This window comes from Streptomyces brasiliensis (assembly GCF_014647875.1).
Lineage (GTDB): Bacteria > Actinomycetota > Actinomycetes > Streptomycetales > Streptomycetaceae > Streptomyces > Streptomyces brasiliensis.
Genome location: NZ_BMQA01000054.1, coordinates 1 through 41,967 on the forward strand (window position 1 = coordinate 1; position 41,967 = coordinate 41,967).

Genomic DNA, 41,967 nt, shown 5'->3' on the forward strand with positions numbered 1-41,967 from the left:
CCAGGAACTGGATGGACGAGTACCACGGCGGTCTGAAGAAGTACAACGAGTACAAGCAGCAGGACTCCGAGCACCTGCTGGAGACCACCGGCAAGCAGCTCCGCAAGCTGATGAGCTGGGTGAACGAAGAGGCGTAAGCCGCATGCCAGGGGGTCGGGGCGGACCGCTCCGGCCCCTTTGGCCACCCCGTCCAGCCACGGACGGGTGATCCTTCCGCAGAGGCGCAAGCCGGCCTCCGCCGCGCTACTAGACTGCTGCACAACATACGCGTCAGGCCCACAGCGTCGTGCGTCTTCCGCGGCTAGCCCCCTCCTCCGCCTGCGGCCGTCGGGACGGCCGTCCGCATGCAATGGACTTGTGAGGACCTCACGTGAGCTCGAAACCCGTCGTACTCATCGCCGAAGAGCTGTCGCCCGCGACCGTGGACGCGCTCGGCCCAGACTTCGAGATCCGGCACTGCAACGGCGCCGACCGGGCCGAACTGCTCCCCGCCATCGCCGACGTGGACGCGATCCTGATCCGCTCCGCCACCAAGGTCGACGCCGAGGCGATCGCCGCTGCGAACAAGCTCAAGGTCGTCGCGCGAGCCGGCGTCGGCCTCGACAACGTCGACGTCTCCGCCGCCACCAAGGCCGGCGTCATGGTCGTCAACGCCCCGACCTCCAACATCGTGACCGCCGCCGAGCTGGCCTGCGGTCTCATCCTCGCCACCGCCCGCAACATCCCGCAGGCCAACGCCGCGCTGAAGAACAGCGAGTGGAAGCGCAGCAAGTACACGGGTGTGGAGCTCGCCGAGAAGACCCTCGGCGTCGTCGGCCTCGGCCGCATCGGCGCGCTCGTCGCGCAGCGCATGTCCGCCTTCGGTATGAAGGTCGTCGCGTACGACCCCTACGTCCAGCCTGCCCGGGCCGCGCAGATGGGCGTGAAGGTGGTGTCCCTCGACGAACTGCTCGAGGTCTCCGACTTCATCACCGTCCACCTGCCCAAGACCCCTGAGACGCTCGGCCTCATCGGCGATGAGGCGCTGCGCAGGGTCAAGCCGTCCGTGCGCATCGTCAACGCCGCGCGCGGCGGCATCGTCGACGAGGAGGCGCTCTACTCGGCGCTCAAGGAGGGCCGGGTCGCCGGCGCGGGCCTCGACGTGTACGCGAAGGAGCCCTGCACCGACTCCCCGCTGTTCGAGTTCGACCAGGTCGTGGCCACCCCGCACCTCGGCGCCTCGACGGACGAGGCGCAGGAGAAGGCGGGTATCGCGGTCGCCAAGTCGGTGCGGCTCGCGCTCGCCGGCGAGCTGGTCCCGGACGCGGTGAACGTGCAGGGCGGTGTCATCGCCGAGGACGTCAAGCCGGGTCTGCCGCTGGCCGAGCGCCTCGGCCGGATCTTCACCGCGCTCGCGGGCGAGGTGGCCGTCCGGCTCGACGTCGAGGTGTACGGCGAGATCACCCAGCACGACGTGAAGGTGCTGGAGCTGTCCGCGCTCAAGGGCGTCTTCGAGGACGTCGTCGCCGAGACGGTGTCCTACGTCAACGCGCCGCTGTTCGCCCAGGAGCGGGGCGTCGAGGTGCGCCTGACCACCAGCTCCGAGTCGCCCGAGCACCGCAACGTGGTGACCGTGCGCGGCACGCTGGGCAACGGCGAGGAGGTGTCGGTCTCCGGCACGCTGGCCGGCCCGAAGCACGTGCAGAAGATCGTCGCCGTCGGGGACTACGACGTCGACCTCGCGCTCGCCGACCACATGGTCGTCCTGCGCTACGAGGACCGTCCCGGTGTCGTCGGCACCGTCGGCCGCATCCTCGGCGAGGCGGGTATCAACATCGCCGGCATGCAGGTCGCCCGCGCGGCGGTCGGCGGGGAGGCGCTGGCGGTGCTGACGGTCGACGACACGGTGGCCGCCGGCGTCCTGGCCGAGGTCGCCGCGGAGATCGGGGCGACGGCGGCTCGTTCGGTGAACCTGGTCTGAGGCCGGCGTGTGCTGGGGGCTGGCGCCCCCAGACCCCCGCTTCGACCTGAACGGCCTCGTCCTAGGACTCCCCCGGAGGGGGTACCCCAGAGGGGCTGAAATGCGAACAGTGCTGTGAAGGCGCCGGTGGCTGGAATCCCAGCCACCGGCGCCTTTTCCATGCCGTTCCTCAGACCGTGGCCTCCACGGGCTGCGTCTCCGCCGGCTTCCGTACCTGGATCCTCCGCAGGGTCAGGGCCGCTGCCACCGCCGCCGCGGCCAGCAGGATCGCTCCGGCGATCGCCGCTCCGTGGATGCCCGTGGTGAACGCCTCGCGGGCCGCCGTGGCCAGAGCGTCGCCCGTGTGGCCCGGCAGGTGGGCGGCCGTTGCCAGTGCGCCGCTCAGTGTCTCGCGGGCCTCGGCCGGGGCCGACGCCGGCATCTCATGGCGGTAGAGCGCCGTACCGATGGAGCCGAGGACCGCCATCCCGAGGGCGCCGCCGAACTCCGTGCCGGTCTCCATGAGCGAGGAGGCCGCACCCGCCCGCTCGACCGGCGCCGTGCCCATCGCCAGGTCGGTCAGCTGGGACATCACCACGACGACACCGGAGGCCAGCACACCCGCGGCGGCGAGGACCGTCCACAGGGAGTCGGTGCCGACGAGGGCGAGCATCGCGTAGCCGCCCGCAGTGATGGCGAAGCCGGCGGCGACGACCTTCCCGCGGTCGGCGCCCTTCTGGACGATCGCCGTCGTCACCGGCGCCGCGACCCCGATCAGCACCGACGGGAGCAGGCTCCACAGGGCCGCCTCGAGCGGGCTCTTGCCGAGCACCGACTGCAGATACTGCGTGGTGAAGATGGCCGAGCCCATCATCCCGAACGCCGAGACCAGGGTCAGGACGACCGCCGGGGTGAAGCCGGGGCCGCGGAACAGGGCCGGGGAGATCAGCGGCGAGGCCACCGTGCGCTGGCGGCGGACGAACAGCGCGGCGAAGAGCAGTCCGACGGTCACCGAGACGACGTACCGGACGTTCCAGCCCTCGGACGGGATCTCCTTGAGGCCGTAGACGACGGGGAGCACGGCGGCCAGGGACAGCGGGACGCTCAGCCAGTCGAAGCGGCCGGGATTCGGGTCCTTCGACTCGGGGAGCAGGACCGGGCCGAGGACCAGCAGCAGGGCCATCGCGGGCAGGTTCACCAGGAACACCGAGCCCCACCAGAAGTGCTCGACGAGGACACCGCTCATCACCGAGCCGAGCGCGATCCCGCCGGTCATCACCCCGGACCACAGGCCGATGGCCTTGGCGCGCTCACCGGGGTCGGTGAACATCGTGCGCAGCAGCGCCATCGTCGAGGGCATCAGGGTCGCGCCGCCGACGCCGAGGATCGCGCGAGCCGCGATCAGGGTCTCGGGGCTGTTCGCGTAGGCCGCCAGGACCGAGGCCGCGCTGAACGCCGTGGCGCCCATGAGCAGGAGCTTGCGCCGGCCGATGCGGTCGCCCAGGGATCCCATCGTCATCAGCAGGCCGGCCAGGACGAAGCCGTAGATGTCGAAGATCCACAGCTGCTGGGTGCCGGTCGGCCGCAGGTCCGCGCTGATCGCCGGGATGGCGAAGTAGAGGACAGACACGTCCATCGATACCAGCAGCAGCGGCAGCATCAGCACGCCGAGCGCCGTCCATTCGCGGCGTCCGGCACGTGCGGGCGGGTTCGTGGTGGTGCTCGTCGGGTTCGTCATGGCAGCGAATGTACGCGCGTCTTAAACGCTTGTCTAGAACGGTTGTGTAAGTCGCCTGTATAAATCGTTTGTCTAGGACGGCTGTATGGATCGGGGCTAGGCTGGCCCGCATGGGACACCGTGAGGATCTGCTCGAAGGCGCCAAGCGCTGCCTGCTGGAGAAGGGGTTCGCGCGTACGACGGCGCGGGACATCGTCAAGGAGTCGGGGACGAACCTCGCCTCGATCGGCTACCACTACGGCTCGAAGGACGCGCTCCTGGCGCAGGCGTACGTCGCGCTGGTGGAGAACATGTCCGGCGCCTTCGGCGCGGAGGGTGCCGTCGAGCCGCAGGGTGCCCCCGGGTCGCTGGAACGCTTCCGATGGGTGTGGTCGAACATCGTCGACACCATGCGCCAGCCCGGCTCCGTCTGGCGGCTCAGCATGGAGGTCATGACCATCGAACTCCCGGAAGTGCGCGAACACTTGGCCCGTGCGCAGCGAGAGGGCGGACGGGGTCTGGTATCGCTGCTGATGGGCGTGCCGGAGGAGGAGGTCTCCGACGAGAGCGCGGACACGCTGGGCCGCTTCTATCTGGTGCTGATGACCGGGCTCATCGCACAGTGGACGTTCGACGCGAAGACCGCGCCCGACGGGGAGGTACTCACCGAGGGCCTGCGCCGGATCATCGAGGCCGCCACAGGCGCGTGACACGGGGGGTGTGGGCGTGGGGCCGGCCGGTGCCGCTCAGCGGTGACGTGGGGTTGGTCCCGGAGCCCGGCGGCGCCCAGGTGTGTCGGGGTCGGCCCTAGAGACGAGCCCCCTTCAGCGCCATGTGCAGCAGGAGGCGGTCCTCGCCGTCGTCCAGGTCCAGGCCCGTGAGTTGCTCGACCCGGGACAGGCGGTAGTAGAGGGTCTGGCGGTGGATGCCCAGTTCCGCGGCAGTACGTCCCGCCTGGCCCGCACAGTCGAGGTACGCCTCGGCGGTACGGGCCAGTTCGAGATGGGCCGGGGTGCGGAGCGGGGCGACCACGGGGTCGTGGGCGGCCTCCGGGGGCAGCGCGGTGAGCATCCGGTACGGCCCGATCAGCGTCCACTCGGCCACCGGCCCCAACCTCGGCTCGGCCAGCGCCGCGCGCGCCGCACCGGCCGCCTCCCGCCAGGCCGGCCCCAACTCGGCCAGCCCGTTGCGCTGAGCGGCGAGCCCGGCGGCGACCCGCCCGGCCCCGGCGCTGCGCCCGCCCCTGTCGGCGCCCCCACCCAACCCCTCCGCCCGCTCCAGCAGCCTCGCCGCCGCCGACACCGCCGGTGTCGTCGTGTTCGTCGAGCGGAGGCGGACCAGCAGGGCGAGGGACTGGTCGGTCGCGCCCCACGGGACCGTGCACAGGGCCGTCGCGCCGGGCAGGGTGCGGACCGAGGGCGCGTCGTCGGGGCCGGCCGAGGGCCAGGGGGCCACACAGACCAGCGTGTGGGGGGCGTCCGCGCGAGCACCGAGGGCGGTACGGAGTTCGGCCACCGCCATGTCCCGCTGCCAGCCGCGCTCGGCGACCAGGACCGCGCGCAGCTCACGGGTGAGATCCGCCCCGGCCTGGGCCTCGTCCGCGAGGAGCGCGCCGATGCGGGTGGTGACCGCCATGGCGGCGGACAGCTGCCGCTCGCTCGGACCCGGATCGTCGTCCAGGAGCCAGACGTAACCGAGGACGACACCCCGATGGCGTACCGGCAGACAGATGCGTCCCCGGTACACGCCGGCCTCCGGAGCCGGCGGGATGCGCACCGGTCCCGTCGCGCGGGTGATGCCGAAGCCCTCGAACCACGCGCGGACGGCCGAAGTCGAGCGCCGGGTCAGGATCGAGCGGGTCCGGACGGGGTCCAGTGCCGACGCGTCCAGCTCGCCCTCGCTGTCGTACGCACCGAAGGCGATCAGCTCGAAGTCGCGGTTCTCCAGGGTCGCCGGGGCGCCCAGCAGCTCCGAGATCTCGTCCACCAGCTCCTGGTAGTCACCCGCGCGGTTAGAAGATCCAGTATCCGTCGCCACCCGGGCATTCTCCCGCACTTCCCCGCCGCCTTCATACATCTGTCTGAGATCCGGGGAACGGATGCGTGACAGCTGTCGATGGCCGACGATCGGAGGGATCCTTAGGTTTCACGGTGGTTCTCCGTGCCGTACCCGAACATTCCCGAGTCGGTGTCACGGCCCTCTCTTGGCCTTTGTTGTGGAGGTGCCCCGTGCTGGGTCCCGTGATTCTCGCCGCGTCACGCAGCGACCGGATGCGACGCCTGATCTCGGCGGCCCCGGTGACCAGGCAGGTCGTCGACCGTTTCATCCCCGGTGAGACCGTCGACGACATCGTGCCGGTCATCAAGGACCTGACCGCCGAGGGACTCGAGCTGACCATGGACGTGGTCGGCGAGGACATCACCACCCCCGAGCAGGCCACCGCCGCCCGCGACGCCTATCTGCGGCTCGTCGAGCGGCTGAAGGAGCTGGAGCTCGGCCCCAGGGTCGAGATGTCCGTGAAGCTCTCCATGTTCGGCCAGTCCCTCCCTGGCGGCCACGAGCTGGCCCTCGCGAACGTCCGCCCCGTCGTCGAGGCCGCCGCCGCCATCGGCACGACCGTCACCCTCGACGCCGAGGACCACACCACCCTCGACTCGATGTTCGCCATCCACGAGGAGCTGCGGAAGGACTTCCCGCAGACCGGCTGCGTCATCCAGGCCTACCTCTTCCGCACCGAGGCCGACGCCCGCCGCCTCGCCGCGAGCGGCAGCCGCGTCCGCCTGGTGAAGGGCGCGTACAAGGAGCCCGCCGAGGTCGCCTACCAGCAGAAGCACGAGATCGACAAGGCGTACGTGCGCATCCTGAAGACGCTGATGGAGGGCGAGGGGTACCCGATGGTGGGTTCCCACGACCCGCGGCTCATCTCCATCGCCCAGGACCTCGCGCACAAGGCGGGGCGCAAGCTCGACGAGTACGAGTTCCAGATGCTCTACGGCATCCGCGGCGACGAGCACCTCCGGCTCGCCGCCGAAGGCCACCGGATGCGTGTCTACACCGCCTACGGCACCGACTGGTACGGCTACTTCATGCGGAGGCTCGCTGAAAAGCCGGCGAACCTGCGCTTTTTCGTCCGCTCGATGATCAGCAAGGGGTGATGCGCTGGATGAGCCGCGACTGTCGGTCCCCGAGGAGTTTCGGAGGCCAACAGCCGCCGCCCTGGGGCCGGCTGAGCCGGACCCAGATCCGTGGAAGGAGTTACGGATCCCGTGACTCCGCCCCCGAGGGGGTTTCTCACGGGCTCGCCGCAGCGAGTCCGTGACGGTCAAGCCCTGACCGCTGCTCACCGTACGCAACTGCTTCGGCGCCCCCGTGCTGAAGCCCGAGAATCACTCGGAAGAGGTAACCCATGGACGCTGTGACCCAGGTCCCCACCCCGGTCAACGAGCTGGTGCACGGCTACGCCCCCGGCTCGCCCGAGCGCGCCCGTCTCGAGGCCAAGCTCAAGGAGCTGGCCGAGAACCCGATCGACCTGCCGATGACGATCGGCGGCGAGAAGCGCATGGGCGGCGGCGAAGCCTTCCAGGTCGTCCAGCCGCACAACCACAAGGCCGTCATCGGCACGCTCCGCAACGCCACCCAGCAGGACGCCGAGGACGCCATCGACGCGGCCCTGGCCGCCGCGCCCGCCTGGCGCGCCATGTCCTTCGACGACCGCGCCGCGATCATCCTGCGCGCGGCCGAGCTGCTGTCCGGGCCGTGGCGCGAGACCATCGCCGCGTCCACCATGCTCGGCCAGTCGAAGACCGCCCAGCAGGCCGAGATTGACACCCCGTGCGAGCTGGTCGACTTCTGGCGCTTCAACGTCCACTACGCCCGCCAGATCCTGGCCGAGCAGCCCCCGGCCAACTCCCCGGGCGTCTGGAACCGCCTCGACCACCGCCCGCTGGAGGGCTTCGTCTACGCGATCACGCCGTTCAACTTCAGCGCCATCGCGGGCAACCTGCCCACCGCCCCCGCGCTGATGGGCAACGTCGTCGTCTGGAAGCCGTCCCCGACGCAGACCCACGCCGCCGTGCTGCTCCTGCAGCTCCTGGAGGAGGCCGGTCTGCCCAAGGGCGTCATCAACCTCGTCACCGGCGACGGCATCGAGGTCTCCAAGGTGGCCCTGGTCCACCGCGACCTCGCCGGCATCCACTTCACCGGCTCGACCAAGACCTTCCAGTACCTGTGGAAGACGGTCGGCAACAACATCGAGAAGTACCGCTCGTACCCGCGTCTCGTCGGCGAGACCGGCGGCAAGGACTTCCTCGTCGCCCACCCGAGCGCCGACCGTGCCGTCCTCAAGACCGCCCTGACCCGCGGTGCCTTCGAGTACCAGGGCCAGAAGTGTTCGGCGACCTCCCGCGCCTACATCCCGGCCTCCCTCTGGAACTCCGGCTTCAAGGAGGAGTTCGCTGCCGAGGTCGACGGTCTGGCCATGGGTGACGTCACCGACCTGGCGAACTTCATCGGTGCCGTCATCGACGAGCGTGCCTTCGCCAAGAACAAGGCCGCGATCGACCGTGCCGAGTCCGACCCGACCTGCACGATCGTCGCGGGCGGCTCCTACGACGACTCGGTCGGCTACTTCGTCCGTCCGACGGTCGTCGAGTGCACCGACCCGGAGAACGAGGTCTTCCGCACCGAGTACTTCGGCCCGTTCCTCGCCGTCCACGTCTACGAGGACGACAAGTACGACGAGATGCTGGAGCAGATGGAGTCGGTCTCCGACTACGCCCTGACCGGGTCGGTCATCGCCAACGACCGTGCCGCCGCGGCCCACACGATGGAGAAGCTCCGCTACGCCGCGGGCAACTTCTACATCAACGACAAGTCGACCGGCGCCGTCGTCGGCCAGCAGCCCTTCGGCGGCGGCCGTGCCTCCGGCACCAACGACAAGGCCGGCGCCCCGCAGAACCTGCTGCGCTGGACCCTGACCCGCGCCATCAAGGAGACGCTGGTCGCGCCGACCGACTACACGTACCCGCACATGGGCTGACCAGCCCCCGAACCCGGGCCGGGAAGCCTGACCCCCGAGCAGGCTTCCCGGCCCGCTTCCATGTCCGCCTTCCTTTCATCCGGGGCACACTGGCCCCATGACGGGGAGCGAGACGGTGGAGACGGACGACGGCGCACGGCTGTGGGTGGAGCGCTCGGGCCCGGGGGAGCCGCTGGTGCTGTGCCACGGCGGGCCCGGCCTGTGGGACATGTTCGGGGACGTCACCGACCTGCTGGCGGACGTGACCCCGGTGGTCCGCTGGGACCAGCGTGGCTGCGGGCGGTCCGAGCGGTGTGCGGGGCCGTGGACGAGCGAGCGGTTCGTGGCGGATCTGGACGCCGTACGACGGCACTTCGGCCTCGACCGCATGGCGCTGCTCGGCCATTCCTGGGGCGCGCAGCTGGTGTTGAGCTACGCGTTGGCCCACCCGGAGCGGGTGAGCACGCTGGTGTACGTCGCCGGGACGGGCATCGGACCCGACGCCGACTGGCACTCCGCCCACCGGGCGAACTTCCGCGCCCGTCTTGCCGATCACCCCGAACGCCTCGCCCGATTCCAGGAGTTGACGGATCGTCCGTGGCTGACGGAGGACGAGGAGCGTGAGCGCGCGGTGCTCCAGTGGTCGGCCGAGTTCGAGGACCGGGCGGGGGCGCTGGAGCCTGCCCGGCGCATGGCCGACCCGTGGTTCGCGATCAACGACGAGTGCAACCGGGCCCTCAACGACGAGCGCGAGCGGGTCTGGGGCACCCCCGAGCTGTACGACGCCTGCAAGTCCCTCGACGTCCCGGTGCTGATCGTCGACGGCGCCCGGGACATCCGCCCCCGCACCGCCGTCGACTCCCTGGAGCGCGCCCTGCCCCGGGTGTGCCGGGTGATCCTGCCGGACGCCGGGCACCTGCCGTGGGTGGAGGACCCGAAGGGCTTCCGGGAGGCGGTGAGGACGGCCCTGTGACCACTCGCCTCCGCACGGCGCACACCGCCGACCTCACCCCGGCCGAACTCCACGCCGCCCGCGCCCTCCTGGACGCCGCCTTCGCCGGACACTTCGACGACCACGACTGGGAGCACGGCCTCGGCGGCATCCACGCCCTCGTCCACGACGACGCCGGCCTCGCCGCCCACGGCTCGGTCGTCATGCGCCGGATGCGGCACCGGGGCCGCTGGTTGCGGGTCGGATACGTCGAGGCGGTGGGCGTACGGCCCGACGCGCGCCGCAGCGGTCATGGCGGCCGCGTGATGGGCGCGCTGGAGAGGGTCGTCGACCGGGCGTACGACCTCGGTGCCCTGTCGGCGAGCGAGGACGGCGCCCGGCTGTACGGGACCCGGGGCTGGCAGGTGTGGCCCGGCCGGATCAGCGCCCTCTCCCCGGACGGACCCGTCCACCTGCGCGACGAGGAGGGCGACCTCCATGTGTGGCCCGCCCTCGCCGGACCACTCGACCCCGCGCACGAGCTGCTCTTCGACTGGCGTGACGGGGACGTGCTCTGACTCTGGGCCGGGCCGAGAAAACGCAGGTCACAGCGGTGAGGCCCGAAGTGCCGTCTCAGATAGTAGGAAGTCCGACTAATTGTAGAGACAGAAGCGCGCTCCTCGCTTAACTTTGTAGGAGCCGAACGTCTCGCTCGATCAAGCGAATGGCGGTCGTGAGCCGGGCCCCGTGCAGGCAACCCCTGCGGCACCGCTCCCCGCCCGACTGGGGGCACCTCCCACGCGTCAAGCAGTGGGGAGTCTCGTAACCCTTTTTCTCCGCACCTTTTCCCGCACCCAGGTGTGTCGAAGGAGTCGATTTCCATGGCCGAGACGACCGTCCGCCGCCGAGTCCGCCACGTCTCCCGCACGAGCGAGTCCGACCGCAAGAACGCCGCCGCAGCCCTCCAGCGCGCCCTCGACCGCCGTGACAACGGGGGCGAGACCGGCCACTGAGCCGGCGCGCGCCGCTGATCCGGGAGCCGCACCCGCACGGGGTGCGGCGCGGTCTCACCGGCCGCGCCGCACCTCGAAGTGATCGATCCGCCTGCCGCTCTGCGCCAGCGCGGACACCCTCAGTCTCGGGGACGTACCCGCCTCCGCCTCCACCGAGAGGAAGGAGAAGCCGGTGTACCGCACCCGTGACCACTCGACGGACTCGGGCTCGGACGTCCGGTTCTTCGTCCAGTGGAAGCTCTTGACCGCGTCGTGCCGGGTGGCATGACCCTCGTAGCTGTCCTCGACACCCGAGGGGAACCCGTACAGGTCCCGGCCGCCGCCGCCCGCCGTGACGTACACGATCCCGTCCCGCGTCGGATCCGTCTCCGCGCCGACCGGCACCGCCCGGCCCACCTCGCCGTCGCGCACGGCGTCCGTCCGCTCGTACACATGGTTGTGCCCGTTGATCACCAGGTCCACCTGGTGCTTCGCGAACAGCGGCAGCCACTCCGCGCGGATCCCGCCGTCCGAGGCGTGCTGCGACGTCGAGTAGGCGCAGTGGTGGAAGAAGACGACCACGAAGTCGACGTCGGCCGCCGCGCGCAGCTCGCCGAGCCTGCGGTCCAGCCACTGTGTCTGCCGGCCGCCCGTGTAGCCGAGGTTGGCGGGGATCTCGTACGACACGTCGTTCGCGTCCAGCGCCACGAAGCCGACGTTGCCGTACGTGAACGCGTAGACGCCCGGCGCCGCGTGCGGGTCGAAGCCGCTGTCGGGCAGGGAGAAGCGGGCGAGCTGGCCGCCGTAGCCGTCCGGTGAGTACCAGGCCTCCATGTCGTGGTTGCCGGTGGTCACCATCCACGGCACCGACTTCGCCACCGGCTCGGTCTGCTTCAGGAACAGGTCCCAGAACTGGGGGTCGTAGCCGTCCGAGGTCTTGCCTGAGCCGTTGACGTTCGCGTAGCAGATGTCGCCCGCGTGCAGATGGAAGGCCGGCTTCTGGCGCAGCAGCACATGGTCGTTGGCATTCGCGGCCGCGGAGACGCCCTGGTCGCCGAAGGCCGTGAAGACGAAGCGCTCCGGGGTCGCGGGCGCCGTACGGAAGGACGCGATGCCCGCGCGGTGCGCCGGGGTCGCCGGGTCCCAGCCGTCGTGGCCGACGCCGTAGTAGTACGTCGTGCCGGGACGCAGGCCGTCCAGGGCCGCGTGCACGTAGTACTGCTCGATCGCCGGCCGCACGCCCTGCACCCCCGGGGTGTACAGGTTGCGCACCTCGGCCGGGATCCGCCGGCCGAGGTCGTCGGGCCGCAACCCGACCCGTACGTACGGCTGTTTGACCGCGAACGGCACCTGCCACGAGATCCGCATCCGGGTCTTCGGGTCGGCGCCGAAGGCGAGATGGCGGCCGAAGGGGGCGACGGCGGAGCCCGCGACGTGCGAGGTCGCCGGGGCCGGGCTCGCCGTGGCGCCGGAGGAGCGCGCACCGGACGACCCCGAGCAGCCGGTGAGCAGCCCGCCGGCCACCGCGCCCGCGGTCACCAGCGTCCGGCGCCGGGTGAACCGGGTGCGCAGATACTCGTACTGCTCGGCCATGCTCATCCGCCGGGCGAGGTGCGGTGGGATGCCGACGTCAGGGACGGGGGGTTCGGGGGGTGTCCCTCTGGAAAACACAGCCATGGGGGTGAAGTTCCCAGCGGAGCCCAACAGCCTTCCTACATCTGGGTGAACACAGGTCGAACCAAGGTCACCGTCACCCGTAGGAGTGCCCTCCCCTTGTCCGTATGGCGGACACCCCATGTCATCCCATGGGACGAGGAGTAGGGTGCCGACATGTCTCGCAGCATCAATCTCGCAGTGATTCCCGGTGACGGCATCGGCCAGGAGGTCGTGGCCGAGGGTCTCAAGGTCCTCTCCGCCGTCCTTCCGCAGGATGTGAAGCTGGAGACCAAGGAGTACGACTTCGGCGCCAAGCGCTACCACGCCACCGGTGAGACCCTCACCGATGCCGACCTCGCCGGCCTGAAGCAGCACGACGCCATCCTGCTCGGCGCCATCGGCGACCCGTCGGTCCCGTCCGGCGTCCTCGAGCGCGGCTTCCTGCTCAAGCTCCGCTTCGCCTTCGACCACCACGTCAACCTGCGGCCGTCGAAGCTGCTGCCGGGTGTGGCGACCCCGCTCGCCGGCCAGCCCGAGATCGACTTCGTCGTGGTCCGCGAGGGCACCGAGGGTCCGTACACCGGCAACGGCGGCACCATCCGCAAGGGCACCGAGCACGAGGTCGCCACCGAGGTCTCCGTCAATACGGCCTTCGGTGTCGAGCGCGTGGTCCGCGACGCCTTCGCCCGCGCCCAGGCCCGCCCGCGCAAGAAGCTCACGCTGGTCCACAAGAACAACGTGCTGACCTTCGCCGGTCACCTGTGGACGAATGTCTTCAACAAGGTGGCCGCGGAGTACCCCGAGGTCGAGACCGACTACATCCACGTCGACGCGGCGACGATCTACCTCGTCACCCAGCCCGAGCGGTTCGACGTGATCGTCACCGACAACCTCTTCGGCGACATCATCACCGACCTCGCCGCGGCCGTCTCCGGCGGCATCGGCGTCGCCGCGAGCGGGAACATCAACCCGTCCGGCGAGTTCCCCTCGATGTTCGAGCCCGTGCACGGCTCGGCGCCGGACATCGCCGGCCAGGGCAAGGCCGACCCCACGGCCACGGTCCTGTCCGTCTCCCTCCTGCTGCGCCACCTCGGCTACGACACGGAGGCGGCACGTATCGAGGACGCCGTCTCCGCGGACCTCGCGGAGCGCGGCGACAAGCCCGCCCGCAGCACCTCGGAGATCGGCGACGCGCTCTCCGTACGAGTAGCCGGCTGACCCGCCGCGCCGCGAAACCTTTCGAAGCCGTCGGGTAGCTCAGGCGCCCGGCGGCTTCCCCATGTCCCCCGCCGGGTGCCACCATCGACCCCTGGGCCGCATTCACCCCGATTCCTTCTGTCCCTGCCGCCGCGCGATAATCGAACGCGGAGCCGCGGAATGAGGGAAAGCTCGGACGTCCTAGCACAGGCCACCGGCCGTGCGGGGCTGAGCGCGGCCCGTCACACACAACCGGTGAAGGACAACCACTCATGACGACGCCCACGATCGAGCTCAAGCCCTCCGCCCGTCCGACCTCCGCCGGCGAGCGCGAGGCGATCCTGGCCAACCCCGGCTTCGGCCGCCACTTCACCGATCACATGGTGACGATCAAGTGGACGGAGGGCCGGGGCTGGCACGACGGCCAGCTCGTTCCGTACGCGCCGATCCCCCTCGACCCGGCGACCAACGTCCTGCACTACGCCCAGGAGATCTTCGAGGGCCTCAAGGCCTACCGCCGCCCCGACGGCTCCGTGGCCACCTTCCGCCCGGACCAGAACGCCAAGCGCTTCCAGCGGTCCGCCAAGCGCCTGGCCATGCCCGAGCTGCCGGTCGAGACGTTCATCGAGGCCTGCGACGCCCTCGTCGGCCAGGACAAGGACTGGGTGCCCGCGCACGGCGGCGAGGAGTCCCTCTACCTACGCCCCTTCATGATTGCGACGGAGGTCGGCCTGGGCGTCAAGCCGGCCAACGAGTACCTCTTCCTGGTCATCGCCTCCCCGGCCGGCGCCTACTTCGCCGGCGGTGTGAAGCCGGTCTCCATCTGGGTCTCCGAGGACCGCGTCCGCGCCGTCCCCGGCGGCATGGGCGACGCCAAGACGGGCGGCAACTACGCGGCCTCCCTCCTCGCCCAGGCCGAGGCCGCCACCCACGACTGCGACCAGGTCTGCTACCTCGACGCGGTCGAGCACCAGTGGGTCGAGGAACTCGGCGGCATGAACCTGTACTTCGTGTACGGCGACCGGATCGTCACCCCCACCCTCACCGGCTCCATCCTCGAGGGCGTCACACGCGACTCCCTCCTCACGGTCGCCCGCGACCTCGGCTACACGGCGGAAGAGGGCCGGATCTCCCTCGACCAGTGGCAGCGCGACTCCGAGGACGGCACCCTCACCGAGGTCTTCGCCTGCGGCACCGCGGCCGTCATCACCCCGGTCGGCACGGTCAAGCGCAGCACCGGCGCCGAGTGGAAGCAGTCCGGCGGCGAGACCGGCGAGGCCACGGCCCGCCTCCGCCAGGCCCTCCTCGACATCCAGCGCGGCATCACCGAGGACAAGCATGGCTGGATGCACCCGCTGGGCTGACGCACCCAGAACGGGCGGCCCCACACCGGCCGCCCGTTCGACGCGTATCGGCTGCCCGGCGCGGGTATCCACTGAATCCGCGGGGGATCGTGCCTTCCCGCACGTGCGGACACGACGGGGGAGGAGCGCGGGTGAACGGGTCGCCGATACCGCGGCTGCGCTGGCTGATGCGGGCGTTACGGACCCCGCGGCGCCCGCAGAGCCTGACCGTGCTGGTACTGCTCGCGGCCGTCGCCGGAGTACTGCTGTGGCGGGCCGCCTCCATGGAGAGCTACGGCCAGAACCTGGCCCTCAACCTGGGCACCGACCTCGTCGGCGTCGTCATCACCGTCTTCGTGATCGGCCCGCTGATCTCCCGGGCCCAGGAGGGCCGGGTCAGGGAGCACACCCGGCTCGACTACGAGTGGTTCAGCGCCCAGGTCTACGGCTCCACGTCCAACGTGAAGGTGCTGGACACCTTCTCCAACCTGTTCGGCCCGCAGTACTCCGAACGTCTCTTCCGCGGTGTCCGCTCCGCCACCGCGCACGGCGCCCGGGTGCAGATCCTGCTGCTCGACCCCGACTCCCTCGCCGTCATACTGCGCGGACGCGAACTGGGCGAGCAGAGCGCCGACATCCGCCGCGACATCCTGCGCAACCTGCGCACGCTCAGCCAGTTCGCGCGCCGGCTCGACGACGCCTCCCAGCAGTTCCTGGAGGTCCGGCTCTGTTCGACCTCGCCCGGTGTGACGCTCTACCGCTGGGACGAGCGCTCCCTGGTCTCCTTCCTCACCGTAGGCCGCCTGTCCGGCGAGGGCGTGCAGCTCGAGGTCGCCGTGCGTTCCCCGCTCGGCGCGTTCGTGGAACAGAGGTTCGACGAGCTGTGGCAGCAGAGCAAGCCGATGGAGCGGTTCACCCATCTGCCGCTGACCCTGGTCGACGCCACCGACGGCCGCCGCGAGTTCAGCTGCCGCTTCGTCCACGTCGACGAATGCCTGTACGTCGCCGGGCACGACCTGGTGTCGTACATGGCACGCCACCGCCTCGATCAACTCTCCGCGTACAGTGAGGCCTTGGCTGTTCCGGACACCGCCCATGAACTGCTCGTCGTCGACGACGAGACAGAGCTGCACGGGCTGCTCACCCAGCACTTCGCGGAGAAGTACGATGCGTCGGCGACCGCATTCGTCGAATTGCGGCCGGCGGTCCTGGTCACGGAATGAGGCGCCCGCACAGATGAGTTCAGCGCTCCACCTTGCTCCCCGCACGAGCCCCCGATACCGCGCCTTCACACCCCGTGACCTGGACGGACTGCTCCAGCAGCGCGTGGACCTGTCGTCCGGGGAGCGGCTCGAGCTGCGGGCCGTCTCGTCGGTCCTGCCGTTCCGTACGAACGCGTACGTCGTCGACGAGCTGATCGACTGGTCCGCGGTGCCCGACGACCCGATCTTCCGGCTGACGTTCCCCCAGGCCGGGATGCTGCCCGCGCCCGATCTGCGCCGGATGATGGAGCTGCTGTCCTCCGGGGCGCCCAAGGCCGAGATCCAGCGCACGGCTCATGAGATCCGGATGCGGCTGAACCCGCACCCCTCGGGCCAGTTGGACGCCAACGTGCCCGTCCACGAGGGCAGTCGCCTGACGGGGCTTCAGCACAAGTACCCCGAGACGGTGCTGGTCTTCCCTCGCCAGGGCCAGACCTGCCACGCCTACTGCACCTACTGCTTCCGCTGGCCTCAGTTCGTCGGTGAGGCGGACCTGCGGATCGCCACGGACGACATCGCGGCGACCTCGGGGTATCTGCGGGCGCACCCCGAGGTCGCCGGCGCGCTGATCACGGGCGGTGACCCGCTGGTGATGAGCACCGACGTGCTGAGCCGCTACGTCGAGCCCCTGCTGGAGATCGACACGATCCGCTCGATCCGCATCGGCACCAAGTCGCTGGCCTTCTGGCCGTGCCGCTTCACGACGGACCGCGACGCGGACGATCTGCTGCGCCTGTTCGAAAAGGTCGTCGCAAGCGGCCGCCACCTCGCGCTGATGGCCCACTTCACGCATCCGCAGGAGCTGCGCCCGCCGGTGGTGCGGGAGGCGATGCGCCGGGTGCGGGACACGGGCGCCGTGATCCGCTGCCAGGGCCCGCTCGTGGCCGGGATCAACGACAGTGCCGAGGCGTGGGCGGAACTGTGGGAGGAGACGACCACCCTCGGGGCGGTGCCGTACTACCAGTTCGTGGAGCGCGACACCGGCCCCCAGGGTTACTTCGGAGTCCCCCTGGCCCGCGGCCACGCCATCTTCCGCGACGCCTACGCCCGCGTCTCCGGCCTCGCCCGCACGGTCCGCGGCCCGGTGATGTCGGCGATGCCGGGCAAGGTCTGCGTGGACGGAGTCGCCGAGGTGGCCGGCGAAAGGGTCTTCGTCCTCCATCTGATCCAGGCCCGCGACCCGTCGTTGGTGGACCGCCCGTTCTTCGCGGCCTACGACGAGGGAGCCACCTGGTTCACCGACCTAAAGCCGGCTTTCGGCGCGAGCCGGTTCCTGCCGGGGCTCGAGGCCGGGTGACGTCCGGCGGGGGGTGAGTGCCAGGTACACCAGGCCGCCCACCAGCCCCGACAGCAGGAAGCTGCAGTCCACTCCGCCCGTCAGGGAGAGCAACGGGCCCTCGTGCGACGGCAGTGAGACCGCCAGTAGGCCGATGCCCGCGCCCGTCGCCCAGGACACCGTCGCCGGGATGTTCCAGCCCGCCCGGTACCAGTAGATCCCGCCCCGGGCGCGGCGGTTGAAGACCTGGAGGGCGTCCGGGTCGTAGTCGCCGCGGGTGCGGGTGAAGCCGATCAGGGCGATGACCGCCCAGGGGGTGCCGATCGCCGTCAGCAGGAGGACGAACGACGTCATCGCGGACTGGGCGTTCCAGGCGTAGTGGCCGATGAAGACGCAGAGGGTGGCCACGACCGCCACCGCACACGTGGCTCGGGCGCGGGACGCGCGGGGCAGGATCGCATCCAGGTCCAGGCCCATCGAGTAGAGCATCAGGCCCGCGTTGCCCACCGAGCCCGCGGAGGCGGCCAGCAGCAACGGGATCAGGTACCACGTGGGGGCCGCGGTGACCAGCGGTCCCGCGTAGTCCAGGGCCGAGTGGGCCGCGTACGCCGTGAACGTGCCGAAGAGCTGCGGGACCAGCAGGCCCAGGATCAGGCCCAGCCACGTCGCGTGCAGGACGCGGCGTGAGGAGTGGCGGGCGGGGGAGATGTAGCGCGTGTAGTCGCCGAGCAGCGTGATGAACGCGATCGGGCCGGACAGGCCCGCCGCCACCGTCGCCAGCAGCCACGTCGGCCAGAAGCCGTCCAGCAGGTAGCCGCCCGCGTCCGGCAGCGCCGCCGTCGTGAAGTGCGGGGCGTACGCGATCACGCCCAGCACCAGCAGAGCCGTCATGCCGATCGCCAGCACCCGGGACATCGCCAGCAGCACCCGGTACCCGTACACCGCGCCCGCCACCGTCGCGGCGGCCAGCACCGCGTAGACGACGGCGTACGCCCCGCCGTCCGCCGGCAGCCCGAACAGCCGGCCCAGCACGCTCACCATCACGTCGCCGCCGATCCATACCGTCAGCGCCGTGTAGCCGAGGGCGAGGAGCAGTCCGACGACGGAGCCGACCAGCCGGCCCCTCACCCCGAACTGTGCCCCGGACGACGTGGACAGGTTGGTCGCGGTGCGCAGGGAGACCAGCGCCAGCGGGGCCGTCAACACCGTGCCGACCAGCGTGCCCACGACGATCGAGCTGACCGACGCCCACCAGCCGAGTCCGAAGGACGGCGGCAGCCAGCCGAAGATGATCACGCCCAGACAGAGGTTCGAGCCCAGCAGGATCGACACGAGGTCACGCGGACCGCTCGTGCGTTCCTCGTCCGGGATCGTGTCGACTCCGCGCTGTTCTATCGGCATGGCTGGTCTCCTTCGACGGCCGCCTGAAGTTTAGAGCGACGTTCAATGTGATGCAGTTGATTCTTGCTGTCAATGTTTCCGATCCATGAAGTGCGCGTTTAGAGTGATGTTCTAAATCGAGGAAGGCAAGGAGGTGCCGGGTCGTGAGACTGACACCCACGGAGCGTGACCGGCTGCTGCTGTTCTCCGCCGCAGAGCTGGCCCGCGCCCGCAAGGCCCGCGGTCTGAGGCTCAACGTGCCGGAGGCCACCGCGCTCATCGCCGACACCGTCTGCGAGGCCGCCCGCGACGGCGCCCGTCTCGCCGAGGCGATCGAGCGCGCCCGCGCCGTGCTCGGCCCGGCGGACGTCCTGCCCGGCGTCGCCGACGTCGTCACCGAGGTCCACGTCGAGGCCGTCTTCGACGACGGCTCACGGCTCGCCATCGTCTCCGACCCGATCGGCGGCGGTGGGCTGGGCGACGAGGCCCCGGGCGCCCTGCTGCCGGGCCCCGAACACGCCGAGCCGGAGGCGGCCGTACGGCTCACGGTCACCAACACCGCGACTGTCCCCGTCTCCGTCACCTCCCACTTCCACTTCTTCGAGGCCAACCCGCGCCTCGACTTCCCGCGCGCCGAGGCCTACGGCATGCGCCTCGCCGTACCCGCCGGGTCGTCGGTGCGGTTCGGGCCGGGGGAGAGCGTCGAGGTCGGGCTCGTACCGATCGGCGGCGACCGGATCGCGATCGGCTTCGCCGGGCTCGTCGACGGGCCCCTGGACGCGCCGGGTGCGAGGGAAGAGGCCCTGCACCGGGCGGCCGCCTGCGGATATCTGGGTGCCGGGTCTCACGCGGCCGGGCCTCAAGGAGCCGAGTCCCGGGGAGCCGACCGGTGAACCCGTACGAGTACGCAGCCACCCACGGCCCCCGCGCCGGCGACCGCGTCCGCCTCGGCGACTCCGGGCTGGTGATCCGCGTCGAGTCGGATGCCCAGCGCCACGGTGACGAGTTCCTCGCCGGGTTCGGCAAGACCGCCCGTGACGGTCTGCACCTCAAGGCCGCCGCCGTGCGCGAGACCTGCGATGTCGTGATCAGCAACGTCGTCGTGATCGATGCCGTGCAGGGCATCCGGAAGGTCTCCATCGGTATCCGCGAGGGCCGGATCTGCGGCATCGGGCGGGCCGGGAACCCAGACACCCTCGACGGCGTGGACGTCGTCGTCGGCACCGGGACGTCCATCGTGTCCGCCGAGGGGCTCATCGCCACCGCCGGTGCCGTCGACACACACGTCCACCTGCTGTCCCCGCGCATCATGGAGGCCTCGCTGGCGTCCGGCGTGACCACGATCATCGGACAGGAGTTCGGGCCGGTGTGGGGCGTCGGCGTCAACTCGCCCTGGGCGCTGCGGCACGCGTTCAACGCCTTCGATGCCTGGCCGGTCAACATCGGCTTCCTGGGCCGGGGTTCGTCCTCCCATGCCGCCCCCCTCGTCGAGGCGCTGGCGGAGGGCGGCGCCTCCGGTTTCAAGGTGCACGAGGACATGGGCGCGCACACCCGCGCTCTGGACACGGCGTTGCGGGTCGCCGAGGAGCACGATGTCCAAGTGGCCCTGCACAGCGACGGGTTGAACGAGTGCCTGTCCGTGGAGGACACCCTGCGCGTGCTGGAGGGCCGTACCATCCACGCCTTCCACATCGAGGGCTGCGGCGGCGGACACGTGCCCAACGTCCTGAAGATGGCAGGCCGCCCGAACGTCATCGGCTCCTCCACCAACCCCACCCTGCCCTTCGGCCGGGACGCGGTCGCCGAGCACTACGGCATGATCGTCTCCGTCCACGACCTGAAGACCGACCTGCCCGGCGACGCCGCCATGGCCCGCGACCGCATCCGCGCCGGGACGATGGGCGCCGAGGACGTGCTGCACGACCTGGGCGCGATCGGCATCACCTCGTCGGACGCGCAGGGCATGGGCCGCGCCGGCGAGACCGTGCGCCGTACGTTCGCGATGGCCGGGAAGATGAAGGCCGAACTCGGCGCCCCGGACGACCACGACAACGAGCGCGTCCTGCGCTACATCGCCAAACTGACCGTCAATCCCGCTATCGCGCACGGCCTTTCGCACGAGGTCGGCTCCATCGAGGTCGGCAAGCTCGCCGACATCGTGCTGTGGCGCCCGGAGTACTTCGGCGCCAAGCCGCAGCTCGTCCTGAAGGCCGGCTTCCCGGCGTACGGCGTCGTCGGCGACCCGAACGCGGCCACCGACACCTGCGAACCCCTCGTCCTGGGACCGCAGTTCGGCGCGCACGGCGCCACGCCCGCCGACCTCTCCGTCGCCTTCGTCGCCCAGGCCGCCCTCGACCAGGGCAACGACTCGATGCCGACCCGCAGAAGGAGGGTCGCCGTCCGCGGCACCCGTGGCATCGGGCCCGCCGACCTGCGCCTCAACTCCCGTACCGGAGCAGTCGACGTCGAGCAGCGCACCGGTCTCGTCACCCTCGACGGTGAGCCCCTCCGCTCGCAGCCCGCCGACTCGGTGTCCCTCAACCGCCTCTACTTCCTCTAGGACTCGGTATGACCTTCCGTATGCCCCCCGAGTGGGCCCCGCACGAACGCACCTGGATGGCCTGGCCCGGCCCCAATCCGACCTTCACCACCGACGCGGAACTGGCCGAGGCCCGCACCGCCTGGGCGGCCGTGGCCCGTGCCGTGCGCCGCTTCGAGCCGGTGACGATGGTGCACGGCCCAGGCCAGGGCGAGTCGGCGCGCGCGTTGCTCGGCCCCGACGCCGAGCTGGTGGAGCGCGAGCTCGACGACGCGTGGATGCGCGACATCGGTCCGACGTTCGTGACCGACGAGGAGGGCCGCCTGACCGCCGTGGACTGGGTGTTCAACGGCTGGGGCGGCCAGGACTGGGCCCGCTGGGAGCACGACTCCAAGATCGCCGGCCATGTCGCGGACCTGGCCGGGGCGCCGGTGCAGAGCAGCGCACTTGTCAACGAGGGCGGTGCGATCCACGTCGACGGTGAGGGCACGGTCCTGCTGACCGACACCGTCCAGCTCGGCGCCGGCCGCAACCCCGGCTGGACGCGCGAGCAGGTCGAGGCGGAGATCCACGCCAAGCTGGGCACCACCAAGGCGATCTGGCTCCCGCACGGCCTGAGCGGCGACTACGGCAGGTACGGCACCCAGGGCCACGTCGACATCGTCGCGGCCTTCGTGAGTCCGGGCACGGTGGTCGTGCACAGCCAGCAGGACCCGGCCCACCCTGACCACGTCCGCTCGCAGGCGTACCTGGAGATCCTGCGCGGCGAGACCGACGCGAAGGGCCGCCCTCTGGAGGTCGTCGAGGTCCCGGCCCCCACCGTCCTGAAGGACGAGGAGGGCGACTGGGCCGACTACTCGTACATCAACCACTACCTCTGCAACGGCGGCGTCGTGCTGTGCGGCTTCGACGACCCGCACGACGGGATCGCGGCCGGGATCTTCCGGCGGCTGTTCCCGCAGCGGAGCGTGACGCTGGTGGACGCCCGTACGATCTTCTCGGCGGGTGGCGGTATCCACTGCATCACCCAGCAGCAGCCGAGGATCTAGGAGCAGCGCATGGCCGGTGGGCGCAGGCAGGCCCCGCCCCGCGAGGAGGTCCTCGCCGCCGCCATGGGCATGATCGCCGAGCGCGGTCTGGAGAAGCTCACCATGGCGGCACTCGGCCACGAGGTCGGCATGAGCAGCGGCCACCTCATGTATTACTTCGGGTCCAAGGACGAACTCCTCCTGCGCACCCTGGAATGGAGTGAGGGCAGGCTGGGAGCCGAGCGCGGCCGGCTGCTCACCCGCGCCGCCTCGGCCCGCGAGCGCCTGGACGCCTACGTCGACCTGTACGTCCCCGACGGCCCCCGCGACCCGCACTGGACGCTGTGGCTGGAGGTCTGGAACCGCTCGCAGCACGCGGACGACGACGCGCGCGACCGCCAGGCCGCGATCGAGGGCGCCTGGCACCGCGATCTCGTCGCCCTGCTCGCCGAGGGCGTCTCGCGCGGCGAGTTCCGGCCGGTCGACGCGGATCGCTTCGCAACGAGGACGCGTGCGCTGCTCGACGGGTTCTCGATTCACGTCGCCATCGGGTTGCGCGGTACTGATCGGGAGCAAGTGCTGGCTCATGTACGGGAGTTCATCGGCGTCGCGCTTCTTGGTGATGGTGGCTAGCCGACGTCGGGCTTTCGGCGCTCGGTGACTGCGGGTGCTTCGTGGTTGCTCGCGCAGTTCCCCGCGCCCCTTCGGGGCGCTCCCCATCCCGGACGTAAAAGGAATCCCATGCTCCGTCACCGGGCAGGTAACGGCGCATGGGACGACAACACTGGAAGAGGATCTGGGTCGGCTCGGCGGGCAACATGGTCGAGTGGTTCGACTGGTTCGTGTACGCGAGCTTCGCCACCTACTTCGCCGGAGCGTTCTTCCCCACCGGCAACCCCACCGCCCAGCTGATGAACACCGCGGGCATCTTCGCCGTCGGGTTCTTCATGCGCCCCGTCGGCGGCTGGCTGCTGGGCCGGGTAGGTGACCGCAGAGGCCGTAAAGCCGCACTCACCCTGACCGTCACGCTGATGTCCGCGTCCGCCATCCTCATCGCCGTCGCGCCGACGTACGCCGTCGCCGGATACGGCGGCGCGTTCGTCCTGCTCGTCGCCCGCCTGCTGCAAGGTCTGTCGGTCGGCGGCGAGTACGCGGCCAGCGCCACCTACCTGACCGAGGCCTCGGACCCGCGCGGACGCGGCTTCGCGTCCAGCTTCCAGTACGTCTCGATGACCGCCGGCCAGATCGTCGGCCTCGGCCTGCTGATCGTCCTGCAGCGCACCATGTCGGACGAGGCGCTGCACAGCTACGGCTGGCGCATCCCCTTCGTGGTGGGTGCGCTCGGCGCCGCGGTGGTCTTCTATCTGCGGCGGACCATGCTGGAGACCGAGGTGTACGAGGAGGACACCTCCGGGGCCGAGGAGCGCGGTACGCTGCGCGCGCTGTGGCGGCACCGGCGGGAGGCGTTCCTGGTCGTCGCGCTGACCATGGGCGGCACGGTCGCCTACTACACGTACACCACGTACCTGACCAAGTACCTGTCGAACTCCGCAGGGCTGTCCAAGGAGACCGCGACCCTCGTCTCGTTCACCGCGCTGATCGTCTTCGCCTGTCTCCAGCCGCTCGCCGGGCGCCTGTCCGACCGCATCGGCCGCCGCCCGTTGCTGATCACCTTCGCGGTCGGCTCCACCGTCCTCACCGTGCCGATCATGACCCTGCTCAAGCGCGCGGACGGTTTCTGGCCGGCCCTCGGTCTGTCCCTGCTCGCCCTCGTCGTGGTCACCGGATACACCTCGATCAACGCCTGTGTGAAGGCCGAGCTGTTCCCGACGGGTGTGCGCGCCCTCGGTGTGGCCCTGCCGTACGCCGTCGCCAACGCCCTCTTCGGCGGCACGGCGGAATACGTCGCCCTGTGGTTCAAGAACGCCGGAATCGAGTCCGGCTTCTCCTGGTACGTGGCGGGCTGTACTGCTGTATCCCTTGTGGTGTACATCACCATGCGGGAGACCAAGGACCTGGATCTGGCGCGGGTGAAGGCCCGCGAGGCGTCCACCCCGACGCCCGCATCCTGAGACGGACCGTGAGCGGGGGGCGGACTGTGCCAGACTGCCCTCGTGCTCTCGTTCGCCACGATTATTGGCAGCAGGCGCGCCGGTCCGCAGTGACCGCCACGTACGACCAGGTACGGGTGGCCACCGTCGTCCTCGACCCGCGCGCAGACCTCTCGCACCCGCGAGGGGTTTTTTCGTTTCCCGGCCCACATTCAGCCGGGAACGGAGCGCGAGGGACCATGGGGGGACGGTGGAGCCGGTCATTCCGGTACGACCGATTTTTCAACACAGGAGCGTTCAGACCATGACCGAGACGGCAACCAGCGAGCTCGACGACTCGTTCCACGTCTTCGACACCACGCTGCGCGACGGCGCCCAGCGCGAGGGCATCAACCTCACCGTCGCGGACAAGCTCGCCATCGCACGGCACCTGGACGACTTCGGCGTCGGCTTCATCGAGGGCGGCTGGCCCGGCGCGAACCCGCGCGACACCGAGTTCTTCGCCCGCGCCCGGCAGGAGATCGACTTCAAGCACGCCCAGCTGGTCGCCTTCGGCGCCACCCGCCGCGCCGGTGCCAAGGCTTCCGAGGACCCGCAGGTCAAGGCGCTCCTGGACTCCGGCGCCCCGGTGATCACCCTGGTCGCCAAGTCGCACGACCGGCATGTGGAGCTGGCGCTGCGCACCACGCTCGACGAGAACCTGGAGATGGTCCGGGACACCGTGTCCCATCTGCGTGCGCAGGGCCGCCGGGTCTTCGTCGACTGCGAGCACTTCTTCGACGGCTACCGCGCCAACCCCGAGTACGCCAAGGCCGTCGTCCGCGCGGCCTCCGAGGCGGGCGCGGACGTCGTCGTCCTGTGCGACACCAACGGCGGCATGCTGCCCGCCCAGGTCCAGGCCGTCGTCTCCACCGTCCTCGCGGACACCGGCGCCCGGCTCGGCATCCACGCCCAGGACGACACCGGCTGCGCGGTGGCCAACACCCTCGCCGCCGTCGACGCGGGCGCGACCCACGTCCAGTGCACGGCGAACGGCTACGGCGAGCGTGTCGGCAACGCCAACCTCTTCCCGGTGGTCGCCGCTCTCGAGCTGAAGTACGGCAAGCAGGTGGTGCCCGAGGGCAGGCTGCGCGAGATGACGCGGATCAGCCACGCCATCGCCGAGGTCGTCAACCTCACGCCGTCGACGCATCAGCCGTACGTGGGAGTCTCGGCCTTCGCCCACAAGGCGGGCCTGCACGCCTCCGCGATCAAGGTCGACCCCGACCTGTACCAGCACATCGACCCCGTGCAGGTCGGCAACACCATGCGGATGCTGGTCTCCGACATGGCGGGCCGCGCGTCCATCGAGCTGAAGGGCAAGGAGCTCGGCATCGACCTCGGCGGCGACCGCGAGCTGGTCGGCCGGGTGGTGGAGCGCGTCAAGGAACGGGAACTGCGCGGCTACACCTACGAGGCGGCCGACGCGAGCTTCGAACTCCTGCTGCGCGCCGAGGCCGAGGGCAAGCCGCTGAAGTACTTCGACGTGGAGTCCTGGCGGGCCATCGTCGAGGACCGCCCCGACGGCACCCACGCCAACGAGGCCACCGTCAAGCTCTGGGCCAAGAGCGAGCGCATCGTCGCCACGGCGGAGGGCAACGGCCCGGTCAACGCCCTGGACCGCGCCCTCCGCGTGGCGCTCGAACGGATCTACCCCCAGCTGGCCAATCTCGACCTCGTCGACTACAAGGTCCGCATCCTCGAGGGCAAGCACGGCACCCAGTCCACGACCCGCGTCCTCATCTCCACCTCCGACGGCTCCGGCGAGTGGTCGACGGTCGGCGTGGCGGAGAACGTGATCGCGGCGTCCTGGCAGGCCCTGGAGGACGCGTACACCTACGGCCTGCTGCGCGCGGGCGTGGAACCGGCCGAGTAGACGGGCGCCACGCCTCGCGTCACTGCAGCGTCCACTTCTGGTTCGCGGCGCCCGTGCAGGTCCAGATCTGGGCCCGGGCGCCGTTCGCGGTGGAGTTGTCGGTCACGTCGAGGCACTTGTCGGCGGCGGTGTTCACCACGTCGTGCGTGGACGCGTTGTACGACCACCGTTGCGCTCCGGTCCCGTTGCAGTCGTAGAGCTGGACCTTCGCGCCGTTCGCCGTCGACGCCGACGTCACGTCCAGGCACTTGCCGAGTGCCTGGACCGAGCCGTCGGCCTGGACGGTCCACTGCTGGGCCGCCGAGCCGTTGCAGTCGTAGAGCTGCACCGCCGTACCGTTCGTGCTCGAACCGCCGGCCACGTCCAGGCACTTGCCCGCGAGCCCGACGAAGGATCCGCTCCGGCTGCCGCCGCCCGACTGCGTGCCGGACCAGGTGAACGTCGCCGACGTCTTGCCCGGCAGTGAGTAAGTGGCGTGCTGCGAGCCCCAGCCGATCGTGACCGCCCTGGCGCTCGTCGCGTCGTTGTACGCGATCAGCGCCTTCGAGCCGTCGGGGTTGCGCCAGGCCACGTTGGGCACGGCCGAGGATGCCGTCGAGGCGATGCGCTGGGCACCTGGGCGCACGAACTTCGTCAGATGGCCCATCGTGTAGTACTCGACGGTGTAGTCGACCGTCCCGCTCGCGCCGTCCCCGTCGTGCACGGTGATCAGACCGGTGCAGGTGCCGCAACCGCCGTTGTGCGGGCCCATGTTCTGGTCCACGGCCAGCGACCACTTGGTCACCGACTTCGCCCAGTTGCGCGTGTAGTCGACGATGTCGAGCATGTCCTCGCGCTGCTGGTCGGCGATCCAGGTGCCGCCCGAGTGCTCGGTGCCGAACGCGTCCAGTGAGGGGTACTGGTTGTGCACGGTGGTCTGCTCGGCGACGTCACCGCCGTACCCGTGCCAGGCGATGCCGCCGAAGTTGGGGTGGTTGCGGATCGACGGGTCGTCGACGCTCAGGGCCGCGTACGAGTCGTACACGTCCCAGTTCCAGTCGTGCGCCAGTACCTTCGTCGACAGACCCGCCGCCTGGAGCTTCGGCAGCAGCTCGCTCTTGAGGAAGTACTGGATCCCGCTCGCGTTCCAGCTCATCGACGGGTAGCCCGAGCAGCACGTCGGCTCGTTCTGCGGGGTCACGTACGAGACGTCGACGCCCTGGTCGCGGTAGGCCTGGAGGTACTTCACGAAGTACGAGGCGTACGCCCCGTAGTCCTCCGCCTTCAGCCAGCCGCCGTTGAGCTGCCCGCTGTCCTTCATCCAGGCCGGCGCCGTCCACGGCGAGGCCATCACCGTCAGGGACGGGTTCAGCTGGAGCGCCTGTTTGGTCAGCGGCACGACGTCCGCGAGGTCGTGGGAGATGCTGAACTTCGTGAGGTTCGGGTCGGTCTGGCCCGCCGGGACGTCGTCGTACGTGTACCCGAAGCGGGCCAGGTCCGAGGCGCCCATCGGGTTGCGCAGGAACGACAGCCCGATCCCGTCCGTCGGCGAGAACAGCTTCCGCATCGTCGCGTCCCGCGTCGCCTGCGACAGCGCCCCGCTGCTGTTCATCAGCCAGGCCGCCGTGTCCGTGAAGGACGCGCCGCCGCCGGTGAAGGTCTGGTAGCGGGTGTTCTCGTCGACGGTGATGTTCTCACCGCTGCCGCCGGTGCCCGACTGGAAGGCGAACGGCGTCTGGGCCTGGAGCCCACGGACCACATGGCGTCCGGCGGAGTCGTCGGTGGTGGTCAGATACGCGGTCACCTGCTCGCCCGCCGCGTGCGCGGACGCGGTCACCGCCGTGAGTCCGGCCGTGGTGAGCAGCCCGGCGAGGAGCAGCCCGGCCGCTCGTCTGGATCTCTTCATGGAGCGCCGCCTTCTGGAGGTGGGGGGATGAGAGGCATGCGAGGCGTGAGTAAATGACGGCGGCCAGGGCCCGTCAAGGGGTTGCGCGTTCAGGGTCCGAAGGAACAAATCCCCTGATGCGGACGGGAATTGAGTCTGTACCGGTTCTGACGTGAAGTATTGACGGCTTTCCGGGCCGCGAGTTAACTCACGTCGTGATCTAAGTCATGAGTGAATTCTGCGAGTCCCCGAGAGCCGAGGGAAGGTCCATGCGAAGAACCGCCCTGCTCGCGTCCGTCGCTCTACTGGCCGCTCTGATCCCGCTGACCGCCGCCGGCACCGCGTCCGGCGCCGACGACCCACCGCCGACCCCCGTCGACCGCTTCGAGGGCGAGGTCCCCTTCGCCGCCCAGCCCGCCGAGGGCATCTTCACCTGGGGCAGCGACGGCGACGACCCGCCGGCCCTGCAGTTCGCGGACCGCGCCGACGCCCCCGAGGGCGCCAAGGTCCTCGCGGGCACGTACGACATCAGCGGCTACGGCGGCTTCACCCACGACTTCGCCGCGACCGAGCCCGCGCACGACTGGTCCGCGCACAAGGGCATCCGTTTCTGGTGGGACGGCCAGGACAACGGAAAGAAGATCGCCTTCGAGATCAAGGACGGCGGCGCGAACGGCGAGGCCTCGGAGCTCTGGACGACATCCTTCACCGACGACTTCACCGGCTGGAAGCAGATCGAGATCCCGTTCACCGACTTCACCTACCGAACGGACTACCAGCCCGTCGGCGGCATCGACCACGTCCTCGGACTCACCGGGATGTGGGGGTACGCGCTCACGCTCCCGGTCGGCGTCCAGGGACAGTTCGCCATGGACGACGTGGAGTTGTACGGCAGGGCCGACCAGTCGCTGCGCGCCTCCGTCACCGCCGACTCCGCCGTCCACACCGTCACCGAGGGCGGCACGGCGACCGTGAAGCTCTCCGTGGCCACCACCGGCGCCACCCCGCTCGACGAGCCGGTGACCGTCACCTACGAGACGGCCGGCGGCACCGCCGAGCCCGGCAAGGACTACACCCCCGTCTCCGGCACCCTCACCTTCCCGGCCGGCACGGCCTCGGGCGCCGCGCAGACCGTCAAGGTGCCGACGCTCAAGGACAAGTCGGCCGAGGCCGCCGAGACGATCCCCCTGAAGCTCACGGTGACCGGCGCCAAGGCACCCGCCGAGACCCCGCAGGTCGTCATCGACGCACACGGACTGCCGTACCTGAACAGCAAGTTGCCCGTCAAGAAGCGGGTCGCGGACCTCGTGGGACGCCTGTCCCTGGAGGAGAAGGCCGGCCAGATGACGCAGGCCGAGCGCGGCGCGGTCGGCAACGGAGGCGACATCGCGACGTACGCCCTCGGCTCGCTGCTCTCCGGCGGCGGCTCCACGCCGACGCCCAACACCCCCGAGGCCTGGGCGAAGATGATCGACGCCTTCCAGCTGCGGGCGCAGGCCACCCGGTTCCAGATCCCGCTGATCTACGGCGTGGACGCGGTCCACGGCCACAACAACCTGGCCGGTGCCACGATCATGCCGCACAACATCGGCATCGGCGCCACCAGGGATCCCGGGCTCGCCGAGCGGACGGGATCAGTGACGGCGGCCGAGGTCCGCGCGACCGGCGTCCCCTGGGACTTCGCGCCCTGCCTCTGTGTCACCCGCGACGAACGCTGGGGCCGCTCCTACGAGTCCTTCGGCGAGGATCCGGCGCTCGTCGAGTCCATGGAGACCGTCATCCAGGGTCTTCAGGGGCGGGCCGACGGACGGGACCTGAGCCGTGCCGACAAGGTGCTGGCCACCGCCAAGCACTTCGTCGGCGACGGCGGCACCGAGTACGGCTCGTCCACGACGGGGACGTACACGATCGACCAGGGCGTCACCAAGGTCACCCGGCAGGAGTTGGAGGCCGTCCACCTGGCGCCCTACCAGACCGCGGTGGACCGGGGGATCGGAACGGTCATGCCGTCGTACTCCTCCCTGGACATCCTGGGCGACGGCCAGGGCCCGGTGAAGATGCACGCCCGCGCGGACATGATCAACGGCGTGCTCAAGGGCCGCATGGGCTTCGACGGCTTCGTCATCAGCGACTGGAACGCCATCGACCAACTGCCCGGTGACTACGGCTCCCACGTCCGCACGGCCGTCAACGCGGGCGTCGACATGATGATGGTGCCCTACTCCTACAAGGACTTCAGCGCGGCACTCGTCGCCGAGGTGAAGGCCGGCCGGGTGAGTCAGAAGCGGATCGACGACGCCGTCTCCCGCATCCTCACCGAGAAGTTCCGGCTGGGCCTGTTCGAGCACCCGTACGCCGACACCAGCGGCGCCGCGGACATCGGCTCGGCGGCGCACCGGGCCGTCGCCCGCCAGGCGGCAGCGGAGTCGCAGGTGCTGCTGAAGAACTCCGGTGGCCTGCTCCCGCTGAAGAAGAGCCAGAAGGTGTACGTCGCCGGGTCCGACGCCGACGACATCGGCAACCAGACCGGCGGCTGGACCATCACCTGGCAGGGCTCGTCCGGCAACATCACCCAGGGCACGACGATCCTCCAGGGCCTGAAGAACGCGGGCGGCGACGTCACGTACTCCAAGGACGCCTCGGCAGCCACGTCCGGCTACGACGTCGGCGTGGTCGTGGTGGGGGAGACCCCGTACGCCGAGGGCGTGGGCGACGTCGGCAACGGCCACTCGCTCTCCCTGTCCGCCGCCGACCAGGCAGCCGTGGACAAGGTGTGCGCGGCCATGAAGTGCGCGGTGCTGGTCGTCTCCGGTCGGCCGCAGCTGATCGGCGACCGGCTCGGTGAGATCGACGCGCTGGTGGCCTCCTGGCTGCCGGGCACCGAGGGCGACGGCGTGGCCGACGTCCTCTACGGGAAGCGCGCGTTCACCGGTCAGCTGCCCGTCACCTGGCCGAAGTCCGAGGCCCAGCTGCCGATCAACGTCGGCGACGCCTCGTACGACCCGCAGTTCCCCTACGGCTGGGGGCTGACGACCCTCACCCGGACGCCGGAGGGCGGCGCCGCCACCCTGCGGGCGCTCGGCATCGCGGCGAGCGCGGCCGACCGGGCCGGCGCGGACCAGGCCGGGCGCGCCCTGGTCACCAAGGCGCGGCTGATCGTACAGGCGAAGGTGGGGCAGAAGATCACGGCGGCGGTGGCCGAGCCCTTCGCCGACGCGGACCATCTGCTGCTGACCGGGCGCTACGGGGCGGCCGTGCAGAAACTGACGGAGGCCTATCGGGCGTCATGAGGTGACACCTGGCTGAATGTCTCGAATCGGGAGGCTTCGGGTAGTTTCGAAGCATGAAGGCCGTGCTCCGGACTCGAAGCCTTCCGGCGCTCCTGCTGGCCGCCCTGACCCTGGTCGTCGCGACCCTGCTCGCGCCGTCGGCCGGGGCGGCCACCAGTATCTCCACCATCGCCGAAGCCCTCCGCAAGAACCCGGTCTACGTCGACCCGGCGGTCTCCCGAGAGCTGCCCGCGGCCGACGCGAAGGCCCTGGGCAAGCAGATCAAGGACGCGGGCAGTGCGGGCAAGCCCCTGTTCATCGCCGTCCTGCCCGCCGGCTATCCCACCCAGAGCCTGTTCGCCGATCTGCGCGCCGCCACCGGCATCACCGGCCTCTACGCCATCCGCCTCGGCGACCGCTTCGACGCCCGCGCCGACTCCTCGGTCGTCTCCCGCACCGCCGTGCAGAACCTGGTGAACAGCGTCCAGGGTGAGGACACCACGACCCAGCTGACCGACTTCACGGACCGGGCGCTCGCCGGCATGGGCGGCCGGGCGCCCGCGAGCTGGGGGACGACCGGTGCCGGCGGAGGCGTTCCCAGCACCGCGCTGATCATCGCGGGCGCCCTGGTGGTCGCGGGCGGCGCGGGCGCGTACGCACTGGTCCGGCGAGGCCGCCGACGCCACGAGGAGGAGCAGCGGGCGGCTTTGGAGCGGCTGCGGGTGGTCGTCGACGAGGACATCACCGCGTTCGGCGAGGAACTCGACCGCCTGGACTTCCACCCGGCTGAGGCGGGCGCCGACGACGCGATGCGCGCGGACTACGAGCGCGCGCTCGACGCCTACGAACAGGCGAAGACCTGCATGGCGGAGGCAGCGAAGCCCGAGGACGTCCGCGCTGTCACCCAGGCCCTGGAGGACGGCCGCTTCTCGCTCATGCAACTGGCCGCACGCCGAGAGGGCCGGCCGCTCCCGGAGCGCCGCCCGCCGTGCTTCTTCGACCCCCGTCACGGCCCGTCGGTCGCCGACGCCGCCTGGACCCCGCCCGGCGGCGCACCCCGCGAGGTCCCGGTCTGCGCCGCCGACCAGGCCCGCCTCGCCGACGGCCGCGACCCGGCGGTCCGGGAGGTCGACACGGACTACGGCCGCCGCCCCTACTGGGACGCGGGACCGGCCTACGGCCCTTGGGCGGGCGGCTACTTCGGCGGTGGCATCCTGCCCGGCCTCCTGGTCGGCACACTGCTGGGAAGCGTGATGTCGACACCGTCGTACGGCGCGGACTACGGCACCGGATACGGCGACTTCGGCGTGGGAGGCTACGAGGGCGGGGACATGTCCGGGGCGGACTTCGATCCCGGGGACTTCGGCGGCGGCTTCGGCGACGGCGGGGGAGGGGACTTCGGCGGGGGTTTCTAGGCCGGGGGCAGGTCCGCGAGCCGGTCGAGCAGGGCCGCCGCGAGGTCGAGCACGCCCCGCTCGGTCTCGCCCAGGGACGCCAGCGCGTCGGCGAGCCATGCGTCACGCTCCCGCATGTCCCGCTCCAGGGCGTGCCGGCCGTCGGCGGTGAGCGTGAGGAGCGACCGACGCCGGTCGGCCGTACCCGCTTCCCGCACGATCAGCCCCTCCGACTCCAGCTCCGCGAAGACCCGGGTGAGCGACTGCGGCCGCTGTCGCTCGGCCGCAGCGATCTCACCGGGCGTGGCGGGACCGTACCGGTGCAGATGGCCGAGGACGGCGAGCTGGTTGGGGCTGAGACTTCCCTCGCCGCGCTCCTGCCGCAACCGACGGTTGAGACGCACGACACCCCGCCGGAGACGGGCGGCTTCGGAGAGACGATCCATGCTCCAGAACTGTACGTGAACACTTACTACCTCTCCCACAAGATCCCCATAATATCTGCACAGTGACCGAAAAATTGATACGCAACGCGTACGAAGCCGGGCTCACCATGGCGGCCGTGCTGCTTGCCTGGGCCGCCACCCTCTGGCTGGAGGGCGTCGCCGGGCTGCACACGGACGCGGTGGTGCTGGCGGTGGCCCTGACCGTCACGCTCGCCAGGACTCAGCGCACGGCGGACGTGCGGGGGCGGCTCACGGCCTTCGCGCTGCTGCCCGCGGTGGCCGCGGTCTGCGCGCTGACGGGGCGGCTGATCGCCGCGCACTACGCGCTGGGTGCGGCCGTCTACACCGTCGCGATCTCCCTGGCCATCTGGATACGGCGGTACGGCCCCGCCGCCACCAGAGCGGGCACGCTGCTGACTTTGCCGCTGGTGGCGCTGCTGGTGGTACCGGGACCGGCGCTGCCGTCCGAGGCGCAGGGCGCGCTGGTGAGCTGGGCGTGGTCGGCGCTGATCGGGGTGCTGGCGTGCGGCTCGGTCTGGCTGGTGCAGGCGGTGGGGGACCGGTACGGCCCGTGGCCGGCCGGGCCCGAGGCGGAGGTGCGGCGCCGGCGCGCCTCGCGGCTGCGCCCTCGCCCCAGCACACGCATGGCCGTGCAGATGGGGTGGCGGTCGCCGTGGCCTTCGCCCTCGGCCGGCTTCTCTTCGACCACCACTGGCCGTGGCCGGTCCTCACGGCGTATGTCGCGGCGAGCGGCAACCGGGGCCGAACGGACGTCCTGCGCAAGGGAGTCGAGCGGCTGGTCGGCGCCTGCGCGGGCACGGTGCTGGCCACCGGGGTGGCGGCTGCCGGGATCTCCGGGCGGCCGTCGGTGACGGTGATGTTCGCGGTCCTGGCGGTCGCCCTGTGGCTGCGACCGCTCAACCACGCCTACTGGGCGGCCGGAATGACCACGGCCCTGTCGCTCCTGCTCGGCTACTTCGGCCAGGACGCACCGAGTCTGCTCCCCACCCGCCTGGCCGGCATCGCCCTCGGCGCGGCCCTGTCCGTCGCCGCGGCTTGGTCGCTGCTCCCGGTCGCGAGAGGGACTACGGCGAGCGCGGCACGACCAGTCCCGACTCGTACGCCATGACGACCGCCTGCGTCCGGTCCCGCAACCCCAGCTTGGACAGGATCCGGCTGACGTGCGTCTTCACCGTCTCCTCCCCGACGCGCAGCCTTCCCGCGACCTCCGGGTTGGACAGGCCTTGCGCGAGCAGCCGCAGCACCTCCGTCTCGCGCGGGGTGAGCAGGGCGAGCCCGGCGTCCGGCGCGGGGGCTTTCGGACGCAGCCGGGCGAACTCGGCGATCAGCCGCCGTGTGATCGCGGGCGCGAGCAGCGCCTCGCCCGCGGCCACGACCCGCACGGCGTCGAAGAGCCGCTCCGCCGTCACGTCCTTGAGCAGGAATCCGCTGGCCCCGGCCGCGAGGGCGTCGTACACATGCTCGTCGAGGTCGAAGGTGGTGAGGATCAGCACGCGCGGCGCGTCCGGCCCGCGCAGCTCGGCGGTCGCCCGGATTCCATCCATCACGGGCATCCGCACGTCCATCAGCACGACGTCGGGCCGCTGCTCCCGGCACACACGCACTGCCTCGGCGCCGTCGCGCGCCGTACCGACGACGCTGAAGTCCGGCTGGGTGGCGAGCAGTCCGGCGTACCCGGCCCGCACGACCTCGTGGTCGTCGGCGACGACGACACGGACACGCCTGGTCATCCGTGCAGCACCCCCGCACGGACGGGCAGCCGGGCCTCGACGACGAATCCGCCGCCGGGGGCCGGGCCGGTGCACAGGGTGCCCCCGGCGCTGGCGGCGCGCTCGCGCATGCCGATGAGCCCGTGACCGGGGTGGCCGGGAACCGGTCCGGGACCGTTGTCGCGCACGCGGATCGCCAAGTCGTCGCTTCCGTAGCGGAGTTCCACGTCCACGGCAGCCCCCGGCGCATGCCTGCGCGCGTTCGTCAGCGCCTCCTGGACGATCCGGTACGCGGTGACCTCGATACCGGGATCGAGCGGTGCCACGGGTCGGCTGACGATCAGCCTCGTATGAGCGCCGCCCGCGTTCCGCGACTCGTCGACCAGTTCGAGGAGCTGCCCCAACCCCGGCTGCGGACGCCGCTGCACCCCCGGATCCGCGTCCTCTCGCAGCACGCCGAGGAGCCGTCGCATCTCGGTCAGGGCGGTGCGCGCCGTGTCCCCTATGGCCAGCAGCCGGGTCGCGCCCTCGGACGGCAGCCCCGGGGTGGTCAGCCGGGCGGTCTCCGCCTGCACGGCGATCATGGAGATGTGGTGGGCGACGACGTCGTGCAACTCCCGTGCGATCCGGGCACGTTCGCCCCGCGCGGCATGCTCGAGCAGCGTGTCCGCGAAGGCCTGTTCAGTGGCGCTGTGCGCGAGCGCTGCGGAACGGGCGTGGTGTGCGATCCCCGTGGCCGCCGCGGCCGAGGCGAGCGTGGCGACGAGGACCGCGACGGCCCGAGTGACCCCCTGCTGTCCGGTCAGGCCGATGACGACGTACGGCACGACGAGCAGCCCCGCCGGCCGGGCAGCCCCGGTCCGGCCGAGGACGTACACGCAGGCCAGCTGGGCGATGATCCCGCCGACGGTGAGCGCCCGGAACGGCACGAGCGCCAGCACGCCGCAACCGCTCACCGTGAGGGTGGCACCGGCCCGGGTGACCCCCTCGGCACCCAGGACGAGAGCGAGCGGAAGCGTCGAGGCGAGGGCGAGCAGGAGCACGGTGGCGAAACCGCCCCGCGCGTCGCCGCCGCGGACGAGGACTTCCGTGACGGCGAGGACGGCGAGAGCGAGGGGGGCCGCCTGCTTCGCCCCCCGCACACGAAGTGCCGTCCACCCGCGCTTCCCCGTCACGTCCCCGGTCCCACCGACGTCGCCTCAACCACATCCGCCATTCTGCCGAGCCCCCCGTCCTGCGCATCCCCCACGTGAGGGACCTCCCCGGCGTGACGACACCCGGGTACCTCGCCCCTAGCCTCCCTCTCCATGAGCGATGCAACCATCGAAGTCCGCAACCTGCGCAAGCGGTTCGGCCGGACCCTCGCGGTCGACGGCCTCTCGTTCACGGCCGAGCCCGGCATGGTCACCGGCTTCGTCGGCCCCAACGGCGCGGGCAAGTCCACCACCATGCGGGCGCTCCTCGGTCTGGACGCCGCAGACGAGGGCGAGGCCCTCATCGGCGGCCGTCCCTACCACGCCCTGCGGACCCCCCTCCTGGAGGTCGGGGCGCTTCTGGACGCGGCCGCCCTGCACCCCAGCCGCCGCGGCCGTGACCATCTGCGCTGGCTCGCCCATTCCCACGGCCTGCCCATGAGCCGCGTGGACGAGGTCCTGGACCAGGTGGGCATGGACGCGGCGGCACGGCGCAGGGCGGGCGGCTACTCCCTGGGCATGCGCCAGCGCCTGGGCCTGGCGGCCGCTCTCCTCGGCGACCCCCCGGTCCTCCTCCTCGACGAACCGGTCAACGGCCTGGATCCCGAGGGCATCCAGTGGATCCGCACCCTCCTGCGCGACCTCGCCTCCGAGGGCCGCGCGATCCTCGTCTCCAGCCATCTGATGAGCGAACTCGAGGACACGGCCGACCACTTGGTGGTGATCGGCCGGGGGCGCCTGATCGCCGAAACGGCGGTCGCCGACCTCCTCGCCGCCGCCTCCGGGGACCGCGTCCGCCTGCGCACGAGCGCCCGCGCCGAGGCGATGGAGCTACTGGCTCGCGAAGGCGCCACGGTGGCCGTCACCGACCGCGACACGCTCACCGTCACCGGTATGCCCACCCAGCGGATCGTCGAACTGCTCACGGGATCGAACGTCCCCATCGCCGAAGTGGCCGCCCACCGTGCGACGTTGGAGGAGGCCTACATGGAACTCACCCGGGAATCGGTCGAGTTCGCTTCTGCGAGGAAGTCCGAGGCTGCCGAATGACGACCACGATCCCCCCGTACCGCTCCCGCCTCCACCCCGCCCGCGCCGGATTCCGCCACCTCCTGCGCGCCGAGTGGACGAAGTTCTGGACGGTCCGTGTCCGGCTGCTGGTCCTGGCCGTCGCGGCAGTCGTCACCGTCGTCATCTCCCAGCTGGGCGCGAGCGGCTCGCACAGCGAAGGTCCCGTCCAGGTCGTCACCGGTCCCGACGGCACGGTGGTCAACGACGCCTTCCACCTCACCCATCGCCCCCTCACCGGCGACGGCACCGTCACCGTCCGCGTCACCGGCCTGCGCAGTGCGGACGGCGGGGCACTGGAGTCCTGGGCGAAGGCCGGACTCATGATCAAGGCGAACCTCGAACCGGGATCTCCCTACGCAGCCGTCCTGACCACCCCCGACCACGGCATCCGCATGCAGTGGAACTTCACCGGGGACACGCCGGGCAGCGCTGCCGACGCCCCCCACTGGCTCCGCCTCACCCGATCCGGCGACCGCGTCACCGGCTATGACTCCACGGACGGCACGCACTGGCGCAAGATCAGAGACGTACGACTGAGCGGCCTCCCGCACACCACCCAAGTGGGCATCTTCGTGGCCACCCCCGCACACCAGGTGCTGCACCGCTCGTTCGGCGGCACGAGTGAGACGTTCGGCGGCGGAAAGGTCACGGGCACGTTCGACCACCTGGCGCTGCGCGGAACGCCTGCCTCCGCCGCATGGCGGAGCACGGACGTGGGAGGTCCGATGCCCAACGGCCCGAGGCGGGCCGACGCCGAGCAGGGCCGCACCACCACCGACGCCTCCGGCGAGCACACCCTCACCGGCCGCGGCGACATCGCCCCCGACGAGTCCGGTGGCGACACGGTACAGATGAGCTTCCAGGGGGTCTTCGTGGGCGTCCTGTTCATGGTCGCGCTCGGTGCCCTCTTCATGACCGGTGAATACAAGCGTGGGCTGATCCGTACGACGTTCACGGCGACGCCGGGCCGGATACGGGTGCTGGCGGCGAAGACCCTGGTGATCGGCTCGGTGACGTTCGCGGTGAGCCTGCCGGCGACGGCGGTGGCCTTCACCCTGGCCCAGTCGACGCTCCGAGCCAACGGCTACGAGCCGCCCCAGTTCCCCGACTACTCCCTCCTGGACACCCCGGCCCTGCGCGCGATCGTGGGCAGCGCGGCCCTGCTGTCGCTGGTGGCAGTCCTGGCACTGGCGGTGGGCGTACTGCTGCGCACGAGCGCCGGCACGATCGCCGCCGTACTCGTCCTGGTCATCCTTCCCCAGATCCTGGCCTTCGCTCTTCCGCTGCCCGCTGCCCACTGGCTGTTGCGGGTGACCCCGGCGGCGGCGTTCGCGATCCAACAGGGAGTGACGTACTACCCGCAGGCGGAGAACAACTGCCTGCCGGAGAGCGGCTGTTACCCGATGCAACCGGTGCACGGCCTGTTGGTCCTGGCGGCCTACGCACTCGTGGCCCTGCTGCTGGCGGCATGGCGGCTGCGCCGGAGGGACGCATGAGGTGGCTGCACGCGGAGTGGACGAAGCTCCGCACGGTGCCGAGCACGTGGTGGCTGCTGGGGGCGACGGTGGTGCTGACCGTGGTGGCGGGCGCGGCGGCGGCCTCCTCGCTCACGACGGAGGTGTGTCCGTCCCTCGAGGCCTGCCACGAGGACACGGTGAAGCTGAGTCTGACGGGCGTGTGGCTGGGCCAGTCGACGTGCCTGGTGCTCGGCGCGCTGTCGATGGGGTCGGAGTACGGCACGGGCACGATGCGTACGACGCTGACGGCGATGCCGGTGCGCGGGCGCGTGCTACTGGCCAAGGCGGTCGCACTGGCTCTGCCCACGGCACTGGCGGGAGCTGTGGCGGTCGTGACCTCTCTGTGGACGGCGAGCCGGATCCTGCGGGTGCAGGGCCCGCTGCTCCGGGCGGCGGTGGGCTCGGTCCTACTGCTCACGCTGGTGGCGCTGCTGGGCCTGGCCCTGGCGACGCTGCTCAGGGACACGGCCGCGGGCGTCACCGTGGGCCTGGGCCTGCTGTACGTCGTCCCGCTCTTGGCGGACATGCTTCACTCGCCCACCTGGCAACACCGCCTGCAACGCTGGGCCCCGATGCCGGCGGCCCTGTCCGTCCAGGCAACCCGCGACCTGGCCCGTCTGCCGATCGCCCCGTGGCCGGGGCTGGGGGTGCTGGCGGCGTACGCGACGGGGCTACTGGCGGTCGCGGGCGTGCTGTTCAGACTGCGCGACACGTGACGCTCAGCGGGCGACACGGCGCGGGAACTCGCTCCAGGTGGTGGGGGAGAGCCGTGGGGGGACCTGGAGTCACGGACGTGGAGGGTGGTGGGGGTGCCGGCGGCCTTCAGGCGATCGCCGTCCTGGCTGCCGCTTCAACACCCCCGCACACGCGAGGCGTTCCATCGCCGGGACCACAGATCGATCGGTCGGCGAGCGGAACCGGGGCAGTTCGTGTGGCCCGAGTTCACGGTGACCGTGGGGCCATCCGCCTCGGGCCGCCCTGGACCCGGGCCGCTCCGACCCGACGCGAGTCCGGTGGCGGATGTACGCCGTGGGATCACGCCTTCTTGATCGCGGAGATGTCGAAGTTCAGCTTGATCTTGTCGGACACCAGGACGCCACCCGTCTCCAGCGCGGCGTTCCAGGTCAGGCCCCACTCCGAGCGAAGGATCTCCGCCTTGCCCTCGAAGCCGACGCGCTCGTTGCCGAACGGGTCCTTGGCCGCGCCGTTGAACTCCAGGTCGATCGTGATCGGCTTGGTCGTACCGAGGATCTCCAGGTCACCGGTGATGCGGTAGTCGTCGCCGCCCAGGGCCTCCGCCTTGGTGGAACGGAAGGTCATGGTCGGGAACTCCTCGGCCTTGAAGAAGTCGGAGCTCTTCAGGTGGCCGTCACGGTCCGGGGAACCGGTGTCGACGCTCTCCATCTTGATGTCGATGGACGCGGTGGACTTGGCGGGGTCGGAGCCGTCCAGCTGCAGCGTGCCCTCGACGTCGTTGAACTTGCCCTTCACGTTCGTGACCATCGCGTGCCGCGCGACGAAGGCGAAGGTGGAGTGTGCGGCATCGATCGTGTACTCGCCGGTCAGCGCGGCCAGGTCGGGGTTGACGGCAGCCGGCGCCGCGGGTGCGCTGGTCTCGGGGGCGGTGTCCTTACGGCCGAAGATGCCCATGACGTGCTCCTTTGGGGGACGGGGCGCGGCTCCGAACGGAAGCCGCGCGGCATTCTGTTGAACATTCAAATACGCCAACGAGAGGGACGTTAGCCCTATTCCATTCAAGTTTCAACATCATCCGCAACGTGTCTCCGGTATTACGGCGGGTCATGACTTGGTCATGTCCGAGTCATGCCGTTCGTCCTCTGGCGAACGCGCGTAGAACTCGGGCACCATCTCCGTGCACCGCCTGCACAGCCGCCCCACAGGAAGCACGGTCGTCCGCAGGAAGGGTCCCCATGAAGTCGCGCCGCATGACGCTCCGCTCCGCGCTCACCGCCCTCGCCCTCGTCGTCGCCCCGGGCGCCGCCGTCGTCGGCACCGCCGGCGACGCCTTCGCCGTCACCAAGATCAGCCACGCCACCGCCACCTCGATGTTCCGTCAGGTCGGCATCACCTGGTCGTCCTCCGGCAACTGCTCTGACCGCAACAACTCCACGTGTACGTCCTTCGAGCAGCTCAACCTCCCCACCGCGCAGGGCGCGCAGACCCTCAAGCGGGCCAGCGGCTGCGCGCTCAACATCACCGGCGGCACCGAGACGGGCCACGCGAGCGGCACCTACTCGCACTGGAACGGCTACAAGCTCGATTACGGCAAGAACACCTGCGTCACCTCGTACATCAAGAACTACTTCACCTACATCGGCCTGCGCGGCGACGGAGCACCGCAGTACCAGTCCGGCTCGGGCAACATCTACGCCGACGAGGGCAACCACTGGGACGTCCTCTACTACAACTGCGGCGGCTGCTGAGCAGGGCACCCGACTCCCATTCGCTCCCGGCGGCGGTCGCGCTCCTCGCGGCCGCCGTCGGGCGTACCGCTAGGCTCTGCGTGGGCGAGCCGCGCCGCCCGCCGTTCGAGGTGCCGTGTCACTCCGGGGATGGCATGTGCGGTGCGCGAATGTGAGGTGGCCCGCAGATGACGGCTTTGTGGCACCTCTACAAGCGCGGAGCCCTCTGAGCAGTCGGAACGGCTGCATGCCGTGGTGGTTCTGTTCAGGGGTACCAGGAAAACGGTCCGGAGACTGTACGGAGTCGACGGCTCGCTTTCCTCGGTGTCCTTCGTAAGGTCGCTACATGACCGTTTTGGAAGAGAAGACGGGTGAGCCGACCGGCGAGCCGACGGACGCGCGCGGCCGGGTCGCGGAGCTGCACGAGATCCGTGCGCAGGCCGTCTCGGGCCCCAGCGAGAAGGCGACCGAGGCGCAGCACGCCAAGGGCAAGCTGACGGCCCGGGAGCGCATCGAGCTGCTCCTCGACCCGGGGTCCTTCCAGGAGGTCGAGCAGTTGCGCCGGCACCGGGCGAGCGGGTTCGGCCTGGAGGCGAAGAAGCCGTACACCGACGGTGTCATCACCGGCTGGGGCACGGTGGAGGGCCGCACGGTCTTCGTCTACGCCCACGACTTCCGCATCTTCGGCGGCGCGCTGGGCGAGGCCCACGCCACGAAGATCCACAAGATCATGGACATGGCCATCGCGGCCGGCGCGCCGCTGGTGTCGCTGAACGACGGGGCCGGCGCGCGTATCCAGGAGGGCGTGTCCGCCCTC

35 protein-coding genes and 1 pseudogene are annotated in these 41,967 nt (G+C 70.7%); 26 read left to right on the forward strand and 10 right to left on the reverse strand.

Annotated features, from left to right (window positions below; genetic code table 11):
* Together IEZ19_RS39700 and serA are read left to right on the forward strand one after the other, a co-directional pair.
* A pseudogene (locus IEZ19_RS39700) lies at positions 1-137 on the forward strand (ketol-acid reductoisomerase); the annotation flags it as partial.
* A 233-nt stretch (positions 138-370) separates the two neighbouring features.
* Positions 371-1,960 carry a phosphoglycerate dehydrogenase gene (gene serA / locus IEZ19_RS39705; RefSeq protein WP_189316262.1) on the forward strand — a complete coding sequence of 530 codons (1,590 nt, stop codon included), beginning with the start codon at positions 371-373 and terminating at the stop codon, positions 1,958-1,960.
* A 169-nt stretch (positions 1,961-2,129) separates the two neighbouring features.
* Here serA and IEZ19_RS39710 read toward each other — a convergent pair whose 3' ends face one another.
* A complete protein-coding gene (locus IEZ19_RS39710; RefSeq protein ID WP_189316263.1) occupies positions 2,130-3,677 on the reverse strand; it encodes an MFS transporter in 1,548 nt (515 codons plus the stop codon).
* Between the two features lie 110 nt (positions 3,678-3,787).
* Between IEZ19_RS39710 and IEZ19_RS39715 the strand changes: the two genes are divergently transcribed.
* Positions 3,788-4,366: a TetR/AcrR family transcriptional regulator gene (locus IEZ19_RS39715; RefSeq protein WP_189316264.1), complete on the forward strand. Its 579-nt coding sequence runs from the start codon at positions 3,788-3,790 to the stop codon at positions 4,364-4,366.
* Between the two features lie 97 nt (positions 4,367-4,463).
* Here IEZ19_RS39715 and IEZ19_RS39720 read toward each other — a convergent pair whose 3' ends face one another.
* Positions 4,464-5,732 (reverse strand): PucR family transcriptional regulator, encoded by a 1,269-nt coding sequence (locus IEZ19_RS39720; protein WP_189316265.1) that lies wholly within the window; start codon positions 5,730-5,732, stop codon positions 4,464-4,466.
* Positions 5,733-5,884: 152 nt separating this feature from the next.
* Between IEZ19_RS39720 and IEZ19_RS39725 the strand changes: the two genes are divergently transcribed.
* The 5 genes from IEZ19_RS39725 (at position 5,885) to IEZ19_RS52760 (ending at position 10,617) form a co-directional block, all read left to right on the forward strand.
* Positions 5,885-6,811, forward strand: a complete 927-nt coding sequence (locus IEZ19_RS39725; RefSeq protein ID WP_189316266.1) for a proline dehydrogenase family protein — start codon at positions 5,885-5,887, stop codon at positions 6,809-6,811.
* Positions 6,812-7,062: 251 nt separating this feature from the next.
* A complete protein-coding gene (pruA, locus tag IEZ19_RS39730) occupies positions 7,063-8,694 on the forward strand; it encodes an L-glutamate gamma-semialdehyde dehydrogenase (RefSeq protein WP_189316267.1) in 1,632 nt (543 codons plus the stop codon).
* A 97-nt stretch (positions 8,695-8,791) separates the two neighbouring features.
* Positions 8,792-9,646 (forward strand): alpha/beta fold hydrolase, encoded by an 855-nt coding sequence (locus tag IEZ19_RS39735; RefSeq protein ID WP_189316268.1) that lies wholly within the window; start codon positions 8,792-8,794, stop codon positions 9,644-9,646.
* On the forward strand, positions 9,643-10,182 hold the full coding sequence (locus IEZ19_RS39740; RefSeq protein ID WP_189316269.1) for a GNAT family N-acetyltransferase: 540 nt from the start codon (positions 9,643-9,645) through the stop codon (positions 10,180-10,182). The genes IEZ19_RS39735 and IEZ19_RS39740 overlap by 4 nt, the downstream gene beginning before the upstream one ends.
* A gap of 303 nt (positions 10,183-10,485) precedes the next feature.
* Complete coding sequence (locus IEZ19_RS52760) at positions 10,486-10,617, forward strand: hypothetical protein (RefSeq protein ID WP_015493350.1); 132 nt, start codon at positions 10,486-10,488, stop codon at positions 10,615-10,617.
* A gap of 54 nt (positions 10,618-10,671) precedes the next feature.
* Here IEZ19_RS52760 and IEZ19_RS39745 read toward each other — a convergent pair whose 3' ends face one another.
* Positions 10,672-12,189, reverse strand: a complete 1,518-nt coding sequence (locus IEZ19_RS39745) for a purple acid phosphatase family protein (protein ID WP_229841342.1) — start codon at positions 12,187-12,189, stop codon at positions 10,672-10,674.
* A gap of 237 nt (positions 12,190-12,426) precedes the next feature.
* On the opposite strand from IEZ19_RS39745, the gene IEZ19_RS39750 reads away from it, so the two are divergent.
* From IEZ19_RS39750 to IEZ19_RS39765, 4 genes are all read left to right on the forward strand, one after another.
* Positions 12,427-13,470: a 3-isopropylmalate dehydrogenase gene (locus tag IEZ19_RS39750; protein WP_189316271.1), complete on the forward strand. Its 1,044-nt coding sequence runs from the start codon at positions 12,427-12,429 to the stop codon at positions 13,468-13,470.
* 251 nt (positions 13,471-13,721) lie between these two features.
* Complete coding sequence (locus IEZ19_RS39755) at positions 13,722-14,813, forward strand: branched-chain amino acid aminotransferase (protein WP_189316272.1); 1,092 nt, start codon at positions 13,722-13,724, stop codon at positions 14,811-14,813.
* Between the two features lie 131 nt (positions 14,814-14,944).
* Complete coding sequence (locus IEZ19_RS39760) at positions 14,945-16,015, forward strand: hypothetical protein (RefSeq protein ID WP_189316273.1); 1,071 nt, start codon at positions 14,945-14,947, stop codon at positions 16,013-16,015.
* Positions 16,016-16,028: 13 nt separating this feature from the next.
* Positions 16,029-17,351 (forward strand): KamA family radical SAM protein, encoded by a 1,323-nt coding sequence (locus IEZ19_RS39765; protein WP_189316274.1) that lies wholly within the window; start codon positions 16,029-16,031, stop codon positions 17,349-17,351.
* On the opposite strand, the gene IEZ19_RS39770 is transcribed toward IEZ19_RS39765, so the two are convergent.
* Positions 17,298-18,731: a cytosine permease gene (locus tag IEZ19_RS39770; RefSeq protein ID WP_189316275.1), complete on the reverse strand. Its 1,434-nt coding sequence runs from the start codon at positions 18,729-18,731 to the stop codon at positions 17,298-17,300. The genes IEZ19_RS39765 and IEZ19_RS39770 overlap by 54 nt on opposite strands.
* A gap of 143 nt (positions 18,732-18,874) precedes the next feature.
* Here IEZ19_RS39770 and ureA point away from each other — a divergent pair, with 143 nt between their 5' ends.
* The 6 genes from ureA (at position 18,875) to cimA (ending at position 26,243) form a co-directional block, all read left to right on the forward strand.
* Positions 18,875-19,603 (forward strand): urease subunit gamma, encoded by a 729-nt coding sequence (gene ureA / locus IEZ19_RS39775; protein ID WP_189316276.1) that lies wholly within the window; start codon positions 18,875-18,877, stop codon positions 19,601-19,603.
* Positions 19,600-21,270, forward strand: a complete 1,671-nt coding sequence (locus IEZ19_RS39780; protein WP_189316277.1) for an urease subunit alpha — start codon at positions 19,600-19,602, stop codon at positions 21,268-21,270. Before ureA ends, IEZ19_RS39780 begins: the two co-directional genes overlap by 4 nt.
* 8 nt (positions 21,271-21,278) lie before the next feature.
* The gene (locus IEZ19_RS39785) at positions 21,279-22,298 is read left to right on the forward strand and encodes an agmatine deiminase family protein (RefSeq protein WP_189316278.1); all 1,020 of its coding nucleotides are present in this window, start codon (positions 21,279-21,281) and stop codon (positions 22,296-22,298) included.
* Positions 22,299-22,307: 9 nt separating this feature from the next.
* Positions 22,308-22,910: a TetR/AcrR family transcriptional regulator gene (locus tag IEZ19_RS39790; RefSeq protein WP_189316279.1), complete on the forward strand. Its 603-nt coding sequence runs from the start codon at positions 22,308-22,310 to the stop codon at positions 22,908-22,910.
* A gap of 137 nt (positions 22,911-23,047) precedes the next feature.
* Entirely contained in the window at positions 23,048-24,349 is a 1,302-nt protein-coding gene (locus tag IEZ19_RS39795; protein ID WP_189316280.1) for an MFS transporter, read from the forward strand.
* 283 nt (positions 24,350-24,632) lie between these two features.
* The gene (gene cimA / locus IEZ19_RS39800; RefSeq protein WP_189316281.1) at positions 24,633-26,243 is read left to right on the forward strand and encodes a citramalate synthase; all 1,611 of its coding nucleotides are present in this window, start codon (positions 24,633-24,635) and stop codon (positions 26,241-26,243) included.
* A 19-nt stretch (positions 26,244-26,262) separates the two neighbouring features.
* On the opposite strand, the gene IEZ19_RS39805 is transcribed toward cimA, so the two are convergent.
* Positions 26,263-28,128, reverse strand: coding sequence for a ricin-type beta-trefoil lectin domain protein (locus tag IEZ19_RS39805; protein WP_189316282.1), 1,866 nt, complete (start codon positions 28,126-28,128; stop codon positions 26,263-26,265).
* A 248-nt stretch (positions 28,129-28,376) separates the two neighbouring features.
* On the opposite strand from IEZ19_RS39805, the gene IEZ19_RS39810 reads away from it, so the two are divergent.
* Positions 28,377-31,397: a glycoside hydrolase family 3 protein gene (locus tag IEZ19_RS39810; protein WP_189316283.1), complete on the forward strand. Its 3,021-nt coding sequence runs from the start codon at positions 28,377-28,379 to the stop codon at positions 31,395-31,397.
* Positions 31,398-31,450: 53 nt separating this feature from the next.
* A complete protein-coding gene (locus tag IEZ19_RS39815; RefSeq protein WP_189316284.1) occupies positions 31,451-32,791 on the forward strand; it encodes a hypothetical protein in 1,341 nt (446 codons plus the stop codon).
* On the opposite strand, the gene IEZ19_RS39820 is transcribed toward IEZ19_RS39815, so the two are convergent.
* Positions 32,788-33,216, reverse strand: a complete 429-nt coding sequence (locus IEZ19_RS39820; protein ID WP_189316285.1) for a MarR family winged helix-turn-helix transcriptional regulator — start codon at positions 33,214-33,216, stop codon at positions 32,788-32,790. The two genes, IEZ19_RS39815 and IEZ19_RS39820, sit on opposite strands and share 4 nt — an antisense overlap.
* A gap of 340 nt (positions 33,217-33,556) precedes the next feature.
* Complete coding sequence (locus IEZ19_RS39825) at positions 33,557-33,856, reverse strand: hypothetical protein (RefSeq protein WP_189316286.1); 300 nt, start codon at positions 33,854-33,856, stop codon at positions 33,557-33,559.
* 33 nt (positions 33,857-33,889) lie between these two features.
* On the opposite strand from IEZ19_RS39825, the gene IEZ19_RS39830 reads away from it, so the two are divergent.
* Positions 33,890-34,345 carry an FUSC family protein gene (locus tag IEZ19_RS39830; RefSeq protein WP_189316287.1) on the forward strand — a complete coding sequence of 152 codons (456 nt, stop codon included), beginning with the start codon at positions 33,890-33,892 and terminating at the stop codon, positions 34,343-34,345.
* Here the strand turns inward: IEZ19_RS39830 and IEZ19_RS39835 are convergent.
* Both IEZ19_RS39835 and IEZ19_RS39840 read right to left on the reverse strand, forming a co-directional pair.
* Entirely contained in the window at positions 34,302-34,967 is a 666-nt protein-coding gene (locus IEZ19_RS39835) for a response regulator (protein WP_189316288.1), read from the reverse strand. The two genes, IEZ19_RS39830 and IEZ19_RS39835, sit on opposite strands and share 44 nt — an antisense overlap.
* Positions 34,964-36,088: a sensor histidine kinase gene (locus IEZ19_RS39840; RefSeq protein WP_189316289.1), complete on the reverse strand. Its 1,125-nt coding sequence runs from the start codon at positions 36,086-36,088 to the stop codon at positions 34,964-34,966. The genes IEZ19_RS39835 and IEZ19_RS39840 overlap by 4 nt, the downstream gene beginning before the upstream one ends.
* Positions 36,089-36,253: 165 nt before the next feature.
* On the opposite strand from IEZ19_RS39840, the gene IEZ19_RS39845 reads away from it, so the two are divergent.
* Genes IEZ19_RS39845 through IEZ19_RS39855 form a run of 3 tightly spaced genes read left to right on the forward strand, consistent with a single transcriptional unit; the run spans position 36,254 to position 39,443 of the window.
* Positions 36,254-37,189 (forward strand): ABC transporter ATP-binding protein, encoded by a 936-nt coding sequence (locus IEZ19_RS39845; RefSeq protein ID WP_189316290.1) that lies wholly within the window; start codon positions 36,254-36,256, stop codon positions 37,187-37,189.
* Entirely contained in the window at positions 37,186-38,706 is a 1,521-nt protein-coding gene (locus IEZ19_RS39850; RefSeq protein ID WP_189316291.1) for a DUF1349 domain-containing protein, read from the forward strand. Before IEZ19_RS39845 ends, IEZ19_RS39850 begins: the two co-directional genes overlap by 4 nt.
* Complete coding sequence (locus IEZ19_RS39855; protein WP_189316292.1) at positions 38,703-39,443, forward strand: ABC transporter permease; 741 nt, start codon at positions 38,703-38,705, stop codon at positions 39,441-39,443. Before IEZ19_RS39850 ends, IEZ19_RS39855 begins: the two co-directional genes overlap by 4 nt.
* 319 nt (positions 39,444-39,762) lie before the next feature.
* Here the strand turns inward: IEZ19_RS39855 and IEZ19_RS39860 are convergent, their stop codons facing one another.
* Positions 39,763-40,377, reverse strand: a complete 615-nt coding sequence (locus IEZ19_RS39860) for a YceI family protein (RefSeq protein WP_189316293.1) — start codon at positions 40,375-40,377, stop codon at positions 39,763-39,765.
* Between the two features lie 296 nt (positions 40,378-40,673).
* Between IEZ19_RS39860 and IEZ19_RS39865 the strand changes: the two genes are divergently transcribed.
* Entirely contained in the window at positions 40,674-41,171 is a 498-nt protein-coding gene (locus tag IEZ19_RS39865) for a hypothetical protein (protein WP_189316294.1), read from the forward strand.
* A gap of 325 nt (positions 41,172-41,496) precedes the next feature.
* Positions 41,497-41,967: carboxyl transferase domain-containing protein (locus IEZ19_RS39870; RefSeq protein ID WP_308429060.1), on the forward strand; the 471-nt coding region annotated here is incomplete at its 3' end.

Coding starts and splice junctions, on each gene's coding strand:
- IEZ19_RS39745 (WP_229841342.1), bottom strand. CDS start 12,189: ATGGCCGAGCAGTACGAGTATCTGCGCACCCGGTTCACCCGGCGCCGG.
- IEZ19_RS39790 (WP_189316279.1), top strand. CDS start 22,308: ATGGCCGGTGGGCGCAGGCAGGCCCCGCCCCGCGAGGAGGTCCTCGCC.
- IEZ19_RS39720 (WP_189316265.1), bottom strand. CDS start 5,732: ATGTATGAAGGCGGCGGGGAAGTGCGGGAGAATGCCCGGGTGGCGACG.
- IEZ19_RS39750 (WP_189316271.1), top strand. CDS start 12,427: ATGTCTCGCAGCATCAATCTCGCAGTGATTCCCGGTGACGGCATCGGC.
- IEZ19_RS39715 (WP_189316264.1), top strand. CDS start 3,788: ATGGGACACCGTGAGGATCTGCTCGAAGGCGCCAAGCGCTGCCTGCTG.
- IEZ19_RS39820 (WP_189316285.1), bottom strand. CDS start 33,216: ATGGATCGTCTCTCCGAAGCCGCCCGTCTCCGGCGGGGTGTCGTGCGT.
- IEZ19_RS39805 (WP_189316282.1), bottom strand. CDS start 28,128: ATGAAGAGATCCAGACGAGCGGCCGGGCTGCTCCTCGCCGGGCTGCTC.
- IEZ19_RS52760 (WP_015493350.1), top strand. CDS start 10,486: ATGGCCGAGACGACCGTCCGCCGCCGAGTCCGCCACGTCTCCCGCACG.
- IEZ19_RS39865 (WP_189316294.1), top strand. CDS start 40,674: ATGACGCTCCGCTCCGCGCTCACCGCCCTCGCCCTCGTCGTCGCCCCG.
- IEZ19_RS39710 (WP_189316263.1), bottom strand. CDS start 3,677: ATGACGAACCCGACGAGCACCACCACGAACCCGCCCGCACGTGCCGGA.
- IEZ19_RS39835 (WP_189316288.1), bottom strand. CDS start 34,967: ATGACCAGGCGTGTCCGTGTCGTCGTCGCCGACGACCACGAGGTCGTG.
- IEZ19_RS39735 (WP_189316268.1), top strand. CDS start 8,792: ATGACGGGGAGCGAGACGGTGGAGACGGACGACGGCGCACGGCTGTGG.
- IEZ19_RS39765 (WP_189316274.1), top strand. CDS start 16,029: ATGAGTTCAGCGCTCCACCTTGCTCCCCGCACGAGCCCCCGATACCGC.
- IEZ19_RS39850 (WP_189316291.1), top strand. CDS start 37,186: ATGACGACCACGATCCCCCCGTACCGCTCCCGCCTCCACCCCGCCCGC.
- IEZ19_RS39810 (WP_189316283.1), top strand. CDS start 28,377: ATGCGAAGAACCGCCCTGCTCGCGTCCGTCGCTCTACTGGCCGCTCTG.
- IEZ19_RS39785 (WP_189316278.1), top strand. CDS start 21,279: ATGACCTTCCGTATGCCCCCCGAGTGGGCCCCGCACGAACGCACCTGG.
- IEZ19_RS39770 (WP_189316275.1), bottom strand. CDS start 18,731: ATGCCGATAGAACAGCGCGGAGTCGACACGATCCCGGACGAGGAACGC.
- IEZ19_RS39795 (WP_189316280.1), top strand. CDS start 23,048: ATGGGACGACAACACTGGAAGAGGATCTGGGTCGGCTCGGCGGGCAAC.
- IEZ19_RS39855 (WP_189316292.1), top strand. CDS start 38,703: ATGAGGTGGCTGCACGCGGAGTGGACGAAGCTCCGCACGGTGCCGAGC.
- pruA (WP_189316267.1), top strand. CDS start 7,063: ATGGACGCTGTGACCCAGGTCCCCACCCCGGTCAACGAGCTGGTGCAC.
- IEZ19_RS39845 (WP_189316290.1), top strand. CDS start 36,254: ATGAGCGATGCAACCATCGAAGTCCGCAACCTGCGCAAGCGGTTCGGC.
- IEZ19_RS39815 (WP_189316284.1), top strand. CDS start 31,451: ATGAAGGCCGTGCTCCGGACTCGAAGCCTTCCGGCGCTCCTGCTGGCC.
- cimA (WP_189316281.1), top strand. CDS start 24,633: ATGACCGAGACGGCAACCAGCGAGCTCGACGACTCGTTCCACGTCTTC.
- IEZ19_RS39860 (WP_189316293.1), bottom strand. CDS start 40,377: ATGGGCATCTTCGGCCGTAAGGACACCGCCCCCGAGACCAGCGCACCC.
- IEZ19_RS39755 (WP_189316272.1), top strand. CDS start 13,722: ATGACGACGCCCACGATCGAGCTCAAGCCCTCCGCCCGTCCGACCTCC.